Annotated in this window: 42 protein-coding genes; 13 read left to right on the top strand and 29 right to left on the bottom strand. The window is 44.2% G+C overall.

Features of this window, described 5'->3' with window-relative positions; all coding sequences use genetic code 11:
* The coding region (locus IJJ71_RS11035; RefSeq protein ID WP_296847047.1) for an SUMF1/EgtB/PvdO family nonheme iron enzyme at window positions 1–2849 on the top strand (2849 nt) is incomplete at its 5' end.
* Here IJJ71_RS11035 and IJJ71_RS11030 read toward each other — a convergent pair.
* The 6 genes from IJJ71_RS11030 to IJJ71_RS11005 all read right to left on the bottom strand — a co-directional run bounded on the left by IJJ71_RS11030 (window position 2843) and on the right by IJJ71_RS11005 (window position 10680).
* Window positions 2843–3274: a hypothetical protein gene (locus IJJ71_RS11030; protein ID WP_296847046.1), complete on the bottom strand. Its 432-nt coding sequence runs from the start codon at window positions 3272–3274 to the stop codon at window positions 2843–2845. The genes IJJ71_RS11035 and IJJ71_RS11030 overlap by 7 nt on opposite strands.
* Window positions 3271–3537 carry a hypothetical protein gene (locus tag IJJ71_RS11025; protein WP_296847044.1) on the bottom strand — a complete coding sequence of 89 codons (267 nt, stop codon included), beginning with the start codon at window positions 3535–3537 and terminating at the stop codon, window positions 3271–3273. The genes IJJ71_RS11030 and IJJ71_RS11025 overlap by 4 nt, the downstream gene beginning before the upstream one ends.
* A 145-nt stretch (window positions 3538–3682) precedes the next feature.
* A complete protein-coding gene (locus IJJ71_RS11020) occupies window positions 3683–5491 on the bottom strand; it encodes a dihydroorotate dehydrogenase (protein WP_296847042.1) in 1809 nt (602 codons plus the stop codon).
* 1 nt (window position 5492) lies between these two features.
* Entirely contained in the window at window positions 5493–6434 is a 942-nt protein-coding gene (gene pyrF / locus IJJ71_RS11015; protein WP_296847041.1) for an orotidine-5'-phosphate decarboxylase, read from the bottom strand.
* Window positions 6435–6444: 10 nt separating this feature from the next.
* On the bottom strand, window positions 6445–7632 hold the full coding sequence (gene urtA / locus IJJ71_RS11010) for an urea ABC transporter substrate-binding protein (protein WP_296847040.1): 1188 nt from the start codon (window positions 7630–7632) through the stop codon (window positions 6445–6447).
* Between the two features lie 9 nt (window positions 7633–7641).
* Entirely contained in the window at window positions 7642–10680 is a 3039-nt protein-coding gene (locus tag IJJ71_RS11005) for an adenylate/guanylate cyclase domain-containing protein (RefSeq protein WP_296847038.1), read from the bottom strand.
* A 95-nt stretch (window positions 10681–10775) separates the two neighbouring features.
* Between IJJ71_RS11005 and IJJ71_RS11000 the strand changes: the two genes are divergently transcribed.
* Both IJJ71_RS11000 and IJJ71_RS10995 read left to right on the top strand, forming a co-directional pair.
* Window positions 10776–11903 (top strand): C40 family peptidase, encoded by a 1128-nt coding sequence (locus IJJ71_RS11000; protein WP_296847037.1) that lies wholly within the window; start codon window positions 10776–10778, stop codon window positions 11901–11903.
* Between the two features lie 4 nt (window positions 11904–11907).
* Entirely contained in the window at window positions 11908–12555 is a 648-nt protein-coding gene (locus IJJ71_RS10995) for a hypothetical protein (RefSeq protein WP_296847036.1), read from the top strand.
* A gap of 80 nt (window positions 12556–12635) precedes the next feature.
* On the opposite strand, the gene IJJ71_RS10990 is transcribed toward IJJ71_RS10995, so the two are convergent.
* Genes IJJ71_RS10990 through IJJ71_RS10980 form a run of 3 tightly spaced genes read right to left on the bottom strand, consistent with a single transcriptional unit; the run spans window position 12636 to window position 16091 of the window.
* Window positions 12636–15035, bottom strand: coding sequence for an MMPL family transporter (locus IJJ71_RS10990; RefSeq protein ID WP_296847034.1), 2400 nt, complete (start codon window positions 15033–15035; stop codon window positions 12636–12638).
* On the bottom strand, window positions 15025–15663 hold the full coding sequence (locus IJJ71_RS10985) for a LolA family protein (protein ID WP_296847032.1): 639 nt from the start codon (window positions 15661–15663) through the stop codon (window positions 15025–15027). Before IJJ71_RS10985 ends, IJJ71_RS10990 begins: the two co-directional genes overlap by 11 nt.
* Window positions 15660–16091, bottom strand: coding sequence for an acyl-CoA thioesterase (locus IJJ71_RS10980; protein WP_296847031.1), 432 nt, complete (start codon window positions 16089–16091; stop codon window positions 15660–15662). Before IJJ71_RS10980 ends, IJJ71_RS10985 begins: the two co-directional genes overlap by 4 nt.
* A gap of 135 nt (window positions 16092–16226) precedes the next feature.
* Between IJJ71_RS10980 and IJJ71_RS10975 the strand changes: the two genes are divergently transcribed.
* On the top strand, window positions 16227–18581 hold the full coding sequence (locus tag IJJ71_RS10975) for an adenylate/guanylate cyclase domain-containing protein (RefSeq protein WP_296847029.1): 2355 nt from the start codon (window positions 16227–16229) through the stop codon (window positions 18579–18581).
* Window positions 18582–18641: 60 nt separating this feature from the next.
* Window positions 18642–19523, top strand: a complete 882-nt coding sequence (locus tag IJJ71_RS10970; RefSeq protein ID WP_296847028.1) for an RluA family pseudouridine synthase — start codon at window positions 18642–18644, stop codon at window positions 19521–19523.
* 21 nt (window positions 19524–19544) lie between these two features.
* Here IJJ71_RS10970 and IJJ71_RS10965 read toward each other — a convergent pair whose 3' ends face one another.
* The 10 genes from IJJ71_RS10965 to IJJ71_RS10920 form a co-directional block, all read right to left on the bottom strand.
* Complete coding sequence (locus IJJ71_RS10965; protein ID WP_296847026.1) at window positions 19545–21035, bottom strand: NAD(P)H-hydrate dehydratase; 1491 nt, start codon at window positions 21033–21035, stop codon at window positions 19545–19547.
* A 66-nt stretch (window positions 21036–21101) separates the two neighbouring features.
* The gene (locus IJJ71_RS10960; protein ID WP_296847024.1) at window positions 21102–22196 is read right to left on the bottom strand and encodes an LPP20 family lipoprotein; all 1095 of its coding nucleotides are present in this window, start codon (window positions 22194–22196) and stop codon (window positions 21102–21104) included.
* On the bottom strand, window positions 22184–23698 hold the full coding sequence (locus IJJ71_RS10955; protein ID WP_296847023.1) for a COG3014 family protein: 1515 nt from the start codon (window positions 23696–23698) through the stop codon (window positions 22184–22186). Before IJJ71_RS10955 ends, IJJ71_RS10960 begins: the two co-directional genes overlap by 13 nt.
* 10 nt (window positions 23699–23708) lie before the next feature.
* Window positions 23709–24314 carry a penicillin-binding protein activator LpoB gene (locus IJJ71_RS10950; protein ID WP_296847021.1) on the bottom strand — a complete coding sequence of 202 codons (606 nt, stop codon included), beginning with the start codon at window positions 24312–24314 and terminating at the stop codon, window positions 23709–23711.
* Between the two features lie 11 nt (window positions 24315–24325).
* A complete protein-coding gene (locus IJJ71_RS10945) occupies window positions 24326–25018 on the bottom strand; it encodes a hypothetical protein (RefSeq protein WP_296847019.1) in 693 nt (230 codons plus the stop codon).
* A 110-nt stretch (window positions 25019–25128) separates the two neighbouring features.
* Window positions 25129–26502, bottom strand: a complete 1374-nt coding sequence (locus tag IJJ71_RS10940; protein ID WP_296847018.1) for an MATE family efflux transporter — start codon at window positions 26500–26502, stop codon at window positions 25129–25131.
* A 110-nt stretch (window positions 26503–26612) separates the two neighbouring features.
* Window positions 26613–27539: a mechanosensitive ion channel family protein gene (locus tag IJJ71_RS10935; RefSeq protein ID WP_296847017.1), complete on the bottom strand. Its 927-nt coding sequence runs from the start codon at window positions 27537–27539 to the stop codon at window positions 26613–26615.
* A gap of 58 nt (window positions 27540–27597) precedes the next feature.
* Window positions 27598–28239, bottom strand: a complete 642-nt coding sequence (gene nth, locus IJJ71_RS10930) for an endonuclease III (protein ID WP_296847016.1) — start codon at window positions 28237–28239, stop codon at window positions 27598–27600.
* Between the two features lie 281 nt (window positions 28240–28520).
* Entirely contained in the window at window positions 28521–29702 is a 1182-nt protein-coding gene (gene metK / locus IJJ71_RS10925; RefSeq protein ID WP_296847015.1) for a methionine adenosyltransferase, read from the bottom strand.
* 164 nt (window positions 29703–29866) lie between these two features.
* Window positions 29867–30793: an aldose epimerase family protein gene (locus tag IJJ71_RS10920; RefSeq protein WP_296847014.1), complete on the bottom strand. Its 927-nt coding sequence runs from the start codon at window positions 30791–30793 to the stop codon at window positions 29867–29869.
* A 77-nt stretch (window positions 30794–30870) separates the two neighbouring features.
* Between IJJ71_RS10920 and IJJ71_RS10915 the strand changes: the two genes are divergently transcribed.
* On the top strand, window positions 30871–31503 hold the full coding sequence (locus IJJ71_RS10915) for a DUF975 family protein (protein WP_296847013.1): 633 nt from the start codon (window positions 30871–30873) through the stop codon (window positions 31501–31503).
* 1 nt (window position 31504) lies between these two features.
* Complete coding sequence (sppA, locus tag IJJ71_RS10910; protein ID WP_296847012.1) at window positions 31505–32611, top strand: signal peptide peptidase SppA; 1107 nt, start codon at window positions 31505–31507, stop codon at window positions 32609–32611.
* On the opposite strand, the gene IJJ71_RS10905 is transcribed toward sppA, so the two are convergent.
* Entirely contained in the window at window positions 32608–33531 is a 924-nt protein-coding gene (locus tag IJJ71_RS10905) for an alpha-hydroxy-acid oxidizing protein (RefSeq protein ID WP_296847011.1), read from the bottom strand. The genes sppA and IJJ71_RS10905 overlap by 4 nt on opposite strands.
* A 37-nt stretch (window positions 33532–33568) precedes the next feature.
* Here IJJ71_RS10905 and IJJ71_RS10900 point away from each other — a divergent pair, with 37 nt between their 5' ends.
* Window positions 33569–36850, top strand: coding sequence for a DNA translocase FtsK (locus tag IJJ71_RS10900; RefSeq protein ID WP_296847010.1), 3282 nt, complete (start codon window positions 33569–33571; stop codon window positions 36848–36850).
* Window positions 36851–37032: 182 nt separating this feature from the next.
* Here the strand turns inward: IJJ71_RS10900 and IJJ71_RS10895 are convergent, their stop codons facing one another.
* The 4 genes from IJJ71_RS10895 to IJJ71_RS10880 form a co-directional block, all read right to left on the bottom strand.
* On the bottom strand, window positions 37033–37341 hold the full coding sequence (locus IJJ71_RS10895) for an isoamylase early set domain-containing protein (RefSeq protein ID WP_296847009.1): 309 nt from the start codon (window positions 37339–37341) through the stop codon (window positions 37033–37035).
* A 93-nt stretch (window positions 37342–37434) separates the two neighbouring features.
* The gene (locus IJJ71_RS10890) at window positions 37435–38259 is read right to left on the bottom strand and encodes an outer membrane lipoprotein-sorting protein (protein WP_296847008.1); all 825 of its coding nucleotides are present in this window, start codon (window positions 38257–38259) and stop codon (window positions 37435–37437) included.
* A gap of 109 nt (window positions 38260–38368) precedes the next feature.
* Entirely contained in the window at window positions 38369–39346 is a 978-nt protein-coding gene (locus IJJ71_RS10885) for a tRNA-dihydrouridine synthase family protein (RefSeq protein WP_296847007.1), read from the bottom strand.
* A gap of 334 nt (window positions 39347–39680) precedes the next feature.
* Window positions 39681–40502, bottom strand: coding sequence for an Mrp/NBP35 family ATP-binding protein (locus tag IJJ71_RS10880; protein WP_296847002.1), 822 nt, complete (start codon window positions 40500–40502; stop codon window positions 39681–39683).
* 135 nt (window positions 40503–40637) lie between these two features.
* Between IJJ71_RS10880 and IJJ71_RS10875 the strand changes: the two genes are divergently transcribed.
* From IJJ71_RS10875 to IJJ71_RS10865, 3 genes are all read left to right on the top strand, one after another.
* Complete coding sequence (locus IJJ71_RS10875) at window positions 40638–41438, top strand: ABC transporter ATP-binding protein (protein WP_296847000.1); 801 nt, start codon at window positions 40638–40640, stop codon at window positions 41436–41438.
* A 95-nt stretch (window positions 41439–41533) separates the two neighbouring features.
* A complete protein-coding gene (locus IJJ71_RS10870; RefSeq protein WP_296846998.1) occupies window positions 41534–42694 on the top strand; it encodes a Gfo/Idh/MocA family protein in 1161 nt (386 codons plus the stop codon).
* Window positions 42695–42704: 10 nt separating this feature from the next.
* Window positions 42705–44948 carry a B12-binding domain-containing radical SAM protein gene (locus IJJ71_RS10865; RefSeq protein ID WP_296846996.1) on the top strand — a complete coding sequence of 748 codons (2244 nt, stop codon included), beginning with the start codon at window positions 42705–42707 and terminating at the stop codon, window positions 44946–44948.
* On the opposite strand, the gene IJJ71_RS10860 is transcribed toward IJJ71_RS10865, so the two are convergent.
* Genes IJJ71_RS10860 through IJJ71_RS10850 form a run of 3 tightly spaced genes read right to left on the bottom strand, consistent with a single transcriptional unit; the run spans window position 44940 to window position 47841 of the window.
* Window positions 44940–45704, bottom strand: a complete 765-nt coding sequence (locus IJJ71_RS10860) for a hypothetical protein (RefSeq protein ID WP_296846994.1) — start codon at window positions 45702–45704, stop codon at window positions 44940–44942. The genes IJJ71_RS10865 and IJJ71_RS10860 overlap by 9 nt on opposite strands.
* Before the next feature lie 22 nt (window positions 45705–45726).
* Complete coding sequence (gene rocF, locus IJJ71_RS10855; RefSeq protein ID WP_296846992.1) at window positions 45727–46635, bottom strand: arginase; 909 nt, start codon at window positions 46633–46635, stop codon at window positions 45727–45729.
* Window positions 46636–46662: 27 nt separating this feature from the next.
* Complete coding sequence (locus tag IJJ71_RS10850; protein ID WP_296846990.1) at window positions 46663–47841, bottom strand: NAD(P)-dependent malic enzyme; 1179 nt, start codon at window positions 47839–47841, stop codon at window positions 46663–46665.
* A gap of 83 nt (window positions 47842–47924) precedes the next feature.
* On the opposite strand from IJJ71_RS10850, the gene IJJ71_RS10845 reads away from it, so the two are divergent.
* Entirely contained in the window at window positions 47925–48428 is a 504-nt protein-coding gene (locus IJJ71_RS10845; protein ID WP_296846988.1) for a hypothetical protein, read from the top strand.
* Window positions 48429–48735: 307 nt separating this feature from the next.
* Here the strand turns inward: IJJ71_RS10845 and ettA are convergent, their stop codons facing one another.
* Window positions 48736–50499 (bottom strand): energy-dependent translational throttle protein EttA, encoded by a 1764-nt coding sequence (ettA, locus tag IJJ71_RS10840; RefSeq protein WP_296846986.1) that lies wholly within the window; start codon window positions 50497–50499, stop codon window positions 48736–48738.
* 96 nt (window positions 50500–50595) lie between these two features.
* On the opposite strand from ettA, the gene IJJ71_RS10835 reads away from it, so the two are divergent.
* Window positions 50596–52260, top strand: a complete 1665-nt coding sequence (locus IJJ71_RS10835) for a GGDEF domain-containing protein (RefSeq protein WP_296846984.1) — start codon at window positions 50596–50598, stop codon at window positions 52258–52260.
* A 41-nt stretch (window positions 52261–52301) separates the two neighbouring features.
* On the opposite strand, the gene IJJ71_RS10830 is transcribed toward IJJ71_RS10835, so the two are convergent.
* The gene (locus IJJ71_RS10830; protein WP_296846982.1) at window positions 52302–54794 is read right to left on the bottom strand and encodes an EAL domain-containing protein; all 2493 of its coding nucleotides are present in this window, start codon (window positions 54792–54794) and stop codon (window positions 52302–52304) included.
* Window positions 54795–54904 lie beyond the last annotated feature (110 nt).

Raw genomic sequence — 54904 nt, 5'->3', positions numbered from 1 at the left:
ATTCTTCAGCAACTGGTTCTGTCAGCATAAAAGTTAATCTTCCATCTTCTTCAACTGTCTCAAAAGTTGCGGTAAAAGTCGTGAATTTGACTGACACTTCAAGTTCAGTCGATTCAAAAGAACTTACTCCTGATGAATCCGAAACTTCAAAATCTGTCACTTATACAAACGCAAGCCTTCCGACCGGCAACTACATCATTTATTTCACGCTTTCCGGGGACGGAATTGAAGAGACTGTGATTCCTGAGCTTGTGGTTGTAGCAACCGGTCAGCAGAGTTCAAATGCAGACAGCCCGATTGAAGTCAGCGAAGACCAGGTAAACACGAATATCATTTATGTTTCTTCTTCAGGAACGACTTCCGGCGTTGGCACGAAATCAAATCCTTTTAACACGGTCGAAAAAGCACTGACCCTCATAAATTCAAAGAACAAAACGGAGAAGGACTGGGCAATCTGCATAAGCGGCTCCATAGCATGCTCAGATACTCTTACAGTTCCTTCAACTTTAAAAGCAAAATCTCTTGTAATCTTTGGCACGACAGACACTAGTACAGACTGCCTTGTCGGAAACGGTTCGCAGACAACTTTAGCCCTGGAAAATGAAATACCTGTGACAATCAGCCACCTTTGTATTACTAAAGGTGGGATGGGTGGAATTATTGTAAAAGGAAGCGGAAAGGTTGATATTGTCGGTTCGGCAGTAACAGGGTGTGAGCAAAGTGGAATCAGGATAGCGTCTTTTTCTTCTTCTGATGTTGAAATAAAGGAATCCATAATCGGTGGCGACGGTAGTGACGGAAACAAAGGTGTAAGTGGCGGTGGAATTTCCAAAGAAGGAAGCGGAACCCTAACAATAACTGACTCAACGATAAAAGGAAATAAGTCAACTAGTGATCTTATAGGTTCTGGCGGTGGTGGTGGCATCTACTTAGAAGATGGAATTCTTATTCTTGGGGACAAAGCAAACATAATCGAAAATTCTGCAAAACTGAACGGCGGCGGAATTCTTGTAAAAGGTGGAACCGTCAAAATCAAAGGCAAAGTCACCGTCCAGGACAACACAAAAGCAAGCGGAACTACATCGGTCGCAAACAATGTCTATCTTTCTTCGTCTAAAGTTCTGACACTTGCGGACGCTCTAAGTGATACAAGCAGAATTGGATTTACAACAGCCGTAACTCCAACTAAAACATCTCCTGTAGTACTTACCAGCGGATTGGCGACTTATAGCTCAAGTCTGGATGTCACAAGTGTTTTCCACAGTGACACAGAAGAATATGAAGTACAAAAAAATGCATCCGGCCAGGCAATTTTAACTCCTGCTGAACCCATGGCATCGGTTGACGGAACATTCTATTACAGCCGGGAAAGTGCGGTAAATGCAATCAAGAGTGCAAGCGGTGATATCGATGTCGTGCTATGTAAAGGTGCTACGGCGGATGATTTGGGAAGATCTATAACTACAGGAACAATTGCAGAAGCTATAAAATCAACATCAGCAAGCAGTGTTAAATTCTCTGTGGCGGAAGGTATCACGCTTTCCATTACTGACTCGAACAGTTATAGGCTGTTTGACGGCTGCACAAAACTTCTTTCTGCAGATTTGAGAGGTTTTGAGACTTCAGAAATAACCAGTATGTACCACATGTTTATGGAGTGCTCAATGCTTAAGACAGTTAATCTGTCAAGTTTTGACACATCAAAAGTAACAAACATGGGCAATCTGTTTGAGTCATGTCGGGAACTTAAAGTCCTTGATTTGAGAAGTTTTGAAACGTCTGCGCTGGAAAACGCCAGCTATATGTTTTCTCGTTGTATTGGACTTACTACCATTCTCGTCTCAGATAAATTTGTTACAAGTTCAGTGACTAATTCAACAGAAATGTTCACCATGAATCAGTACCTCGTTGGTGGAAAAGGAACCAAATTTCGCATAGGTACAAATTACGCTGCTGATTACGCCCGGATTGACGGTGGAGAAAGTAATCCAGGTTTCTTTACAGGCGATGTTATTTTTATGCCGGAAACAAATTTTGATGGAAGTGAGGCAATCACAGGCTCTGAAATATTCATTTCCGGAAGAAATCTTACTATACCGGCTCTTCTGGCCAGCGACCATGAATTGACTCAGGAAGAATATGAGAAATACTGTAAATACGGAAAAGGCTCAACGGATGTCAATACGCCTCCGAACAGTAACTACAGTACTGGCTCTGCAAATCCTGTCTATCCGGCTTACGGAATAAATATTTATGATATGCTCGTATATTGTAATTTGCGAAGTATGGCAGAGGGTCTCACACCTGTTTATTCAATCGGTGGAAAGACGAACCCTGCACAATGGACTGGAATAGTCTCGGATTCAAGTTCAAAATACTGCGGCCCGTCTGCTGTTGATTCTACCTGGGATGGGGCAAGCTTCAATACGAATGCAAACGGCTGGCGGCTCCCGACCGAAGCAGAATGGGAATTCCTTGCGCGCGGAGGTAATCTTACGAACACAAACCGATATATCTATAGCGGAAGCAACACAGCAAGTGAAGTTGGATGGTATTCTGTGGGAGATGCTGACCAGGACAAGCCGAGGGCAATCAAACAAAAAACACCTAATGCGCTCGGACTTTATGACATGAGTGGTAATGTCTTTGAAATTTGTTGGGACTGGAGCGGAACTGTAACAGCAACAACCCCAGCCACAGGCAATGGCTCAGGAACTGAGCATATCGTCCGTGGCGGTGGATGTACTTACTCTGCCGGAACTGCTAAGGTAGCGGATCGAAGCGTAAAAAATACACCAGAAATGCGCTGGGCAAACTGTGGTGCACGAATCGTTCGAAATGCTCAGTAATTGACCAGATCAAATGCTTCGAAAATCTCAAAATCAGCGGGATTTGCGGTAAAAATTTGGGTGACACAGGATTCCAGAAAGGCTGCAGCTATATGCGTGTCCTGAATGCGCTTGCGGCCAAGTTTGTACATTGACATCCAGAGCTGGGAGCGTTTGAGTGATGTTTCACTTGGATAAATGATTTTTATGCGTTCCTGGTCGATCCAAAACCAGCATCGCTCTAAGGCTTGTTCCATTGTAAGCGGTGAATTGAACCTTTTTGAATCCGTAACAACATGCTGGAATTCCAAGAAAGATTGATAATAAATAGCCAGCATGGAATTTTTTTGTGACCGCCATTTTTCAAAAAGCTGTAAGGCTCCTTCATGGCGTGGCGAATCTGTTATTTCCAAATCAATGAGCCATGTTGTATCAACACCAGTCAAAATTTAGCCCCCGAATCTAGTAATTCACTCTGATAATCTTTTGAAAGCCAGTCAGAAGCACCAGCTTTAAGCCCGCCGAGTGAAACTGGACTCCATGAATCAAGGGACGCACCTGATTGGGAATGATTTTCGAGATATTCATCCATCGCATCACGGACAAGTTCGGCAGCCTTACGGTTTTGCCGTGCAGCCATCTGCTGAAACATGAGATATTTGAGTTCCTGAAAATAAATAGTGACTGGTTTCATTAGTGCTTGTGCCATATTAATATTGTATGTATGTTATATATATATGTCAAGAAATACTTTTGTACATAAAAAAACTGCCCGTGCATGGGCAGCTTTTTTCTGAGTGATTATTCAGTTATTTCTTCAATCTTGAAGTATTCGATTTTGTAATTTCCCTTTGCTACTGAGCAATTCCCCTGAATTCTGCGATTGACTTGAATCCTTTTGACTTCATATAGAGCTTCAATCCTTCGACAATCTGAATCATTGCGTTTGGATTCGAGAATGTTGCCGTTCCAACCTGAATTGCAGCTGCTCCAGCCATGAGGAATTCAACAGCATCCTGCCATGTTGAAATTCCGCCCAGACCCACTACCGGGATTCGCTCTGATTCCGGCAATTTGTTCATTGCCTGAACGACATCGTAGACCATGCGAAGCGCGATTGGCTTTACTGCAGGGCCGCTGAATCCGGCACGAATATTGTCAAAGACTGGTCGGCCTGTGTTCAAATCAATAGACATAGCCTGGAATGTGTTCACAAGGCTCAGGGCATCGGCACCCGCCTCACGCACGGCCATTGCGATTCCGATTAAATCTGGCGCGTTCGGCGTGAGTTTTACCATGAGAGGCTTTTTTGTTGCTTCTCGAACAGCTTTTGTAACGCTTGCAGCAGTTTCCGGAGCCATGCCGAATCCCATCCCGCCGGCCTTAACGTTCGGGCAGCTGATGTTAAGCTCAATCATTGGCACGTCGGTCTGGTCGAGGAGTTTTGCGCCCTCAACGTAAGTTTCTAAAGAAGAGCCTGAAAGATTTGCGATTGTAACAGGTTTGAGAGCGAGCATTCCCGGAAGCTCATGCTTGATAAAATGCTCGATTCCTGGATTTTCCAAGCCGATTGAGTTTATTAAGCCTGATGGAGTTTCGACCAAGCGGGTTCCTGTGTTGCCCGGCCGAGCCTGCAATGTGAGGCCTTTCGAGCAGATTCCGCCCAGTTTGTTCACATCAAAAATGCTTGAATATTCCGAGCCGTAGCCGAATGTGCCGCTTGCCGCAATCACAGGATTTTCAAATTTAACGCCCGCAACTTCAACAGAAAGGTCTGGATCAAAATCAGAATCAGGTTTTTCCGTTCCAAAAATCGGCTTGAATTTTGGTTTTTCAAACTGCAAAATCTCGCCACGGAAAACAGGGCCGTCTTTACAGCAGCGTTTATTTCCTTCGCTAGTAGTGATTGTACAACCCAAGCAAGCACCGACACCACAAGCCATGCGGTTTTCCATGCTAAGATATGCCTGAACTCCTGCCTCAGCACAGATTTTCTGCAAATAAGCAAGCATCGGAGTAGGTCCACAGGCGTAAACGACAGTGTAGCCTTTTTTTTTGAGAGTTTCGGCCGTGAGTGCCGTCGGAAGCATACCTTTGATACCAGCAGAGCCGTCATCGGTTGTAATTGTCAGCTCATTAGCAGCAACATAATCCAAACCGTAAGAGCCGCTTTTGAAACACGCAAAGAAATCATAAGATTTCGCCGGCAAACCTGATGCAAAACCAGCTACAGGAGCAACACCGATTCCGCCTCCGACGATACAGATTTTATCGTCAGTTTTTGGCTGCAGGAAAGTGTTTCCGAGAGGGCCAATCAATTCAACTTCGTCATTTTTTTCGAGAAAACAAAGCTCTTCCGTGCCTTTTCCCTTTTTTAAAATCAGGAATTCGAGGTATGCAGCCTCGCCAGCCTTCCGAGCCATATAAATGCTGATTGGTCGGCCGAGCAGAACCCCGGATTTTGCAGAGCGCAAGAGATAAAACTGGCCCGCTGCAGGAACAGGAACATCTGTTGAACCGGTCGAAAGATCAACAAGCATCAAAAGCTTGAGATTCCAAACGCTTCCAAAAGGAGCCGCTCCCTGCTCAACATCGCAGTAAGTTACAACGCCTTTGCCAAAAACCGGTAACGGTTCGCCTTTACAATCAGTCACTTTATTCATTTTACAATCCAAGTTGTTTTTTTGCATTCAATAAGTCTGCCGTTGAATAACGACAGGCTTTTCCTGCTGCATCTGCAATATCTTTAAGGCAGAGTGTGCCGGCCTCGCGAGCTTCGGCAAGAGACTCGTCCTTTTTCCATGCGCACAAAATGCCGCGGCTAGAATTTACAGTGCCGCCAGCCTTGTCGAGCAATGTAGCGGCGATTCGGGCAGCACCGCCCTGTGCGCCATAGCCAGGAATAAGGAAGAAAATGTCAGGATATGCGTCACGCAAAGCACGGGCATCGCTTTCTTCTGTGCAGCCGACAACGGCTCCGACAGGAGAACATTTCTGCTCCGGGTAAAGAGCTTTAAATTCAGCAGAAATTCGCTCCAATTCGCCGCCAGTTTTGTCGAGTACTCGACCACCGGCCTTTAATTCCTGCTGCTCAATATCGATCATGCCAGGATTTGATGTGCGCAAGAGCACGAAAATGCCCTTTCCGCCGGCCTCGCCATTCGGTTTGCAATATTCGGTGAATGGTTTGAGTGTGTCAAAGCCCATGTATGGATTGATTGTGATGATGTCAGTTTCGAAATCTGAGCCTGCTCCGAAGTGGGCGCGCGCATAAGCCTTTGCTGTGTCTGCGATGTCACCGCGCTTGATGTCGCTGATTGCAATGAAACCAGCTTCGTGAACAGCCTTTATCGTCTCGATGTAAGCCTTCAAGCCCTCGATTCCCATCGCCTCATAGTAAGCAATCTGAATCTTGAAACAGCAGGCAGATTTATCGGCAGCCACGCGCTTGATGATTTCCTTGTTGTAAGCTACAACTGCCTCAACCGGCGAATCAAAAGCCTTCAAAACCGACTCCGGCAAATAAGAAGGATCTGTGTCCAAGCCAACGCAAAGCGGTCCGTTTTTCAAAGCCGCTTCCTGTAATTGTTCCATTATGTGTTTCATTTTTTAATTCCTAGAGTCCGCGTGCCCACGGATATGTACTCAAATATGGGTCTGGTTTGACTGCTGATGGCGTTGCCCAAACTTCGTCAATCAAGCCCTTATCGTTAATTTTACCGATTCGCACCTGTTTATACAAATGCTGGTTGCCGCCGTCAATCGTGACAGTACCTTCTGGAGCCGTGAAACTGAGGCCTTTTGATGCCACCCGAACAGCCTCAACATCAAAACTTCCCGCCTTTTCACAAGCCGCCGCCCACATGTAAACAGCTATGTACGCCGCTTCGATTGGGTCGCCCGTCATCCGGTCATCGCCGTACTTTTCCTTGTAATCCGAGACGAATTTTTCATTGCGCGGAGTCTGGGTCGTCTCGTAGTAATTCCATGAAACTAAGTGACCTGTAAGATTATCCAAATCCATTTTTGCGACTTCTTCCTCTGCGATTGAAAAACTCATGACCGGAATTACTTTTGAAGTAATTCCAGCCCTTGCGAGAGAAGCGAAAAATGCAACATTTGAGTCGCCGTTGAGCGTATTGAGAATCACATTTGGCTTTGCCTTTTGAATTTTTGCAATGATGTCGCTGAAATCCGAATAGCCAAGAGGAACATATTCTTCGCCGGCACATTCACCGCCAAGCTGGGCAAGCTGCGCCTTGATGATTTTGTTGGCTGTCTGTGGGAAAACATAGTCGCTTCCAACAAGGAACATTTTTTTGCCAAAATTTTCGGCACAATAGTCAACCGCAGGAACAATCTGCTGGTTTGGAGAAGCTCCCATATACATGATGTTTGGGCTTGCTTCCATTCCTTCATATTGAACCGGGTACCACAAAAGATTATAGAATTCCTCAACAACAGGCTTCACGGCCTTTCGAGACGCAGAAGTCCAGCATCCAAAAACAGTGACGACTTTTTCATTCTGAATCAGTCTTCGGGCTTCCGCAGAAAAAACCTGAGGATCGCTTGCACCGTCTGCCTGAACAGCAACAATTTGCTTTCCGAGAACCCCGCCAGCTCCATTGATTTCTGAGATTGCAAGCAATTCGGCATCACGGACGGAAGTTTCTGAAATTGACATTGTTCCTGAAAGCGAATGTAATAATCCGACCTTTACTGTCTCATCCTTTTTTTCTTTACAGGAAGCGAACAGAAGCGCAGAAATTGCGATTCCGACCAGTCCCATTTTTAATTTTTTCATCACTATCTCCTATTTCAACACTTCGTAAGTAATCATTTTACCTTTGCCCTTGATTTCACATTCCATCGGCTCGGTAAACTTGATGTCCGAATCCTTTAGATGCTCAAAAACAGTCTGGCTCACGCGAATATTTCCCGGATTACAAGCAGTTTCCATTCGGCTGGCCACATTCACAGTATTTCCCCAGACATCATACACGAATTTTGTTTTTCCGATAACACCTGCCGTGACAGGCCCTGAGTTAAGCCCGATTCGCATATTGAATTGAATCTTACCACATCTGTTATAATCTTCCAAATCCTCGTACATTCCTTTTGCGAATTCTACCATTATATACGCATGGTTTTCGTTCGGACTTGGAACACCGCAGGCCGCCATGTACGCATCCCCGATTGTCTTGATTTTTTCTACGCCCATTCTCTTAGCCCGTTCGTCAAAACGAGTGAACAAATCATTTAGAGCCGTGACAATCTCGCTCGCAGTATGATTGCTTGAAACTTTCGTGAAGCTGACAATATCAGAGAAAAGAAGGGTAACATCACTGAAGGCTTCAGCGACTGAATGAACTTCATCCTTAAGCTCGTCCGCGATTTTATCAGGAAGAATTGCTCGGAGAAGCTGATCAGACTTGTCTTTTTCGGCAGCAAGTTCTCGTGTGCGAACCTGAACCATTCCTTCAAGACGGATATTTTCAAGCTTGATTTTGCGCTGCTTGAAATAAAAGACCGCAACAACCAAATCAATCAAAATAAATACCATGATAACCCAGAAAACCGGCATCTGATAGAAATACGGTTTTTGGACAAAAAGCATTGCCCCTGCTTCTTCGGAAGGAACTCCCTCTCCGTTTACCGCCATGACAAGGAATGTATGCCGCCCAGGACTTATGTTCGTGTAGGAAACAACTCGGCTCTTTCCAGGAGGACTGAATTTCTCTTCAAAATTTGTGAGCTGATGCTGGAACTGGATTCGCTCAGGCGCATCGAAACTAAGACCTGTGAATTTGATGTCAACGCGCTTTGTTCCCGGTTTCAAGATGAATTCCTGAGACTTTGTTCTAAAATCATATTTGTTGTTGTCAATCGTAACGCTTTCAATATGAACCAATGGAAGCACTGGATTTTCCCGGACTTTAATCGGATCGAAGACTGAAAATCCATCAACCATAGTGAACCAGAGTCGGCCATGAGAATCACAAATACTCAATGCCGTGGAAGTCGTGCCGTCAGAATCGAGGCCGTCATTCCGCGAATAGTATTGAAGTGACACGGCTTTCTCACCGCTTTGCGCAGCCTGAAGAAGCTCGTCTTTATTAACCGTAGCAATTCCGTAGCTGCTCGTAATCCACATTTCGCTTGAAGTGTCTGGAATGACCTGAAAAACCGAATCCGTGCCAAGCCCGTTATCGGAATTCATGTTCTCAAAATGACTTGGCTTTGTCTGCACTGAATCGAAAGGCTTGCAATAGCTGATTCCGCTTCCTGTACAAATCCAGTAAGCTCCTTCCCTGTCCTGACTGATTTTGAAAATTACATTGCCGATTAATCCGTCTTCTGAAGTAATGTGAGATATTATTTCCTCGTTTTTCATGAGGTAGATTCCGCCGCCGTCTGTTCCAATCCAGACAACGCTGTTTGTGTCCTTGTAAATCCACATCACATATTCGTTTTCAAGACCGTCAGCCTGCTTGAAATTCTTAATCGATTCATCAGAATGAATTATGCTGAGACCCGTCGTTGTTCCCACATAATATTCACCAGGAGCAGTCTCAATTGCAAGGCGGACTTTGTTTCCCGCAAGACCGTCATCCGTTGACCATGTTCTGATTTTTGAAGTACGCGGATTATAAAGAAAGAGGCCGGGCTTTGTATAACATGCCGCCAGAATCTCATTTTTTAAAGTAACGCCGACATGCCTGATTCGCAGACCTTTTGTGGATTCCGTGAATTTATTGTTGATTTCTTTTTCGCCGACATAACATCTTACGCCTTTGTCAGTGGCAATCCACATTCGCCCGACTTCATCCTCAGCGATTGCGTTCACAGTAGTATCAAGCTTTGTAAAATTGAATTTGCCGTGCGTGAGCTTTCCGATGCCGTTCCTGTCGCTTGCAAACCAGATGTTGCCTTCCCGGTCGCGGATAATCCTGTTGATTTTTGCGGCAGACAAATCCTTGTCGTGAGATTCCTCGAAAACACCTTTGTGGAAAGAAACGACTCCATGCTCAGTTCCAAAAAGAATCGTGCCGTCCTGAGCGACATACATTGACCAAGTGGGGATATTATCAAGAATTGTATTTGTCCTAATTTTTTTGAAATCACCGTTTTCCAGGCAGACGATGCCGCTGTCTCCCATGCAAATCCAGAAAGTTCCGCTCAAATCCTGAATAATCGAAGTCGCAAAGTAGCTGCCGAAGTATTTATCAACCTGCGGAATTGTATGGAAAAGGCCGTCCGAATAAAGGAAAAGGCCGTTTTCGTTGGAAGTGATGAGCCAGACCCTGCCAGCCGTGTCGCAATAAAGCTCAACAGCTATAATTCCTTTTGAAACCGTACCGGCCTGAAATTGCGGCGTAATCAAATGCCCCTTTGGTGTCAAAAAAACAACGCCCGCCGCCGTTCCAATCCAGATATTGCCCATCCTGTCCTCGCAAAGCGCGCGAACCGAATTGTTCGGAAGTCCGTTCTGCGTGGTGTAAACCTTGCATGTTCCGTCCGGCATAATCTTGTGAACGCCCTCATCATTTGAGCCGAGCCAAAGATTGCCGTTCGTATCCTCAATTATTGCCCTCACCGAAGAAAATTTGTAGTCATTTCCGCGTGCCCTGCGAATCGTATTGAATTCAATACCGTCAAAGCGAACCAGGCCTTCGTAAGTTCCGATATTGATGTAGCCGTCTTTTGTCTGGAGAATATCAGTGGCCATAGTTCCGGCCAGACCGCCAAAAGAAGTCCAGGTCTGGTAAACATAATTGTCAAGAAAGGTCTTTTGTGCAAAACTACCGCTAAGTGAGAAAAAAATCAGCAGCAAGAAAAAAAACTTTTTCATTCTTTAATTATAAAACTGAATTTCTTAAAGTACAATGAAAATTTTGCAAAGAAAATTCCATTGCGAATCGTTTGATTTTTTCCGATAATAGAATTATGTCTACTAGAAAAGTCGTTTTTTATACATTAGCATTTTTTCTGTTCGTTCTGATTGTGCCTCAGCTTTGCGCCCAAAATGACACCTCAATGTCACCAAGCGAATCCGCAATCGCACGCAAAAAACTTGTCGATTATTCAAAGCAATTCGTCGGAAAACCTTATGTCTCAGGAGGAATCGGGCCAAATTCTTTTGACTGCTCAGGCCTCATTTTTACAGTTTCTCGGGAATCAATCGGAGTCCAGCTGCCGCGCACAACAAAGGCAATCTATAATTTCTGTGAGGATATAAAAGACAATGAGCGAGAGGCCGGGGATTTAGTTTTCTTCAAGACAACATCCAGCGGCGAAATCTCACATGTCGGCCTATACATCGGCTCAAACCAGTTCATCCATGCCGTAAGCGACGGCCCGAACACAGGAGTCATAGTCTCTTCACTCAAAGAATCTTACTGGAAATCACATTACATCTGCACAAGGCGTTATCTTCCGTCATCAAATTCCGAGCTGCTCGCAGATTCTTCTCCCAAAAAAGCCAGCTCATCATCAGAAGCAGGAAGCAATTCTTCTTCAAACCGCTCTTCCGCAGCCTCACAGGATTATGTCCGCTCGGACAGTGATTCTTTTTTACAGTCTCTGGTCTTGGACAGCTCGCTTTCCATGGACTGGAGTTTCTTTACGCCGGACCGTTTCAGGCTGAACTTCCGTGGCGTAGATTTGATGCTTCATGCCCGATACGCAGGAAAAAATTTGCAGCCGGGGCTTGGAACTTATTTTCGCTACGATGCAGGAACCGGCAATTTCCAATTTCCGATTGTCCTAAGCCTTACGCTCAACGAATTTTTCCGGGTTTTCGCAGGACCAGTCATCTCAATCAAAAAGCCGCATCTTCCGGGCGATTCTGACAGAGACATAAAAAATTCATTTTTTCCAGGAATTCTTGGAGTCTGTCTGAGCACGCCATCATTTAAAATCGGAAAAACAGCCGTTTCAATTGTTCAGGATATTCACTATACTGTATTCAACGACACGGACAACAGCGCGCTTTCATTCACGAAAAGCGTTCCGACAGGCCTCGTGCTTGCGACAGGAGTTCGTGTAACTCTTCCATTAAAGAGTGTTTTATAAGTATATGAAGTCAAAAATTTTTCTTATTTTCGCAATTTCAGTTTCATTCATTTTTATGTCATGTCTGCCTCAGATTTCGGTAAAAGCCGGCAACAATGATGAGGCGACGATTCTATTCTCGACAGGCTTTTCTCAGGCAACGGCAAAAACGTTGCAGGCCGCTACTGGCGCAGACCCGAACGCACCGCTTTTCAACAAAGATGATGTTCTTCTGGTTTTGAATTCAGCCGGAGCCATAAACACAAGCGCGACAATTCCAAGCCCTACCGAAATCGCAACGACAGGCACGCTCCCGAATCTTTCAAATCATCCGCTTGCGACAGCCGAATTGGTCACAAAAACCGACAAATCACTCACACTCACGCTCGGTCCAAAACAAATCACGGCATTTTACGGACTTTTGAGCGAGGATGCAAAATCTTACCTAGATTTGATGATGATTCCGGCTTTGCTTGGCGAAACAATGACCGTCACCGAATACCGCGAGCTTCTGGCATCAATGTACGGCCCGGCTTTCGCAGATGAAATAGTAAACGGCAAGCTCACAATCAACCTCTCTTCACCAAACGGCAAAAAAACAATCAAAGAAACCGTGTCTCTGGGCGAACTTCTCTGCGCAACCGAAGAAAAATCCTGGAGCCTTAAATTCTAAGGGGAGAAGTCTCTCCCCTACGCCACATTTCATTGTGTCGTACCCCACTCTGCGGGCTCAAACGCCACCCGCAACGCCCGCTAATTTCTTGCAATCAAAACTGCTGTGGTTAAGCCAACGAAAACCGTCAGTCCGAGCATACAGACTGGCGGAAAATTTGAAAACGCAAGCGCGCCAAACGAAAGTGCCGTGGTCACAAACGAAAGCAGAATCGCAAAACTTGTCAAATTTGATTTTTCGCCGCTGCCCTCAACCGCATAAATTATGTAATCCAATCCCAATCCAAAAACAAGAACCAAAGCCGTAATCGGAAAAAAACTGATGTGTATTTTCGCCAAAACCAGCACGCTCGTCGTCACAAGCAGCACGAGAACAGGAACGGCCGCAATTTTTAAGACCTGAGCCGGCTTGTAACAGAAAAGCAGAATCACAATCACCAAAACAAAAGCAATTACGAGCATCCGGAGCATAGTTTTTGAAAGGACATCGAGCTGAGAAGAAATATCCTTCACCTTGTTCACGAAGAAAATTCCATCATGGTCAGCGGCGTATTCGCGGAAGAAAATTTCTGATTTCGGATCGCCCAGATGAAGCGGAAGCACGCACGAATAAAAAGCACCGTCAATCTCACCAATCCAAAGATTTGAAATCGCATCCCTGATTGTAGCCGGAAGATTGGAGTCCGCGGGATGAACGAAATTATTTTCCTTCAATCGATAATTTTCTTCATAAGTTTGAGCAAAGTGCCCTGAGGCAAAACCAGAATCAGAAAATCCCAGAGCCTCGTACTGCTCGTCCGCAAGTGGCAGGAGATTTTTCGCCGCAGTGTAATTTTGAGCCTGTTTTTTCTCGGACGGAATAAACTGGCTCACCGAAAGGAAATTCCCGAATCCGATTTTTGAAACAATTTCTTCTATATAGTCAGCAAGTTCCTCGTTCTTCTGCAAAAGTTCTTCCTCGGAATTCGCCTTTAGAATGAAATACCAGCCGCTTGAACCTGTGTTCAGGACTTTCGCCGAAGTGATTTCATTCTGAAGCATTTCTGACGACATCGAATAAAGTTCCTGAATATTGTTGTGAACCCTGAAATCCTTGCGATTGAAAAAAATCACCACCAGAGAAAAAATTACGAGCAATGCAGGAATTAAACGGCGAACACGAACCGCTGCATGAAATTTCTGCGTCAGTGCGAAAGAAGCAATGCAATTTCCCTCAAAAATTCTCCCACGGCGATTCTTCGGCATTTTCAAAAGCGGATACAACGCAACAACCGAAAGCCATGAAGCGGCAAGCCCTGTGAACAAAAAAACGCTCACTTGCTTTAAAAGAGGGAAGGGGGCAAAGAACAAAGCAGCAAAACAAATTTCCGTGGAAGCAAAGCCAAGCGTGACTCCGCGGAAAATATGCTTACGGACAGCCTCGCCCGAATCACAGGAAAGATTAGCCTTCCAGTTCACAAAAAAATGAATCGAATAATCAAGGCAAGTTCCAATCAGCGTGGTGCCAAAAACAAAGGTCAAGACATGAATTCCGCGGAAAAAAAGCAGAACCGAAACAAATCCGACCGCGCACGAAAAAACAACCGCCAGAGCCGAAGCAATGGCCGGAACAATCGAGCGGAAAATCAGCAGGAACATTGCAAAAATCAGAATGAGCGCGACAGTCGAAATCACGGAAATTTGCCGCTGAGCCGAAGTCGCGTTCTCGTAGCTGTGGAATGGCACGCCTGAGAAAACAAAATCAACTTCAGTTCCGTCATCACGATATTTTTTTTGCAGAATCTTCACCGTCTCGTAAATGCTTTTGACCGCACTTTTTTTGCCAGTCAGAGAAGAGCCTTTTTCCGAAACAGTTCCCCGAACCAGAACATAAAATGCGCCGTCATTTTCTGAAGCAAGCACATCGTCACGCAAGGCCATGTTCGTGGAAGCAACGGCTCCGCCATCAAGCAATTTTTTAAGGCTTCTCTCGCTCAACAAAAAAGGGTCTTCCTCAAGATAAGACAAATCCGAAAAATTGAACGTACCGTACACGCTCGCAAGCGCATCCTCGGAAATCTGAAATCCATCGCCATTTTCCAAAAGCCCGCGAGTCTCGTCATCAAGAAGAGAAAATCTATTTTCATGGAGCCAAGCCGTAATTTCCGCAACCGAATCAGAATCAACATAAAATGAAAGCGAATCAAAAAAATCCACATTCAGTTTTCCGTCAATATCAGCATAAGTAAGATAGAATTTTTCCGCAGCCCCTTTCGCAAGCTCAAAAGAATCAGCCTTAACCAAAATCGTTACAGCTCGGCCTGTCCTTGCGGTAAGCTTCGTGTCCGCCGCCTGAACCTCATGCAAGCCGGAATCTGGAGGCAAAATGTCAAACAGGCTCGTTCCGAAATTGAACTTTGGAGAAACTGCGAGCGAAATCAAAAAAGAAAGAAAAATTGCCGCATGAAAAGCAATCCAGGAGAAGAAAAACTTATTTTTCACTGAACAACGCCTTTTCTTCATCGGTCAGCGCATCAGGATAAACATGCGTAATGAAATCGTAGCGGATATAATCTCCGTTCGGCTCATGAATCGTCATCAAATCAATTGAAATTTTGCCGACCATTTCGATTTCGGAGACAACTTTGCGCACCGACGCATTTTTTGGAATCAGATTTATGCTCCAGTTGTCCGTGGTGCCGATAAATTCAACATCAAAATTCTGTGTGAGCGATTCTGGATTCCCGGAAAAAACTGAAGAAAGAACTTTGGAAAACTGGTCAAAAGTCGCGTTGGAATCAGCTGAAATCACCGATTTTTTGCCCTTGGAATTGGTCTGAATGATTGCAGATTTTGTCATGGCCATCGTGGAAGAGTAGGGCTTTTGTGTCTGCCACAAGATTCCGTCTGCCGAAGAAATCACGAAAATTCCCGAAGAAACCATCTCACGCTTGAGCCGGTAAATGAATTTTAGCTGCCGGAAGTCGCCCTTTGTGATTTTTCTGGAAGAAATAGCCTCACAAACCTGCGCAAGCCCATCCTCGTCCTTTTGGCTTTCAGAATCTGCCGCCTGTGAAAAAATCGGCACGACAAGGAAAAAAATCAAAAAAATTGAAAGAAATTTTCTCATTCGTCAAAGCCTCCTTTCGCAAGAAGAGCATCAACCCGCTCGGTAAAGCATTTCGGGCAGAAAAACTGCGTTTTACCAGTCGCCACCTCAACGCACATCTGGCTTACGGTTCCTTTCGTTGTCATTTCACCAGTTTTTGCGTTGTACAATTCAAACTCAATCTTTATCATGTTCTCATATTCAACAAGCATTGCTTTTGCACGACAAATATCGCCGAACCGAAGAGATTTCATATACTTTGCCTTGACCTCTGTGACCGGGAACATATAGCCAGAATTTTCCATGTCGATGTAGTTGTAGCCGATTTTATCAAGAAGGGCACATCTTGCTCGCTCAAAATAGTTGATGTAATTCCCGTGCCAGACAATCTTCATAGGGTCACAGTCGTTAAAGTCAACTTTAAATTCAATTTCGGTAGATAAATTCATAGTGCCTCCGCGTTAGGAATTACAGCCCGTTCGAGGTTCGTTCTTGTCCAACATTTAATGATACAGCAAAATCACAAAAGATAAAATATTTAAATTCTTGTCAAACTGTGGTATCATCTTATTAGGTGGGTATATATGGGAAATCTCTTTAAAAATAAAACTCTTAAAAGTCAGCTGGTAGAATTTTTTGCTTATTTTCTGCCGGTTGTCGAGCTTCTAGTGTTTTTCCTGCTTCCTATTAGCATTTCTCCATTAAATCTTTATGAAACAGGCGAGTCAGCAACGCTTGCAGTAAATATTCTCACTTATAAACTTCCTTTTGACCAGAACCTCAATCTTGGCTTCGGTGTGGTTCGGGTTTTGCTCTGGCTCATTTATTTCATTCCATGCGCCGCGGTTTTTTCAATAACAGCTTTTATCCTCGAAAAAAAGAAAGGACTCAATTTCCGTAAGCTCAATTATTATTTTATCCTTCTGAGTTTTTCAATCTATCTTTTTTCGGAAGCCGTGTGCACTGTCGCAAATGCGAATTCTTTTGCATGGTTTTTGTCCCTTCCGCCTTACATTTACCTGATTTTTATCTGCGCCGTTCTGACGCATCTTTATTTTGCTTTCCACGGAATTTTCTACCTCAGAAAAACAAATCCTGAGTACGCAGAATTTTTGAAAATGAGAGAAGAAGCCAACGAAGAAGCTCCAAAATTTAAATTCTCCGTGCTCCTCACAAAAGACGGAATTTCCGTGCTGAAAGAATGTTTGAGGCACAGGGTTCGAAGAATTTCCATAAAAACAAAATTCACTTTTGTAATCACAAGCCTGATTATCGTGATTCTCCTTGCGTTCATGCTCCTGATTTTAAACAGCTACAAAAGAATGTTCACCGAAGCTGTCAGTGATGTTGGTCGCGCTCAGGCAGAACAGACGGCGGCGGTTTATGATTCTGCGGACGGAAAATATGAAAAAATCGCGACATTTTTCAATGAGCAGGGTGAAGCAAACAAATATGCAGACACTCCATTTGAGCGGATTGACATAATCATTACATCGGACAAGGAGCCGGTTGTTTATCTTGAGACTGTCGAGGATTCTTCGGAGCTTCCGAATTTCAATGTATTTGCCTACACAACAGGAAAGCCAAAAGAAATTGACGATGCCGAAAAATCCCTCACAAACGAGCAGGCTGTCGATTATCTCAAACGGTACAAAAACGGCATGTACAAAAAAGAATATGTCTTCAACCGTGCAAACCAGACCTGCAAATACATTTATCCTGTCACATTCAGCCGCAAGGCAGGCCGAAAACTCGTGGGCTTCTCAATCGTCACTTACAAGCAGCAGGTTCTCATGAGGCAGTATTTCCGAACAAAAGTATTTGTCCTCACGATTATCACGATTTTCCTGTACCTGTCGGTGATTTTCTCGATTCTTCTGGCTGATTTTATCTTCAACCCGTTGCTCTTCCTGCGCAAAAATGTCCGCAAAACATCGCGCTCAATCGAAAAAATCCTAAGCGGAACGGCAAAAAATACCTCAAACACGCTCAAATTCTCCGACACAATCAAAACAAAGGACGAAATTAAGGATTTATCACTCGAAATCGGGGAAATGGTCGGGCTTATCAAAGGAATCATGCCTTATGTTTCATTCTCGACTCTCCAGCACGCCGATAAAGTAAGTGGCGAGGGCGACAAAAAAGGCACGACTTCACGCGACTTATGCTTCCTTTTTACGGATATCCGCGGCTTCACTTCGTTGTGCGAAGGCTTGCCTCCAAAAAAGGTGGTCGATATCCTAAACCGCTACCTCGACATCGAGACTCAGATTATTTTGGACAACGGCGGTGACATTGACAAATTCGTAGGCGATGAGATGATGGCCTTCTTCTCCGGCCCGCGCAAGGAAATCAACGCATGTAAGGCGGCCATGGAAATTCGTGCGGCAATGCGCGAACAGCAGCAGATTTCCATGAAAGAAGGCTCAACTTATGTCTCAATCGGAATCGGAATCAACTCCGGCAAAGTCACTTTCGGCCCGGTCGGTTCACGCACCCGCAAAGATTTCACATCAATCGGCGACACCGTAAATCTGGCGGCTCGGCTTGAAGGAGCAAACAAGGCTTACGGCTCGAAATCAATCATCACAGATACTGTTTATCAGAAACTGCGGGATATGTTCATCTGCCGGGAACTAGATTTTATTACGGTTAAGGGCAAAACTGAGCCTGTACGAATCTACGAAATTCTTCAGCTCAAAAACCAGGCGGACAAAAATAACGCTACAGAAAAACTCACAGAAATTAAAGAGCTTTTCGAGCATGGACTTGCCCTTTACCGAAAGCAAAAATGGAATGAAAGTGAAGATAGCTTTTCAGAGTGTGCCTTGAAATACAACGATATGCCGTCGGTAGTCTTTCTTGACAGAATCCGGCATTTTAAGCAGAATCCTCCGGCAAAAGACTGGGATGGAGTTTTCAAAATGAACGTTAAGTAAGCAGGCGTTCATCAACTTGCTTGTATTTTATAATTTTTGATTTTGCAGTATCATTCTTTCATGGACAAGAAAGAACCAAGAAAGCATCATGAAAGAATCGACATTCTCTTTGAAGACGAATATATCTGCATCATTAATAAACCAGTCGGAATCCTCAGCGTGCCAAGCCAGGGCAAAGATAAATCTGCGCTCACTATAATAGAAGAAATCATGCGCAAAAAAGGCACTTACTCAGCAAAACACAGGCCTTTTGCAGTACACAGACTCGACCGGGAAACAAGCGGAGTCATGATGTTCGCTCTTTCTGAAGCCGCTCAAAAGAAAATTATGGACTCTTGGCATCAAATGGTCACAGAGAGGCTTTACCGTGCCGTCGCAGAAAATCCTAAGAATCCTAAAAAACTTCTTCCGCTCTCAGGCTTAATCGACGATGATTTGGCTTTCAACGCATACAATGTCGGCTTCGTGCCAAAAAAATCCGGAAAAGCAGACGATTTTGGCGGTCACAAAAAAGAGCCTAAAACAGTTCCTGCCCGCACAAATTTTACAACAATTCTTCGCGGAAAAACTCACACGCTTTTTGAACTTTCACTTGATACAGGCAAAAAAAATCAGATTCGTGCTCACCTTGCTTCAAAAGGCTATCCGCTCGCAGGAGACAATAAATTCCGTGCAAAGACCGACAATTTCGGCCGTCTCTGCCTGCACGCATCAACGCTCGAATTTACGCATCCGTTTACAGAGCAAAAAATGCGCTTTGAAGTTCCTGAGCCAAAAGAATGGAAACTTTATGTCGAAAAAGGCGATTTGCACCCAAGTACACCAAGCTGGCGCGGCGAGAAACCTTCTAAAAAAGATGAGCCTCTCACGCTTGGCAAAAAACGCCTGAGCGCAAAAGACAAAGCTCACATGAATTTCATCGAACTGGGAAAGCGAAGATAAACTCCACCGTCCCAGTTTTTGCTACAGCTCCTGCAGAGCCATCATCAAATCATAAGGCGTCATTGAAAAATCACATTTGATTTTTCGTGACGCAAGGGCATGTGCAAGGGAAGCCGTTATTGCGGCATCAACAGGCTTTCGTCCCTGTGCAAGAAGAGCTGCAACCATTCCGCTGAGGACATCTCCGCTTCCAGCTTTTGCAAGGCATGGATTTCCAAACGGATTTATGAACATCTTGTACTTGTAGCCGTCAAAATGCGCGATGATTGGGTTTGCGCCTTTGAGAATGAGCGTTTTCTTTGGGAATTTACGGCAGAAACTCTCGACGAAATCAAGCTTGTTCACGATACAGTCTTCAAGCGTAAAATCACCGAGATCGCAGTTCTTTATGATTGTCTGAAACTCTTTTGGATGAGGAGTGAGGACAACCCCTTTTTCCTTTTTTTCGAGGAAAGATTTTAAGCCCGGTGCATAGCAGGCATCTGCGTCAACAACACATTTGATATTAGCATGAGCAAGAATGTAGTCAAAATACGGCTGAATATAATCGGCTTTGCCCTTTGGCACTCCAAGCCCCATTCCGAAAGCAATCGCGCTAGTTTTTTCTGGGATTTCGTTTGAAACCATAAGCTCCGGAAACATGTCCAGGCCTTTTTTAGTTGAATATTTATGAACGAGGGTAACAAGACCTGCTCCAAACCTGAGTGCCGCAGAACCTGCTATTGCAGCAGCCCCCTGCTTTTCGCCAGAAGCAATCGCAACATGCCCGAAACTGCCTTTGTTGACATTGAAGACATTTCTGTGCGGAAGAAGCAAATCAGATTCTTCGAGGAGCATTCCTTTTAAAAGATTTGAATTGTTTGAGTTTTCGTAAAGACGGCGGTTTACTCCCAAGTCCCCGACTTTTATCGTGCCGACATAATCTTTTGCCATATCACTGTAAAGGCAAGTTTTAAGCGCACCCATTGTAACCGTTAAATCTGCGATAAAAGCACCTTCCGAAACAGTGCCGTCCTCACGCAAGCCCGACGGAATATCACAGGCAATCTTGAAGCACTCGCTGGCATTCATATCACCCATTGTGCCCTGAGTCTTTTCATCAAGCTCGCCATGAAAGCCTATTCCGAAAACACAGTCAACAATTATATCCGCGAATCTCAAATCATAAAAAGACAAATCCTCTCGCTTTACAAAACGAACCCCGCACTTTTCTGCTCGCTCAGCCTGAATTTTACAAAGATGCGTTTTAGGAAGGAAAAACTGAATTATACTGACATCGTAATCAAAACGAAGCTTTCGGGAAAGAGTATATCCGTCCGCACCGTTATTGCCACTTCCGCAAAGAATCAGAATTTTTTGTGGCTGCCGCCGCTCACCGCTAATCGGATATGGATTTCGCACGGCATTTTCAAGTGCCATTGCCGCATTCTCCATCATAATCTCTTCTGACAGACCATAAGAAGCACGGCAAGAAGCGTCTAATTTTCGAGTATCTAAATATAATTTTTGCATACTACTTTAATTTTACCCTATTTTTCCAATAAAGCTAGCTAAATATACAGATATTTTTAAGAATTTTTAAAAAGCTTTGAAATCACCGAGATATTTCTGAAAACTCTGCGCAAAATCACCCTTTGCTTTTGATGAAATCTTCTGCTTTGCGCGAATCATTGCATTCTGATAAGTCGGAGAACCTTCGCGCCCCGTAATGCTCATCGGAACAAGTGTCTCGCCTGAGAATGTATCAATTAATGCGCACTCAGCCGCATACTCGCAGAATTTTGTCTTGCCGTTTGAATTCTCTGACTCTGTGAAATGATTTTTGCATGAAATAACATAGCGCTCATTTGAGCCAAGAGTTGTATTGAATCCAAAAGATGCCATTGCTTCCTGAAAAGCCTTTGCGATTCTTCCGTCAGAATCTTCGTCCACATTTACGCAAATTGGGATTTTTGCGGCCATGTCAGCCTTCATCTTGTGAATCTGAGCAGGAGAATAAATTGACTCGTACTGTTTTGCGACAAGAGGATTTAAGATTGTAAGCCTTTTTAAATAAGCCTCGTTGACCTTTGCGACTTCCTCTGCAAAATCAAGCCTTGAAAAGTTAAGGAGCGTGTTCGGCTCTTTTTCAGCCTGAAACTGTTTTATTATGGAAGAAACTTCCTTTTGATTCTTTTCAATCATGCCTGAATAAATCTGAGTTCCCTTTTCACGGCTCATAACCGCCAGAGCGTACCATTTGCCTTCGCTCTGAGACTCATAAAATTCCGGAATATCAACAGCAATTATGTCATTCTGATTAACTTCACGAAGAATATCCTGACTGATTGAAGATGACTCCGCATTTGCGACGACACCGGCTTTCTGAGCCTCTTCCATTCTCCTTGAAGAATTTGTCGCCGAAGTAATTTTCTGACCAAAAACAGAAGCCAGCTCATTGATTGCATCGATTTCAGCAGATTTTTTGTCTTTGGCCGAGCCAGTTCCTGTCAAGTAAGCAGACTTTGGATAAGCGGAAGAAGTGCCGTTAATCCAGTCAGGAGCCTTTTTTGAAGATTTTGACGCATTTTCCGTTGAGCCGCAGCCCATAAAAGCCAGAGAAATTGCTCCAAGCACGAAAAACGCACCGATTCCGAATGATTTTTTTGCACAAGAAAGATTTACTTTTGACATGACGACTCCACAAGAACAGTTTTTCCTTCTTTGACTTCAATGTCAGAGAAATACTCTTCTTTTATTATAACACCTTTTTTTGATAAATATTGAACTTTAAAAGAATATTTTCCCGGAGGAAGCTCCACACCGCTGGCATAAGCCTGAGCCGGAAGCGCATAGACTTGGCGAATGTCGGCAGTCTCAGTCTTATCAACCTGATCTATTGCCTTTGCAGCACTCAAATAAATTGCCGCATAAGTCGCCACCGTAAGAAGATTCTCGTCCTGTTGTACGGCATTTTCTGCGGCTAAAAGCCCCGCAGTAGCACCGGCGACAGCCGTGAATTTCTTTAACATACTGCGCTTTACACTTCGAGAATAAGCCTTTCTTGCCTTTGAATTGACATCCTGGCGCACGGCATAATTGTAATCTTCGAGAAGCGAAAGATTTATTTGCTTTGAGAAATCTTTTGAATCAAAAACAAGCCTGACTGAATCAACCTGATTGTTAGGCATTTTTGTGATCTCGTTCTTGCCCGGATAAATCGTGAATGACGGCCCCCAGCCGACAACCGGAGCGACAATCGGCCTCAGTTCTGTCTGAGGAGCAGGGAATTCAGGATAGACGAATTCCAAATCAAACGGCGGAATATACACAAAATGTCCGTTCACAGGAAATTGTATTCCTGGAAACGGCCCAATCATGACCCGCCGCTCACCACGACGACCAATCAGCCCAGAAAAAGCAATGATGTCGAGCCGGCCTTTTCCATCTGAAATTGCGGTCAGAGAATCTATGTCAAAGCTCGGATTGAGAGCCTTAAAAGTCCGTGTATCTGCTGAAATATTCCAGCTGTTGTTCACGCTGTCGTCCATCATCGCAAAAATGATGCTCAGATAGCGGGCTGTCGCTGAATCCCTGAAAATGTCGGAATCTTTTGGCTTTGCAGGAGTATTCTCAAACAGCGGATTTGAATCCAGATTCAGCATTTTGTACGTACTTGAAATTTCAAGATCCGTAGAACCGTCGGCTTTCAGCCATTCTCCGTATTCATTAAGATATTTCCGCTGTTTTTCATTCAATCTTCGGACTTCAACGGCGGCTTCTTCGATATTTCCTTTGTTGTAATAATTGAGGGCATTAAAGATATTGATATAAATGTATTCGTAAGGAGTGCCCTTGTACTCCGCAGCATTGTCGTTCATGAACATGGCCGCAAGACCTTTAGTAAGGCTTTCTGTGACGGCATCTTCCATGAGCCTATCCGTGCTGTTCAAAACTAAAAGCGAAGAATCATAATCCTTTTGAAAATGCTTCATCATCGCGAGGTCAAAATTATCGCGAATCCTGTCATCGTTGGATTTTTCATTCTTTTCTTCAAGATATTCAATACAAGGAGCATAATCTCCTGCGTCCAAGCAATCCAAATACTCCGAAGAAGTAAGTTTAGTTGAACCACAGGAGATTAAAAGAGAGAAAACTAGAAATGCAAGAAAGCCGGAAAGGGCAATTCTTTTCATCTAAAAAATTCTATAATTTTTTTGCGGCTTTCTTTATGTACTTGCTGATTGTCTTTTCACCCTGCCAAAGAATCTTGTTTGATTCAATGTCGATAAGCTGTGCATCAACCTGATAAGTTCTTACAGATTCACGGCCTTCTTCATCAAGATGAGAATAGACAGTTCCCTGCAGCATAAAGTCTGCGGCAAGTTCATTGCCGATTGATTTTGCAGTCTCATAAGCATTTTCTGCCTGATCAACCTTTTCGGCACGAAGCTCAAGCCTCTGCTCGCTGTCAGCAACAAATTCCATTACGCCGCTGTTGATAATCGCAGTCTGGAATCGTTTTGCGACCATTGCGGTGTCGATATGCTCGCTGCTTTTGTTTGAGATTTTGCCAACAATCGAAACCGGGTCGCGGCCTTTGCTGGCTTTAAATCCTGCAACTCGCGGTGAAGCGATACAGCTTGAAATCAGCTCCTCGCAAACCTGCTTGATGTCATTCTCGTTCCAGTAGCCCGAAAGGTCTTTTACATCGGCACCCTGCTCATATCTGGAAACATTGCCAGAAGTTGAGCCGCACGCTGCCATAAAAATTGCGGCAAGACCCGCAAAAATCAATGCAATTTTCTTCATCAGTAACCTCATTACAACTCTACATCAGGAACCAGGGCTTTTGCCAAACTAGCAGTGATAATCTGCTTGAGAACGCTTGCGTTTTCTGTATTCTCTGAAATTCCTCGATCCATTGCTGATTCCAAAGATTTCTGGAAAACTTCGTTCGACATTGTATAAACGACATAGTAGTTGTAGACTGCTGGCTCATAGTCAGCATCAGTTTTAGCCTCTTTTACGCCTGTCTTAACACGACGAGTTTTGACCCAGTAAGAAGCTCGCTTTTCAAGACCGATAAGCTCGACACTTGAAGCGACTGTAACAGCCTGATCGACATTTTTCTGGATTTCTTCTGGTGTTCCGCCCATGTTTGCACGAACAGACTGACCGACGACACGGCTCATTGAGCCAGAAACTTCTGAAACGGCATCAACATTGTCTGTCCAAGCCTTGAGGAAATCAAGATTTGAACCAGAATTGCTGATAACGAAAACCTTGTTTTCTTTTGAATCGACATTGAGGGACTTCGCAACCGCATCCCTGTCGCCAGAAGTGACGGCCTCAAGCCAAGCCGGTGGCATAGAGCCTGTGCTTGCACCCTGCCAGTCAACGCGCTCAATCTTTACATTCTGAGAGCTTATCTGAACGGTGTTCTTTGTAGAACCACAACTTGCGAACAATGCTGCGGCAATAATAGCCGAAAGACTTAAAGCAATTTTTTTCATTGGTAACTCCTTTGTTATATAAACAACAGTATTTTAGAATTGTAACGCATAAAAACAAGATTTTAAACAGTTTTAAGCAAACTTCAATGATTTTTCTGCGCTTGGGAAAGTTAAATCACTTTCTTCTCAACCCATCGGCCTCTCTTGAATCTCACGAAGAAACAGGCACCTCGGAAAATCCAGTCGATGTACATGCCGAACCAAATTCCGTAAAGCGCGAAAGCCGTGTTGTTAGGATATCTATATAGAAGATATTTTGAAATCAGGAAGCTGAAAAGAACCCGGAAAAGCCACATGCTGATATTCGAAACAATCATCGTGAATTTTGCATCGCCGGAAGCACGGAGAATGTTCGGGAGCGTGAATGACATCGGCCAGAAGAAGATGTTCGCGACCATACAAGTGCGGATTACACCAGTCGCAAGTTCCCTTGCCTCGTCCGAAAGATTGAAAGCCCTGGTGAGAATCGGAGCAAGGACGAAAATCAGCGAAGCGACCGTGAACATTCCGATGTAAGCCTCTTTCATCAGCTTGCGGCCATAAGATTTTGCCTGCTGTTTTTCACCGGCACCAATGCACTGACCGATTACCGTTACGCTCGCCAAGCCGATTGCCTGAGCCGGAATGTTCGAGAAGCTGGCGATTGTGTTCGTGATTGCATTCGCGGCAATTGCGGCCAAACCGAAGCCCGACATGAACGAATAGACCAGAATTTTCCCGATATGGAAAACAGAATTTTCGATTCCGCTTGGAATTGCGACCTTTAGGATTTTTCGAATCATGTCAAAACGGATTTCGATTTTCCAGAGTTTTTCGAGATAAATTCTGCCTTTATTCTTTGCGGAAGGGCGGGCAAGAAGATAAATCATCACGAGAGCGGCCGCGATTCGACTTGCAAGGGTTGCAATTCCGGCTCCAGCCACGCCAATTTTTGCCCCGTAAATCAAGATTGCGTTGCCAGCAATGTTCGTGAAATTCATGACAAGGCTGACTTTGAGCGAAATCTTGCTGTTTCCCATCGAGCGGTAAAGAGCCGCACAAGAATTGTAAATCGCAAGGAATGGGAACGAAAGCAAAACCCACACGAAGTAAATCAATGCGTTGCGCATGACTTCCTCGCCAGCACCACCGTAAATCAAATTGAGAATCAAGCGGCGGAAAGGAATACAAAGAGCAATAATCACGAGTGCGACAAGCGTTGAGATTGTCAGAAGCTGTCGGGCAGCAGAACGAGCCTTTTCATCAGATTTTTGTCCAAGATACTGGCTCGCAACGACGGCACCACCAGTCGCAAATGCCGCAAAAAGCTGGATGAAAAGCTGTGTGAGCTGATCAATCAAAGAAACGCCAGAAACTCCGGCCTCACCAACAGACGAAACCATAACGGTATCACATGCACCAATCGTCATGGCAAGGAACTGCTCTGCCACCAAAGGCAGGATGAGACGTTTTAAGTCTTTTTTGGTAAATAAATTTTCAGTCATAAACAAGGGGTTTTAGGGGAGGGGAGCGTTTAGCGAGTCTCCCCTAGGCGAGAGGGTAGCGGAAAACGCGACAGCGATTGGAGCGAGGGGGAGACTTCCCCCTTTAAATTCTAGTTTTCCGTTTTAAACGACAATGACGGAATTGTTTTGTCTGTGAGAACTGAGACATCCACGCGGTTGTACGGAATATTGATGCCGTTTTCGCTGAATGCTTTGACTACATTCTTGCAGACTTCGTTTTTGAGGTCAAAGAAATTCGGTCGCTCGCACCAGACTATGAGATTCATGCCGATTCCACTGTCGCGACAATCCGTAAGAAGGACTTTTGGAGCGTAGTTTGGATTGTCATTGACCACAAACTGGCATTTTGCAGGAACGCCCTTGAGGACTTCGAGAGCTTTATCCAAATCTGTAGAATAATCCACGCTCACATCGAAAACATAGCGGCGGAAATCATAAGTTGAATAATTCTTGAGCTTTGTGTTGATGATTGCAGAACTTGGGATTCGGATAAGCTGGTTGTCCGGAGTATTAACCAAGATTGACAAAAGACCGACCTGAACAACCGTGCCAGAAACTCCGTCCACTTCGATAAAATCACCGATTTTCATTGTTTTTTCAGTGACGATGAACACGCCGGAAATCAAGTTGCTTACAGTTGTTTGGGCAGCGAAGCCGACTGCAACTCCGGCGATTCCCATTGCACCCCAGATTGCGCTCAGGTTGATTCCGAAAAGCCCGAGAACATACATTACGATAAGAATATAAAAACAATAGCTGACGACCTTTGTGATTGTTTTTGCCGTGCTTGGCTCAAACCGCTTTAAAGCACCGCGCTTGATAAACATTCGAATCAGGCGGTAAATTCCCCAGAAAATCAAAATCGCGATAAAACCAGTTGAAAATTTTACGATATGCGCCGGTTCTTTGACATATTCAACGATTTCATTTATATGGAAGAAACTTTGCATTTGGTTGACAGTTTCACTCGCAACATTGTTGGCGACATTCATCGCACCTTCGGTCATTTCGTTCATAAAAATCTCCTTTTGGACAATAATAAAGGGGGAAGCCTTCCCTTACGCGCCAATTCTATCACATTTCATTATGTTGGCAAATGTCAGAAATTATGCAAATTCCGCACTTTGGACTGCGTGCCGTGCAAACATAACGGCCATGCAAGATGAGCCAGTGATGCGCGTGCTCCATGAACTCGTCCGGAACCCGTTCCAGCAAAGATTTTTCCACCTTTTCGGGAGTGTCGCCTTCCGCAAGCCCGATTTTTGGTGCGATTCGGAGCAGGTGAGTGTCCACAGGCATTGTATGATCTCCCCAAACGACATTAAGCACGACATTCGCGGTCTTCCGGCCAACTCCGGGCAGCGACATCAAATCCTCTCGGCTCCGGGGAACTTCGCCGCCAAAGTCAGAAATCAGCTTCTCGCACAATCCGATTACATGACGAGCCTTAGATTTGTAAAGTCCGATTGATTTTATATAGGTAATAAGCCCTTCTTCGCCCAGAGCAAGGATTTTCTGCGGAGTGTCGGCGACTTTGTAAAGCTCGCGAGTGGCAATGTTTACGCTTTTATCAGTTGCCTGCGCACTCAAAACCACCGCCACCAAAAGCGTGAACGGACTTGTCCACACCAGCTCTGATTTTGGAGCCGGGTTCTGCGCCTTGAACCGCGTGAAAACTTCGATAACTTTGTCTTCCGGGAGAAGTTTAGGATTCATAGAAAGTATTATAGCATAAGAGTGGCAGAATTTAGAATGTGCCAGATAGAACAAAAAACGGCGCGAAGGAGTGAAACGGCTTACAAAAACACTCGTTTTGTGCTGCCGCGTAAGCGGCAAACGTATATAGTTACAAGCACAAAACGCGTGTAGCAGGCTAGCGGGCCTTCGCAGCATAGCTGCTCGGAGACTCACTCAAAATGCTCCACCGGAGCATTTTGTCGGCTACGCCGTCGTTCCCTAGATTTCGATAAGCCGTTTTCACGACTGAGAGCCGTTTTTTATTTTACAGCTTCTTTAAGTGCTTCAACTTTGTCTGTTTTTTCCCAGCTGAAGCCTTCACGGCCGAAGTGACCGTAGTTGCTTGTCGCGCGGTAAATCGGGCGGCGCAAATCAAGTGTTTTTTCGATTCCGCCTGGAGTGCAATCGAACACCTTCTTTACAGCCTCGACGATTTTTGCATTCTCGACCTTTTCTGTGCCGAATGTCTCAACCATGATTGAAACCGGGTGCGGAACGCCGATTGCGTAAGAAAGCTGGATTTCTGCTCTGTCTGCAAGGCCTGCCGCAACGATGTTCTTTGCGATGTAGCGTGCCATGTAAGCTGCCGAACGGTCAACCTTTGAAGGGTCTTTGCCAGAGAAAGCTCCGCCACCATGTCGGCCTGCACCGCCGTAAGTATCAACGATGATTTTGCGGCCAGTCAAGCCAGCATCTCCGTGCGGGCCACCGACAACGAAACGGCCAGTCGGGTTGATGTAGTATTTTGTGTTCTCGTCGAGCAAGCCTGTCGGCTCAAGGATTGGCTTAACAATCTGCTCAATGATTGTCTTTTTGATTGTGTCGTAATCGACTTCTGGATTGTGCTGATGGCTTACGACAACTGCATCGATTCGGACAGGCTTGTGGTTCTCGTCGTACTCGATTGTTACCTGAGATTTTGAATCCGGGCGGAGCCATGCAATTGTTCCGTTCTTTCGAAGCTCAGCTGCTCGTCTGAGAATTTTGTGTGCGTAAACCAAAGTTGCCGGCATGTACTCAGGAGTTTCGTTTGTTGCAAAGCCGAACATGATTCCCTGATCGCCAGCTCCCTGCTGACCTTCGTACTCTTTGAGGCCTGCACCAACAACGCCCTGATTGATGTCCGGCGACTGATTGTGAATTGTGTTCAAAACGGCCATTGAATCGGCAGAAATGCCGAAATCTTCGTTTGTGTAGCCGATTTCACGAACTACATCACGGACAACTTTCTGAAAGTCAACATCGGCGTGGGTTGTGATTTCACCACCGACCAAAACCATGCCTGTTGTAGCATAAGTTTCACAGGCAACATGAGAAGAAGGGTCGGCTTCAAGACATGCGTCAAGAATTGCGTCAGAAACCTGATCGCAGAGTTTGTCTGGATGGCCTTCGCTTACTGATTCAGATGTGAAAAGATAGTGATTGTTAGATAAGACAGACATATTAGTCTCCTATTTAGCAAAAATTAGCCGCCCATACGGGCAAGCCCACCAGTCTGCAAGTTGGATAAATCAACTGGTTGCGGATAAGTTTTCCTTAAAGAATATAATACAAATCTCATTGAATGACAAGGATTTATGAAAAAATTCTTGTCATTCAATATTTTTTATTTTTCAATAGTGATGCTCTGGTCAGCTGTGAAAGATTTTCCTGGTTCCAATGAAATCAAGCCAGATTTTTCTTCCCACTCGTGCTCGGTGTTCTCGGCATCAGCAGTTCCGTACCACGGCTCAATGCAGTTGAATCCGTTTCCGCTCGCGCCTTCGCTTCCTTTGCCTCCCTGCCAGACCATGAGGTATGGATAGCCGAAGCAGTTCACCTTAATGAGAGAGCCGTTTTTTTTGTTTCGCAATCCGACCCAATTTGACTTGAACGCCGTGAAGAAATGACCGTTTCCAAAACCATCGGCTGTAATCGGGATGATTCCGGCTTCTTTTTCACCGTAAGGCTTTGTGCATGGAGCAGTTCCTTCCTCATCAACAGCAAGCTGTGCTGCATCATTCAACAGAACTGTTGTAAGAGGCTCTCTATGCTCAAATTCGTACTGATAATCAGCATTTGTAGTACCAGCAGGATCAGTGTTTCGAGGGCAGCAGAACGCCGTATGGCTTCCCAAAGAGAAAAGCATTGTCGTAGAGTCAGTATTTGTTACGGTCGTTGTGAAAACAAGTCCGTTTTCCTTCAATTCATAATGAGTCTTTAGGCTGAATTTCCACGGGAATTTGTCGGCTGTCTCCGCACTTTCTGTCAGTTCAAAAGTCGCAGAAGTTTCTGACTGTTCGACAAGCTTGTGCTCCAGGTCACGGCTCATTCCGTTGTTCACAAGATGATATTCTTTGTCATTGTAAGTGTAGAATCCGTCTTTGATTCGTCCGACCTGTGGGAACAAAACCGGCGCATGGAATTTCCAGATTTCTGCCGGGCCTTCAAACACATATTTTGTGCCGTCTTTTACGCTTCGGAACGAGTTGATTTCGGCTCCGTGCGTGTTGAGAACTACTTCGTAGTTGCTGTTTTTAAGTGTGATTGTCATGCAAATATTTTAGCACAACCTATTATCTTTTCGCAAATAGTGATATTATTTTAAAATCTATAATTTAGGAGTATTTTATGTTTAATCGAGCTGAATACAAGAAAAACGCCCTTGCAATCCTAAAGGGAGACTGGGGCCTTGCATGCGTGCTTACAATCATTTCTGCCATTCTCGTTCCGCTTCCACTGGTACTGTGCCCTGTTGCGGGTGTTTGTATCTTAGGAATTCTTGGCGTTGCTATCAGCTTTACATTTATGAAGATGTCCGCTGTTTTTGCAGGCAGCAATCCAGATGAAAAAGTTACGTTCTCTACTTTCCTTCAGGGAATCGAAGAACGATGGCTTCAAGCTATGCTCGGCGCTCTCTGGGAATTTCTTTGGGTTACACTTTGGTCGCTTCTTTTCGTTATTCCAGGAATCGTAAAAGCCTACAGCTACTCAATGATGTTCTTCGTTATCGCAGAAAATCCAAAAATCGGTGCGATGAAAGCAATGGACATCAGCAAAATCCTTACACAGGGACACAAGGCAGATCTTTTTGTTCTTGACATGAGCTTCCTCGGCTGGGCATTCTTAAGCAGCCTTGTAAGCGGACTTGGATTCATCTGGCTCTGTCCTTATGAGAACATGACAAAACTTCAGGCTTACTACGACTTGAAGAAAATGGCTTTCGCACAAAACAAACTGACACCTGCAGATTTCGAGGCATAAAATGAAACACAAGAAAGGACTTTTTATCCTTATCATCATCGCGCTGGTTTCACTTCCAATCTGGATCAACGCGATTGTAAATCTTTTCAGCGACAAAAAATCAAATTTCTCATTCAGTTTCAGCACAAGCAAAGATTCTGAAGAAATTTTCGACGATGAATTTGAGGGCGAAGACGATGAAGATTTTGACGATGATGAACCAAGCAGCGGAACTGTCGGAAAAATCATCAGCATCGCGCGTGGCAAAAATCAAAGTTCTCCAATCATAAAGAACCTGAAAAAGCCGTATATCTCTGTGATTTATATCACGGGCGTAATTTCTGAGGAAAACAAAACTTACAACCAGAAGTGGCTTTTGCGGCAAATCAAAAAGGCAAAAAATGACCCGAACAACCGCGGAATCCTTCTCAACATCAACTCACCGGGCGGAACAGTCTACGAGTCTGACGAAGCATATCTTTCGCTCATGGAATACAAAGCGTCAACACAAAGGCCGGTTTTCGCATTCTTCGGCTCACTTGCAGCCAGCGGCGGATATTACATCGGCTGTGCGGCAGACACAATCTTCGCCAACCGAAACACGCTCACAGGCTCAATCGGCGTAATCGCAGGCCAGAGCATTGATGCGACAGGCTTGCTCGACAAAATCGGCATCAAAATGAACACAATCACTGCCGGCCGAAACAAAAACATGGGCAACTACAACCAGCCGCTCACAGATGAGCAGCGCGCAATCATGCAGTCAATTGCTGACGAGGCTTACGAGCAGTTCACAGGAATCGTCGCAGATTCACGCGGAATGAGCATTTCTGCCGTAAAGGTTCTTGCCGACGGACGAATTTACACGGCTGCACAGGCACAAAAAAACGGTCTGGTTGATGAAGTATGTTCTTTTGAAGATGCAAAATCAAATATCAAGGATTATTTTGCAGAAGATGAAGAGGACAAAAAAGGCGAGTCAGTCAGTTTTGTTGAATACAAATACCGCTACGAAGAAAACTGGATGTCACTCCTTTCTGGAGCAGCCAGCTTCGTAAAAAACCCGGAAGCAAGCGTTTACGAACTTTTGGGAAATACATCAGGCAAATGCCTGTATTTGTACAATTAAAATCCGTATTTTAACAGGCTAAGCTCAAGCACTTTGCCACAAAGCTCTTCGGCTCCACCGTGGCAAAGCGCGCTGGCAAACGGCCTTCCAACAAGAACACAATCCGCGCCCAGAGCCATTGCCGTGGCAACATCACGCGGGCTTCTGATACCGCCGTCAACCCAAATCTCATCACAGTAATTTTGAAGTTCTTCCGCATGTTCAGCAAAAAATTCCGCTGTGCTGCCTTTTCTTGTCTCAACCCGGCCGCCATGATTTGAAATATAAACAATGTCTGGCTTGACTTCCTTTACAAGCTCAATGTCTTCCTGAGTGAAAACGCCCTTGATTGCGAACGGGATTTTTACATGTTTTTTGATTTCAATCAGCTGGGCGGCATTCTTTTTTTCCAATTTAACGAGATTGCGCATGGTCACGATGTTGTAAGAATCAATATCAACACCTGCTATTTTCACGCAATCTTTCGCCCACTCAAAACGCTCAAAAATTTTTTCGTTGGAATAAGGCTTTATAAAAACAGAAGTCTGCGCATCAGGAGCCTCGATTTTTATTTTCTTAAAGGCTTCTATTCCGAATTTCAGTTTTTCGTCTGGATAACCGTCACCAATTGAAAGGCCAACCCCAACCTTGTGCATCGCCTGAATAATCGCGTCATAAAAATCAGATTCCTGAGCAAAACCTATGTTTTCAATCGCACCAGTCATCGGAGCAATCGTAATCTGCGGGATTCGGAATTCCGGCTCCAAATCAAGGAATTTCCTAATTCTTTCTATATTATTATTGCGCACAACTTCCCAGGCAGAACAGTTGAGTATGAAATTTTCATTTTCGCGGACTCCTCCCATTCCAGGAAGCTGTCCGATGCATCCCCTGCCGTTGCAAACCTTGCAAAAATTGCATTTAAAATTATTTTCACTCACTAAAATAGTATAGCAAATTAACCGATAATCATAAAGTATGAAGCATCAAAAATATTCTGTTGTCGCAGGCATCTTTCTTTTCGTTCTTGCGGCTTTAATTTCTATATCATTGCTTTTAGTCGCGGTTGACTTTGGTGGAATCAGCCCTGCAAAAAACACCATATTCTATTCACTTGGAAAAATGTTCACCGGTGTTTACGGATTCACATCGATTTGTATTCCACTTTTCCTGATTATCGCCGGAATCCAGAGTTTCAATGCAAGATGGCGGATTAGAAACGGCGTAATGCTTCTCGGCTCAATAATTCCTTTCTTCACACTCGATGCAGTCGAACACATCTGCCGCATGATTGTCGGCTCAGACTCAGACAGCGTGATGATTGTCAAACTTTCCTCAACTCTGTTAATAGGCGCGCTGATTCTTGCAGCCGAATATCTGCTTCTATCAATCCTCGGTGATGTTCTTGAAAATTCAATCTCAGAAAGCGAGGAAAACACGAAATTCATCTTTAAAGATAAAGATGACAAATATACGGAAGAGTCTGATTACGAAGAAGATTCCGATGAATCTGATGAAACAGACGATATAATTGATGATTATGAAGGGAGTCTCGACGATGAGGAAGAAGAAAAACTCGATTTGTCAAATGATGAAATCTTCCTGCATCAAAAAGAAATTCTAAAAGATTTGATTGATGATGAAAAACCGGCTCAGGAAAAAACTCTCGAACAAGAAAAAACAATTGTCTCAGAAGAACCGACTATAATTGAACATGAAGATTTTGAAGGCGAAGAAGCAATTCCTGAATTAGTTTCCGAAGAGAATCTGACTCCAGAAGAAGAGCTTCTCGAAGAAGCAGATTTTGCCGAACCTAAACTTCCCGAAGAACCGTCTCCTTTTGATAATATTTTTGACGAGCAAGAAAAGGCTCATGAAGAGGAACTTGCGGCAAGGCAGGAGCAGGCGAGCGAAGAAATTTTAAATGATACGGATGCGACACTTGTAGAAGATTTTGATGAACAGCCTTTGCCGAAAGAAGCCCCTGATGTCGCAGAGGAAATCATCGCGGAAGACGAAGAAATCCAGTCTGAGGAAGATTTTGAAGAAGAAATTCCTGTCAGTTCAGAGGATTTTGTAAATCCCGACGAATTTACGGATGAATTCGATGAAATGAATGATGTCCAGCCGGTTGCTTTTGATGATTCCGAAGAAATTGCTGACGATGCTGATGGTGTTGAAGAGATTAACGATACAGCTGAAATTGACGAACAGCCGCTGCCAGAAGAAGAACTTGATTTTACGGAACTTCCTGACACAGAAATCGCGACTGAGCCAGAATTTGAGTCTGACGAGCCAGTTACAGAGCCGGAACTTGCGCAGATTCCAGAAGATGAAAATCCGGCCGATTACATCAACATCGAGGACATTGCCGAAAAACCAGAAGTAATTTCGGAAGGCAACTTCCCGGAAGACTTGTCGGAAAATTTTCCAGAAGAAAGCCAAACGCTTCCAGAAACAACTGAGGAAATCGCAGAAGAATTTGAAGAACCACAGGAAATCGAAGGAAACGAAGAAGAGCTGGAAGAGCCTGCCGAAACTGAAATTCTTGAGGAATCTCTTGAAGAGCCGGACTTTGCTACTGAAACAGCAGAAGCCGAGCCGGAGCCTGAAGCAACATCTTTTGAAAATGAGGAAGAAACTGAAATCGCCGACGAGCCTTTCGAGACCGAAGAAGACGAAGATGAAGAAACTCTCGGCGTAGAAGACATTTTTTCCCAGATGGAAGCCGATGCCGCCGCAAATCCAATCATAAAAGATTCGGATGCGGTACAAGCTAATCTCAACCAGAACGCAAATGAAACTGTGGAAGCAAATTCTTCATCTGACACGCCGATGCGCCGTCTGAGCGAATACAAGATTCCAACGGATTTACTCGAAAAATTTTCAAATGACGAATACTGGCGAATTGACGACGAGACAAAAGCCGCCGGGGAAAATCTAAAAAAGACTCTCATGGAGTTTGGCATTGAAGCAAGCGTAACAGGAATCCGAAAAGGCCCTGTCGTTACGATGTTTGAACTGCTCCCGGCTCCGGGTGTTAAGCTCAGCAAAATCGTCAACTTGCAGGACAATATCGCGCTTTCACTTGCCGCAAAATCAGTCCGAATCGTAGCTCCAATTCCTGGAAAGCACGCCGTTGGTATCGAAATTCCTAACAAGGAGCGTGCAATCGTTTCATTCCGCGAAATTATCGAGCAGCCTTTGCAGGATTTTAAAAAGATGTCGATTCCTGTCATTTTGGGAAAAGATATTTCCGGCCAGTCTCAGATTATCGATATCGCAAAAACTCCGCACCTTTTGATTGCGGGTGCGACAGGTGCAGGTAAATCTGTCTGCGTAAACTCAATCATTCTTTCGATTTTGTACAACCGCTCGCCAAACGATGTCAAATTGATTATGGTTGACCCAAAAGTTGTTGAGCTTAAGCTTTACAACGATATTCCGCATTTGCTCACTCCGGTCGTAACAGAGCCGAAGAGAGCATTGCAGGTTCTTCAATATTGTATCTGCGAAATGGAGCGACGATATGCTCTTCTCGATGGAATGGGCGTGCGCGACATCCTCAGTTATAACACCCGAATCCGTGAGCGAAGAATCGCAACACAAAAGCTCCCTTACATCGTGGTAATTATCGATGAGTTTGCAGATTTGATGGCTACAAGCGGAAAAGAGCTTGAAACAAGCGTCGCCCGACTTACAGCAATGAGCCGAGCCGTCGGAATCCACCTCGTACTTGCAACACAGCGACCTTCAGTGAATGTCATCACGGGTCTTATCAAGGCTAATATTCCGAGCCGAATCGCATTCATGGTTGCAAGCCGACAGGATTCACAGATTATCATTGATGCAATCGGAGCAGAAAAGCTGCTTGGAAAAGGCGATATGCTCTATACTTCTGCCGTAAATCCAATTCCAACCCGAATCCAGGGAACTTTGGTCGGTGATAATGAAGTTGAGCGCGTAGTTGATTATGTCAAAACTTTCGGTGGCCCTGATTACATTGATGATGAAATCTTTGTTGATGATGACGAAGATGTTGATGAAGAGCCAGGTTTGTTCAGTGACGGCGAAGACCCGCTTTATGATCAGGCTTTGCAGATTGTAATCCAGGCTGGAAAAGCAAGCGCAAGCTACATTCAGAGACGGCTTAAAATCGGCTACAACCGTGCAGCCCGACTTGTCGAAGAAATGGAAGAGCGCGGAATCGTAGGCCCGGCGAACGGAAGCAAACCGCGTGAAGTAATTCATGTGCCGTGAACTTAAAATCCCTCCATGGATTTTAAGTTCATACGAGAAAATTCTGTTCACCTAAAGGCAAACACGGCAAATATCGTTGACTTTGCCGTTTGAATTTTCTCTCTTTGCTTTTACGCCACCTCCATGTGGCAGCCATAAAAAAAGGCACTCGCGGAGAGTGCCTTTTTTGCTTTTAATTAAACTTAGCAGATAACTACTGAGTTATCTGTTGAGCTGAATGGTGCAGGAATATATTTGTCTGCTGCCCAGTCATTCTCCCAGCGTTCTCCATCGAGAAGGTAGCGGAACTGATATTCTTTACCAGCTTCAAGACCGAGCTTTACAGAGAAAGAACCGTCCTTACCTTTTTTGAGTGGAGTTTCTGTGCTGCTCCAGCTATTAAAATCACCAGCGATTGTTACAGTTTTTGCACCCTGAGCTGCCTCTGGTGATACTGTGAAAGTTACATTGCAAGTTTTTTTGTCTTTAGAATAAGATTTTTTCAAAGCCATTTTCAAGCTCCTTTTTTAATTAGTATTAATATAGTATAGCAAAATAGGTTTATATGCAAGACAAATTTAATTTGCCTTAAAAACAATCCTTTTTTACTTTTTGCCCTTGATTTTCGGAGCTTTTCCAGTGACAATCCAGTTCTGTGTGAAATAAGCATCAGAAATTTTTTCGTCAAATACGAAGTCTTTTACAGTCGCAATCGTCTTGCGGCCTGTTACAAGATTTGTAATGACATTTGAACGGCGCAAAGGATATTCGATACCAGTCGCACCCTTTACGATTTCGATTTTGAGACATTCATAAATCTTAATCATCTTGTCCTTGGTGTCATAGTATTCGATTCGGACAGGAATGTATGTCTTTTTGTCAAACCATGAAATGCGGTAAGAATACTCAACCTCGCTCTTTTTGTAAGGAACTGACTTCATCTTCCAGCAAGAATAAGAATTGCCGTTTATAGTGATTTTTGCGTTTGGATCAAGAATGGAATTGTCGTCTTCATCCTCGTTGCGGATTGTCATGTCGTTGTAAGTGAATTCGGTGCCGCCGAAAGATTTCGTTCGCTCTGTCATTGGGATTCGTCGTGACTGACGAAGTTCCGGCATGTAAACATAGCGGTCATCAGCCTTCTTGAGCTTTTCTAGCTGGAGAACCCTCATGCCTTTAACGCTAGCAGGCGCCTTGAAATCGAACGCTACATTTTTAAGGCCGTTATCAACACCACTTCCGTACTGCCAAATTTCGATTTTCTCACTCTTACCGTTTTTGTTAATGTTTTCGAGAATCAGGGTAGAGTAGTTGTAATCTGGAACCCTGTCCAAATCACAAAACACTTTGGCGATTTCATTTGCTGTCTGAGCTGAAAGGCCGAACGATGCAAGCAAAACAGAAACAATAGCAAAAACTTTTATTTTCATTTTACGCTCCGTTACTTTAAAGATATTTATTATATTATTTTAACACAATTTTAAAAAATAGCAATATAAAATCCTGTTATCCCAGTTAATTATAGTGATAGTAACACTATCATATTTTTAAAGTTTTGTCATCGGGGCATTTCGAAAAATATTCTTTTACGCGGGCGCGGGCATCTTCGTTGTCTTTTGCGTTTATCATCTGGGTCTGGAAATAGTGACCGAAACTGAAATTGAGGCAGTAATATGCGAAGAATCTTTGGAGACGGGTTTTCCAGAATTCTGGAGGCTGACATTGCTCCACATAATCGATGAAAACAAGAGCAAGCTGCTCACTGTTGATTGGCTCGCAAGCAAGTCCTGAAAGCTGAGCGAAAATCCATGGTTTCTGGACGGCAGCGCGAGCAATCATAATTCCGTTTGCATGAGGAGCGGCTTTTTGTGCTTCCTCAAAACTTGCACCATCTTTTACATCGCCGTTGAGATTAACAGGAATCTGCGGATAGCGAAGGGCAAGTTCCTCAACGAATTGCCAGCGGGCGCGCTCACGATATTTTTCTTTTTTGGTGCGCGGGTGAAGAGTAAGCATTTGAACGCCTTCACCAACGAGCATATCCGTAAACTCAAAGAATTTTTCGAGCGTGAAATCCTGGTCGCCGAGCCGAAGCTTTACGGAAAGCCTTTTTGCAGGACGGCCGTCTTTAGCGGCATTTTCAAGCGCGGATTTTACGCCGTGAACCATTGCCTGAGTCTCCGAGATTGGCTTTGTCATCCAGGCAATTCCGGCTCCAGTGTTGGCAATTTGCGGAGCAGAGCAGCCCATGTTCAAATCCACGCCGATTCCGCCACGCTCAGCCAGAACGCTGGTCGCCTGAGCCATTTTTTCGCCGTTTTTGTCGGTGAGCTGCCAGACAAGTTTTTCCGGCTCCGGGCCTTCAAGCAGGTAAAATTTTTCCCACGGGCCGTTGTTCAGCAAGGAAGAGGCGTTAATCATTTCATTGAAGTATTCATCACATCCACCGAAGCGGCCAACAAGATTTCGAAAAGCCTGATGCGTAATTGCATCCATCGGCGCAAGAAGAAGTTTCATAGATTATCCAAATTTTAGAGATTGCGGAGTGTTCCAACACAGAGCAACTGCATTATAAATCTTTCCTCATTGAAAAATGGCTCCCAGTCATGAAAACGGCTTATCGAAGCCTAGGGAACGACGGCGTAGCCGGCAAAATGCTCCGGTGAAGCATTTTGAGTGACTCTCCGAACAGCTATGCTGTGAAGGCTTGCTAGCCTGCTACACGCGTTTTGTGCTTGTAACTATATACGTTTGCCGCTTGCGCGGCAGCACAAAACGAGTGTTTTCGTAAGCCGTTTCATTCCCTCGCACCATTTTCAATATAAAATTGCTTGTAATTCAGTTCTCTTGTTTACATCGCTTTTATCAAATCAACTGCTGCATCCATAAAATCTGCGTCAAGCCGCTCTACATCGCCTTCATCGATTGCCTTGGAAATATCCTCGCTCATCGGGATTCTTGCCAGAACTGGGATTCCGTAGTCTTTTGCGATTCCGTTGATGTTGCTCTCACCGAAGACTTTGATTTCTTCATTACAGTGCGGACATTTTACATAGCTCATGTTTTCGACAAGGCCGACAATCGGAACTTTCATCATGTTCGCCATTTTGACTGCCTTTTCGACAATCACGCGGACAAGCTGCTGCGGAGACGACACGACAACAATTCCGTCAACTGGGAGCGACTGGAAAACTGTGAGCGGAACATCGCCTGTTCCCGGTGGCATATCGACGAACATAAAATCAACATCACGCCATTCAACATCAGTCCAGAACTGTTTGACCGCACCTGCGATTACAGGCCCACGCCACAAAACCGGATCAGTTTCCTTTTCGAGAAGGAAATTCATGCTCATGAGCTGGATTCCAGTTTCAGTTTTTACAGGGTAAATTGTGCCTGTTTTATCGCCGGTTGCCTTTTGAGCACCAACACCAAAACTTGTCGGGATTGAAGGGCCTGTGATATCGGCATCGAGAACTGCTGTTTTAAAGCCTGCCTTTCGCATTTTTGAAGCAAGCAAAGCCGTTACGAGGGATTTTCCAACGCCGCCTTTTCCTGAGACAACGCCTATTACTTTTTTAACGCAGCTTCCTTCGCGGAGAGTCGCGCGCAAGTCTTTTGATTTACAATTTGAACCACAAGTCGAACAGTTGTGGGTACATGATTCAGCCATTTAAAATACCTCTTTAGATTCTTCTATATAAAGATAATCAAATTCAGAAGAGAAGACAATAAAAAATTCCATGCTTTCAAAATATTCCGTTTCCGAAAATTGCAAAATTTTGCATAAAAAGATAAAATATCAATAATGCTAAAACTTGAAAATATCGGAATTACATTCAACGCGAACACACCGGACGAAAACACAGCCCTCAAAAACATTAACCTTCAGATTAAAAAGGGCGACTTCATCACAGTAATTGGCTCGAACGGTGCCGGAAAATCAACTCTTTACAATATTATTGCGGGCACATTGAAGCCAACGACTGGCACAATCTATCTCAAGGAAAACGAAAATTCAGCTCCAAAGAATATCACCAACGATGCGGAATACAAACGGGCACGCTATATCGGACGAATCTTCCAGAATCCGCTTTTGGGAACAGCCGGCAAAATGAGCCTTGAAGACAACATGATGATTTGCTACAAAAAAGGCTTCAAGGGATTAAAGATTTCGCTCAACAACAAGATGCGCGAATTCTTCCGAGAGCAGCTAAAAGTGCTTAACATGGGTCTGGAAAACCGTCTCGGCGATAATGTTGACCAGTTTTCAGGAGGGCAGAGGCAGGCACTCACGCTTTTGATGGCCGTTATGAGCCGCCCGAACCTTCTTCTTCTTGACGAGCACACGGCAGCCCTGGATCCGACAAATGCCCAGATTGTCATGGATTTGACACGCCGATTTGCAGAGGAATACAACCTCACGGTCATGATGGTCACGCACAACATGCAACATGCGCTCGATTTTGGAAACCGCCTCATTATGATGAACAAGGGCGAAATCATCAGCGACATCTCTGGCGAAGAAAAAAAGAATCTCACGATGGATTCAATCGTCGAGCTATTCAAGAAGATTAAAGTAAATAACGACAATGTCCTGCTGAACTAGGATTAAATGCGCGGGCATTTGTGCATCTTTTTCCCGGCAATAATATCATAAATTACAGGCTAAAAAAATTGCCAATTCTGTGATATACTATGCTTATGGAAAAAAAGCACTATTATGCCGCAATTGTTGGAACCGGGCGGATTGGATTTTCTCTTGGATTTGATAAAAAGCGCGAACAGCCGGCAAGTCATACTATGGCACTTCTTAAAAACAAACGAATCAAGCTGATTGCCGCCGCTGACTCAAACGAAGAAAATCTTGAAAACTGGCGCAAGTATGTCCGAAAGCATAACGGCAAAAAAGACTTTACGCTCGTTTTTCCTACAAGCAAAGAACTTTACGAAAATGTTACCTGCCTCGATATAATCACTGTGGCAGTCAATGAAGATAATCATCTCGAAGAATGTTTAAAAGCAATCGAATACAAACCTCGCCTCGTGATTCTGGAAAAGCCTGTTGCCCTCAATTCTGAAGAAGCTGAAAAAATCCGTGCAAAAGCAATTGAATGTGGCGTTCCTGTGATGGTGAATCATGAGCGGAGATTTGCAAAAGACTATCTATCGGTCGTAAGTTTAATTGATAAAATCGGCGATATCCAGTCTGTAACAGGAGAATTAGATTCGGGCTTAAGGATTTATGGCGAGGAATTTGAAAAGGACGGAACCTATTCGCTTTTGCATGACGGAACGCATCTGGTAGATATACTGCAATTTTTGCTAGGGAAGGGGAGTAATAACGAACGGTCGGAAGTTACACCCATTCTCAAAACAGCCAACAATTCCGAAACTGATACTACATCCCCTGATACGCCAGCCGACCTTTCAAGAAATGACACCCCCCTTTTGACAAATCCGCTTGTCTCAGGAATCTACAAAGACGAAGAAGGCATTGTCCGAAATTTCTCTGCTCACTACCAATCGGTCGTTAGTAAATTCGGTACAATCCCGGAAGTCACGGTCAAAATGAGTGGACGAAGCAAATTTTTTGAGTTCAGGATTGAAATTCTTGGCACTTTGGGTAAAATCTGCATCGGGAATGGATTTGCAGAGCTTCACCTTCGCGAAGAATCCAAGCTTTACACAGGATTTTATTCGCTCACAAAGCAAAAGCTCAAACTTCCCAAAAAGACAGGCTATTTCAGCGGGATGATTCAGAACGCAGTAGATTTTTTGGACGGAAACAGCGAGCTTGTCTCACCGCTCGAAGATGCGATTTCTGATTTGAAAGTGCTCGAAGAAATTAAAGCAAAGTTTTAGGCAGGAAAGAATGTCACAAGAAAAAACAGCTAAGCAAAATGTTTTGATTATCCAGCCGCCAATCGTGCAGCTTAACACGGCTTATCCGAGCGGGGCTTATCTTTCTGCATTTTTCAAGTCTCTCGGTCACAAAACCCGCTGGCTCGATTTGAGCCTTGAGCTTTATTATGCGATTTTTTCAAGAGCAGGCCTTACAAAACTTTTCTCTCTCTGCGAAAAAAATGCCTTGCAGCTTGCAGACCAAGCCGAAAAATCTGGCGATGAGGCGACGGCTTTCAATCTCAGGCGGTATGTCGCCCAAAAAGATTTATGGATTGAGTGGATTGATTTTATCACGGCGATTTTGCGCCCAGGTTCACGCGAAAATATTTCTTCGGGCTACGAGAATGCCCATCGTTTTGTTTTTGGCGCACATGTTCCGCGTGGCTCCCGAATGGAAAATTATCTTGCGAATCTCGGACACGATTTGACCACAGACGATGCACGCTCACTTGCAAGTTTTGCGCTGGCGGACTTGGCGGACTTCATCACGATTGCCTTTGACAAGAATTTCTCGCTCGTGCGATATGCCGAAAGCCTCACTGTAAGCGAATCAAGCTTTGAACAGGTCGAAAAAGGTGCGGACAGCCCGATTCTCAAAGAATTTTATGAACCACTGCTAGAAAAGTTAGAAGTTAGGAATGAGGAGTTAGGAGTTTTGGAGGGGGAAGTCTCCCCCTACGCGCCCACTTCGTTGGTCGCTACCCCTTCTGCGGGGACACCCCGCAACGCCCCGAAGACACTCGTGCTGATTTCAATCCCATTTGCGGGGACATTTGCGGCGGCTCTGGCGACTGGCCGATTTTTCAAAAAGCACTTTGGTGACTCGGTTTTTGTTTGCTTTGGCGGTGGATTTGTGAACACGGAACTTCGCGAAACAAACGAACCTTCGTTAGATAAATATTGTGATGCGATTTCTTATGACCGGGGATACGCTTCATATAAAGACTTATTGAACATGTCTCCTGCGGAAAATAGTCCTATTTTCAAGTTGAGACAGTTTACAAAAAACGGGATTGTTCCGCCGCTTGAAGAAGGTTCGCCTACTTACGAACAGTCGTTAGCTTACGAAAAGGAAGTTACTTCAAGTCTGATTCCTGATTTTTCGGATATTGATTTTTCTCAGTATCCTCGGCTTATTGATGACACTAACCCGATGCACAGACTCTGGTCGGATGGAAGCTGGATTAAGGCTTATATGGCACACGGCTGTTACTGGCACAAATGCGCTTTCTGCGATGTTACGCTGGATTATGTCAAAGGTTATTGCCCGACGAACATTCACAATCTTTATGAAGGATTGCTTTCTCAGTGCAAGGAAAAAGGCGTTTACGGAATACATTTTGTTGACGAAGCGATGCCGCCAGCCATGATGATTCAGTTTGCCCGCGAAAATATTGCTCACGGTTCGCCGATTACATGGTGGGGAAACGTTCGCTTTGAAAAGAGTTTTACCCGCGATGTTGCTGATTTTCTTGCTTACGGAGGTTTAATCGGTGTTTCGGCCGGGCTTGAATCTGCCACAGGAAACGGACTCAACGCGATTCACAAGGGCACGGATTTGGAATCAATCGTCGGAGCCTGTTGTGCTTTCAAGGAAGCAGGAATTCTCGTGCACGCTTACATGATTTACGGCTACTGGTGGGAAAAGGAGCAGGATTTAATCAATTCGATGGAAACTTTGCGCCAGTTCTATGCAAACGGTTTGCTCGATTCATGTTTCTGGCACAAATTCGTGCTCACACGACACTCACGGGTTTACAAAGAATGGACAGAGGGCAAAATCCAGGACTTAAAGCCAATCGATCCGCAGGAAAAACAGAATGCGCCTCTTTTTGCCAAAAACGGACTTCACTTTGAAGGCGAGAAAAAATCCCAGAAATACGGAGCTTTTCTTGATTTCTCGCTCAACCAGTGGATGCACGGCGAAGACTTGGAAAAACCTGTTCAGAAATGGTTCGACTTTCAGGTTCAGCGACCAAGCGTTCCAAAGGATTTTATCGAAAAAATAATCGCAAAATACGAAGCAAAACGAGACGAAACTTTCAGAAAACCGCTTCCCGAAGACAAATCAAAAATCTTCTGGCTCGGCGGAGAAAAAATTCCGCTCGCGAATGGCAAAATCGGCTGGTTCTACATGGGTGAATTCCACACAGCAAAAAAAAATGCCCCGGAATCTTCTTTCCGAGGCAAGGGATTGTGTGTGCTACCGTAAATTTATATGCAATGCAAAACCTGTAACGAATGCTGTAAACTGGAAATTAACGCCATCAAAAATCAGCTTTCCTCTCTGTAAAAAAGTTTTTTTGTTTGATAAGAACAGCGTGAGTGAAACTGGATGTGTGTCCGCAACAATCTCAAATCCATAAGAAATAAACTGCATTTTGCTCTTGCTGTAATTTTCAAAGACAAGCGGTGAATAGGAAAAAAATAAATTCTGCGAAATTCTTTTGCTGATCTTATGCCAAAATTCAATTCCTGCAAAAATGCTGTTGAACATTACTGTTGAAAGTTCAACTCCTGAAAAATTCTCATCATAAGAATGTTCGATAAAAGAATACTCTATATATGGCGAAATCGTCAGAGAATATATCGGGCGGTACGGGAACACAACCTGAATGCTATAATCTATGCAACGAAGACCTTCGGTATAACGCATATCCTCGCTGTTAAAATCAGGTTTTTCCGTCCAAAGGAAGTGAGTTTTTCTGTCAAAACCAAGGTTAATGTGCGACCTGACTATTTGCAAGTCATACCAGAACGAACGAAACAAGATTCCTTTAAAATTAAGGCCTTGCCTAAGCTGAATATCACCTCCATCCTCTTTTGACAAAACTTCAGTGATAGTCTGCCAGCCTTTCGTCGTCTCAAGAACCCAGCTGAATCCTTCAATAACCCGCTCAGATTTTATTTCAAGCGAATGTGCCGCAATGGAGCAAAGGAGAAAAATTGAAATAAATATCTTGCGCAAGGAAGGATTCAATTTTCTCCAATTAGTAAATTTTCTCACCCAAAAGCCGAGCAATCAAATCCACAGCAAATGCCGCAGTTTGATTCCGCACATCAAGTACAGGATTAACTTCAACGATTTCCGCCGAACGAACCATTCCGAGATCACACATTTCTTCCATTAAAAGAAGTGCCTCACGATTCGTCATACCAGCAGGAAGCTGATAGCCAGTTCCAGGCGCATACATCGGATCAAGACAGTCCATATCAAAGCTAACATGCACGACATCAACCCTTTGCTTGAAAAATCTGAGCACATGCCTCATGACTTCGTTAAAGCCCTGTCGATCAATGTCGGTCATAGTATACGCTTTGACACCAGCTTCTTTCATCAATTTTCGTTCTTCTTTATCAACGCTACGAAGTCCGACATAGCAGACATTTTTTGGGTCAACCTTCTGCCCATCAAAATACAGGTTTGTAAGCTCAGGAATTCCATAACCGCAGCTCGCCGACATACACTCGCCATGAATGTTTCCACTCGGAGTCGTGTCAACTGTGTTGAAATCACCGTGAGCATCTACATAAAGAACGCCAAGCTTTAATCCCTTCTTTTTATAAGCAGCAGAAAGCCCCGCGATTGAACCAAGCGCAATTGAATGATCGCCACCAAGAATCAGCGGAAAATCACCACAAGCGGCAGATTTTTCAACTTCTTCGGCAAGCTGAGTGTTCGCCCGCACAATCGGAGCAAGATATTTTGCTTTTGGATTACCGACTGACTCAAATTCCTGCGGATTTATCTGAATCGGTGAAAAACACTGCACGGCTTTGTGGCCAAGCCCCTCGATTCGCTCCTTAACTCCGGCAAGACGAATTGCAGAAGGTCCCATATCCGCACCATGACGGCTAGCTCCGTAATCCAACGGCATTTCAAGAATACGAATATTCATTTGTTCAAAATCCTTTTTTAATAGTTTTTAGATTCTTGCCAAACCGGCTTTTCTTGCTTCGTCAGCGACGGCTTTTGCAACTGTCTTAGCAACCCGCTCGTCAAATGCACTTGGGATTACCAAATCAGGATTAAGCTCTTCTTCGCTAATCAACGAAGCCAATCCGCGTGCAGCCGCAATCTTCATTTCCTCAGTGATTTTGCTTGCACGGCAATCCAGCGCACCCCGGAAAAGCCCTGGGAAAGCAAGGATATTGTTGATTTGGTTCGGATAGTCTGAGCGACCAGTTCCGATGATATAGGCTCCGGCAGCCTTTGCCTTTTCGTAAGTAATTTCCGGCTCCGGGTTTGCCATCGCGAAGACGATTGATTTTGGAGCCATTGATTTCACCATTTCCTCGCTCACAAGATTTGGGGCAGATACGCCGACGAAAATATCCGCACCTTTCATGGCTTCTGCCATAGTCATGCGGCGGTTGTCCGGGTTTGTGATTTCAGTAAGTTCCTTCGTTAAAAAATCATATTTTTCATAATCTTCTTTTATGATGATTCCGTTGATGTTAAATCCGTAAATCTTTCTGATTCCGAATTTGTGGAGCATACGGATAATTGAAGAACCAGCAGCACCAGTCCCCGAAACTACGAGAGTACAATCTTCCGTCTTTTTACCAGCGACTTTAAGCGCATTCATGATTGCGGCAGTTACGACGATTGCAGTTCCGTGCTGGTCATCATGGAAAACAGGAATATCCAGCTCTTTTATCAAAGTACGCTCGATTTCAACGCATCGTGGAGCTGAAATATCCTCAAGGTTGATTCCGCCGAAAGTAGGAGCAATCTGCTTGCAGAAATCGATGATTTTTTGAGGGTCTTTTGTATCGATACAAAGCGGAACGGCATCAACGCCAGCGAATTTCTTGAAAAGAACGCATTTTCCTTCCATTACAGGCAAACCAGCCGCAGGACCGATGTCGCCCAATCCCAAAACAGCAGTTCCGTCCGAAACGACGGCGATTGTATTGCCCTTCCAAGTATATTTGTAAACATCATCAGGATTTTTATGAATCTGACGGCATGGTTCTGCAACACCTGGAGTGTAAGCCACAGAAAGGTCGTCGCGTGTTTCAAGGGGCATCTTCAATTCAGTGGAAATTTTGCCCTGCCATTCACCATGTTTTTCAAGTGCTTTGTCGTAAATTGTACTCATAGTGGTCATTATAGTACAAAAACTTCGATTGATAAATGGTAAAAATATCATATAATAGAAATATATTGATTAAGGAGAAACTAATGCAATATTTAGACAATTTGAAAAAAAATCGCTCTGTTGACCGAGTAATTTTCCTCGCTGGAATGATTCTCGCATTCATCGGATTCTTAATTCCAACAGTATTTGTAAAAGATGCTTCGGGAACAGTCTTAAAGAATATCTTTGGGGCAGCCGTTTATTTCAACAAAGCTCCTAGCGCATACAACGCGACTTTCCTCGTAACAGTATGGCTCTGCTCAATCGCAGGAATTGCATTGTTCTTCATCACAAAGACAATAATCGGCGACATCATCGTAACACTTCTCGCCATTGCATTCGGAATTGCTTCTGTAATTTCAATCGCTCCTTCCTTGACAGACATGTTCGGTGCTTACACAGAGTTCTACACAAGCCCGGTAACTCCATTCTTCGGTTACACAACAGTTGGCGGCTACCTTGTCGCAGTCGGCATTGTGGCAGCACTCGTCGGCTCAATTCTTGGTGCCGCACACATCCAGCACCCTAGCCAGGCAAAAGCAAACTAAGCAAAACTAGTCCTAAAAAACGAAATCCCGTCTGCTCAATGAACAGGCGGGATTTTTGTTTTTAAAGGGCGAGCTTCGAACAAAAAATTACTTCCATGTAATTTTTGTTCTGCTTTCCCCCTGCATCCATGCAGGGCATTATCTTGTCAACTTGCGATATACTGTCTTATGTGGAACATCATCGTCGATTCCGAGGACATTCTTACGCCATTCCGCGAACCGAAAATCCATCCGTGGATTTTCGGATTCGTACGAGAATTTTCTACGAAAATTCTCTCCTAGCTTTCCTCCTGCATCCATGCAGACATTATCTTGTCAACTTCCTGTAAACAGTTTTGTGTGGTATATCATCATCTAATCCAAGTACAGCTTTTCTCCATTCGACATAATCGCTCCAGCTTCCCTCTACGAAGTGAACTTCGGAATTGTTTTCAAATGCGAGGATGTGCGTACAGATTCGGTCGAGGAAGTAACGGTCGTGGCTGATTACGAGAACTACGCCCGCAAAGCTGTTGATTGCTTCTTCGAGGGAACGGGTTGTCGTGATGTCGAGGTCGTTCGTAGGTTCGTCGAGCATGAGCACGTTTCCGGCTTCCTTGAACATCATGCCCATGTTAAGACGGTTCTTTTCACCACCAGAAAGAACTGAGATTTTTTTGTTCTGCTCGGCTGAGTTAAAGTTGAACCATGAGCAGTAAGCGTGTGCGTTGATTTCGCGGACTGCACCGTTGAGCGCGCGGCCCTTTTCGTCAACCGCACCGAGCTTAACGAGGTCGCTTCCACCTGAAAGCATTTCGTAGATTGTCTTGTTCGGGTCAAGTTTTGAACGCATCTGGTCAACATAGACGAGCTTAACTGTATCGCCCACTTTGATTGAGCCAGAATCTGGAACTTCCTTGCCCATTTTTCCGTCCGGAAGCTCAATTTCCTGACCTGCGGCACTTGCAATCATCTTGAACAATGTTGTTTTACCAGCACCGTTCGGGCCGACGATTCCGACAACGCTACCAGCCGGGATATGGAAGTCGAGATTCTCAAACAAGAGCTTGTCATCGAATGATTTTGTGAGCTTTTCGGCATCAATTACGACGCTACCCAAGCGAGGACCAGCCGGAATTGAAATCTGTGTGTCTTTAAGCTGAACGCGCTTTGATTCTTCGGCGAGCAATGCTTCGTACTTGGTGATATGTTCCTTGTGCTTTGCCTGTCGGCCTTTTGCTCCCGCATGAATCCACTCCAGCTCTTCCTGCATCTCTCGGCGGCGTGTTGAAGCCTGTTTTTCTTCAAGAGCAAGTCGTTTTTCTTTGGCTTCGAGCCATTCTGAGTAATTTCCTTTGAACGGATAGCCTTCACCGCGGTCCATCTCCAAAATCCAGCCCGCAACATTGTCGAGGAAGTATCGGTCGTGGGTGATTGCGATAATTGTGCCAGGATAGTCTTTGAGGTGCCGCTCAAGCCAGGCCACAGTCTCTGCATCCAAGTGGTTAGTCGGCTCGTCCAAAAGCAAAATGTCCGGCTTCTGCAAAAGCAAACGGCACAAAGCGACCCGGCGGCGTTCACCACCAGAAAGAACGTCTACAACCTGGTCGCCCGGAGGACAGCGGAGAGCGTCCATAGCAAGCTCAAGGTTTGCGTCCAGATTCCATGCATCGGCTGCATCAAGCTGTTCCTGAATCTCTGCCTGACGGGCACAAAGTTTGTCAAAGTCTGCATCCGGGTCACCAAAAGCTTCGTTTACCTTGTCGAATTCAGCGAGCAAGTCTGTGATTGGCTTTACGCCCTCTTTTACAACTTCGAGGACTGTTTTGCCCGGCTCAAGGTAAGGCTCCTGCTCCAGATATCCCATTGAATACCCCGGAAGAAGCTTGGTTTCGCCAGTGTAATCTTTATCGATTCCTGCAAAAATTTTAAAAAGTGAAGATTTACCGGCACCGTTCTCACCGATAACACCGATTTTTGCTCCGTAGTAGTAAGAAATTGAAATGTCTTTGAGGACTACTTTTGTTCCATACGCGCGAGAAACGCGATCCATCGTGTAAATGATTTTTTTATCGTCGAATGTCTTTGCCATATTAAAAAATTATACATTAAATAGAAGATTTTGTCTCGAAACTGCGGTATTATCTATTTATTGTTTCTGGTTAATTTTTTATAATAAACTGGATAAATGAAAGGTAAAATCAATTTCAAGTCTCTTGCATTAAAAATCCTTCTCACCGCCCTAATTCTGACCGGCATTTATGTGCTTCTCATAGGACACAACACAACTGATGCCCGCATAATCCAATATCAGGAAAAATTTTTTAACAAAGGCTGGTTTTATTACGATAAAGAAGGCAATGAAACTGCAATCGACTCGCTTCCTGTTCACATTCAGACAGACGGAATGAAGTCAGCTATCTACCACAGACTTGCAGAATTCGAGGACGGAAGAACATCCGTCTGCTTTTATTCACAACATCAAAATGTAAAGCTCAAGCTAAACAACCAGACTATCTACGAATACAAGACAGAGGCTGTTCCAAAATCAATCATGTCATACCGTCCTGTCTATAATTTCACAGATCTACCGCCCATTTCCGCCGGTTCCATATTATGTATCGAAACAGAAGCCGTAATTCCTTCCAGCGCAGGAGATTATGAAGAAGTCTTTTTCGGCGATACGGCGCAGATTCTTTTCACAATTCTTCTTAAACACATAAACAGCTTCCTTCTCGGAGTAATGTTCATTGTCATCTCTGTCCTCTTGTTCGGAACTCATCACCTGTTCTCACACACGAACAAAAAAGATTACACCTTGCTTCACCTCGCACTTCTGACTTTCACAATCGGTGTCTGGCAGCTCGACGACTCAACGCTTCTTCTTTTCTTCACCGGCTACCTGCCGCTTCTCTGGTGCTGCAAATATCTGTCACAGCTTTTCATACCGATTTTTACATACTTTTTCGTCAAAAGCATTTCGCCTAAAACCAACAGCAAATTCCTGAATGTGTTCTTCTGGATTACGATTGCTGCCGTAGCCGTAGAATACATTCTCCAAATCACAGGCATAAAGGCAATCACGAACACACTTTTTATCTCACATTTTATTTATCTGACAGCATGTATTTACACCCTGCGAATTCTTTTCAAGGAAGACTGGATTAAAGTCAGCAAGCTAAAATATCTTTTCATTGGCTCAATGATTTTATCAACGGTGATTTTTGCATTCACTGCCATTTCAATGTTCAACAACAAATTCTTCAGCTCCATGATGAGTTTCGGGCTTGCGTTCACATTTATCTCAATGATTCTTATCACTTACCAGAAAGAACTTAAGCTTTTTGAAGAAATGAATCTTGTGAATATGTACAAACATCTTGCTTTCGTGGACATTGCCACAGGAGTGAACAACAAAACTGCATGGTACACTCTCGTAGAAAATTTCAACGAAACCACCAGACCGCAAGGTGAATACTGCATGATTGTTTTCGACATGAACAATCTTAAAAAACTCAACGACAATTTCGGGCATCTAATCGGAGACAAAGTAATCAAAGCTTTCTGCGATTGCCTCGTAAAGATTTTTGGCTCAAGCGGCGCAATTTACAGAATCGGCGGCGATGAATTCGTCTGTATATGCCAGAATATTTCCCGCGAAACCGTGCAAAAACTTCTTAAAAAATTTGACGAAAGCGTACTTGCGCAGGAAGAATCTGAACACAAATTCTCTGCCGCGTACGGATATGAATTCTTTACGCCACATTCACCGGCTGATTTCAACAAAGCCCTCGAAGCCGCCGATGAAAAAATGTACAACACAAAAGTTGCGATGAAGGCTGCAAGAGAATAAGTTTGAAATTTAGAAAATCTGATTAAACCGAAAGCCTAAGCTCAGCTGACGTTGAAATCAATTGCCTCGTTTGCAGGAATCGGCTTAGAGAAGAAATATCCCTGAATCGTGTCGGCACCGAATTCCTTGAGACGAAGATACTGCTTTTCTTCCTCAACACCTTCAATAATCATGTTTTTGTCCAGATCGTGCATGAGGTGAATTATATTGCGGATGAATGAATCCTTGCCCTCAACAAGGTATGTGTCAACCAGAGACTTGTCGAGCTTGATTACATCAACTGGAATGTAGGTGAGATAACCGAGTGAAGAATAGCCCGTACCGAAATCGTCCATGAGCAGACGGATTCCCAAGTCCTTGAAGCGGCGGAAAAAGCCATCGGCAAGGACGCTCTTTTCTAGGAACAAGCCTTCGGTAATCTCAATCTCCAAGAACTGAGGCGGAATATTATATCGCTTGAGCAAATCCTCGACGAAATCAACATAGCCGTGATCGTTGAGCTGATTGCTCGAAAAGTTGACCGAAACAGGATGCAAGGTCTTGCCCTGATCACGCCATGCGGCAAGCTGCTTGATTACAAGCTCGGTGGTGATTCGACCGATTCGCCAAATCCAGCCGCTGCGCTCCGCAACAGGAATAAACTGGCCCGGATAAATGCCAGGTTCCTTCATTCGGACAAGAGCCTCATAACCGCTGACTTCTTTTGTCTGTGCATCAATCTGCGGCTGATAAAGCATGAAGAATCCGTCGTTGTCGAAAGCCTGCTGAAGCTTTTCTTTGATACGGATTTCTTCGAGAGCCTTTTCTTTCATTTCATCATCATAGATGACAATGCCGTTCTTACCGCGCTTTTTGGCCTCGTACATTGCCGTTTCTGCATTGATGACATGCTGCTCCGGCGGCGTAATTCCGTCTGAGCAAGAAGCTCCCATACTTGCTGTGATAGCAAGAGTCTCATCACCAAGCGGAATAGGAGCACGGATAGCCGCAAAGAGCTGGCGGACAATCTGACATTCCATAGTAAGAACTTCATCAGGAATCACAAGAAGAAGCTCGTCACCGCCAAACCTCGCAATCTTCCATCCGCCTTCCTCGACCATTCCTTTAAGGAGTGCAACAACATACTGCAAGATACTGTCAGCAAGCGAGTGACCATAATTTTCGTTGAGCATTTTGAAATCATCAATATCAATGATGATTATGGAATAGACACTTTTTTCGGTCATTGTGTCACGAAGCCATGCCGTAATCGTGCGGCGGTTGAGGACATCAAGAATCTCATCATATTCAGCCTGATAGCTCAGCTGTTCCTGAGAATCCAGAAGAACCTTCTGAGACTTTTTAAGCTCGGCGATATATGTCATGGAAATCATCTTGCCGCATTTTGAGTAGAACATCAAAACAACCAGCGTAATGAAAAGCATTATTATAGGAGGAAAGATTTTACCATAGTGAGAGATGAATGACTCCGGCTTGTTGTAGAAAATCGTATCTTTTGGAAGAAGAGAAAAATCAAGCTTAAAATCCTTCATAAGACTGTAGTCGAATGAAGTGCGGCTCTCCGTATAATCGACAAGTGAAATTTCCGGGCGAGAACCTTTGGTAAGCACCTCCTTGACCATTTCACCAACTTTTACGCACTGCTCCTCAACATCCATGTGAATTCCACCAAGAACGCCCATTCCTTCGCCACCGACATAATTGCGGAAAATCGGAACCGTGGCAGAACGAACGACCGTGCCAGTTCGGGAAAGCATCGAATAAACATTCTGATTTTTGTCAGAATAGCAGTTCATATAGAAGAGAATTGAATCTTTTGGCAGCTCGGCAAGAAGGAATACCAAATCTGACTGAGAGAGAAGGGAAGCGTCCAAATCAACGAAAGAATAACCTTTGTATTTGTCGCGGAGTGTCCAGAATGTGCTTATATCAACTTTGCCCGCGACTGACTGATCATGGAGACCGATAAAAGTCTTGCGGTCCGGGAAAAGAGCTTTCGCAAGATTCATCGTCTCCTCAAGGTAATCATTTTCATAGAAACCCGACATCATCGGATTTAGAGAAGCCTTTAAAGCAAGCTCGTAATCGTTTATACCGAAGAAAATAACCGGAATTTTTGGGAAAAGCTCTTCCTGATATTTGATAGCGAATTCAAGGGCTAAATCATCACCAATAAGAATCGCCTCGTACTTTTTGACCTTTGAAAGGCGTTGTTTCATGAAATTGAAGAACTCATCGCCCGAAGTATCTCCTCGGCCATTGGAATACATGTAAGCAACATCATATTCAATTCCGTTAGGATATAAACTTCGCTCAAGCCCCTTAACCTGCGCATCATAAGTAAAATAAAGAGGATCGTAAGAACTGATGAAAAGAACCCGGTGATAGACTTCTACAGGCCGTTTGACAACTTCTTTTTTATCAATACCCGTTACAATAAAACGCAGGAAAAAAATCAATAATGCTAAGAGGCAAAGAATACTTAACCAAAGTGAAAAATTTCTTAAAAAGATAAGAGTCTTTCGTTTATCCATGTTAATCCTTTATCTCAATCTATTCTATAATTATATCACAACATGAAAATTTCTCAAGAAATTATTCAGTTTATCTCAATTTTTTTTGCTATTTTGCACTATATATATAT

This window comes from Treponema sp., from assembly GCF_017430385.1.
Lineage (GTDB): Bacteria > Spirochaetota > Spirochaetia > Treponematales > Treponemataceae > Treponema_D.
Note: the sequence above shows the minus strand (reverse complement) of the source record. Positions and strands in the feature narration are given on the sequence as shown.

Coding starts and splice junctions, on each gene's coding strand:
- IJJ71_RS10940 (WP_296847018.1), bottom strand. CDS start 26,502: ATGACTGAAAATTTATTTACCAAAAAAGACTTAAAACGTCTCATCCTG.
- IJJ71_RS11020 (WP_296847042.1), bottom strand. CDS start 5,491: ATGAATAAAGTGACTGATTGTAAAGGCGAACCGTTACCGGTTTTTGGC.
- IJJ71_RS10915 (WP_296847013.1), top strand. CDS start 30,871: ATGTTTAATCGAGCTGAATACAAGAAAAACGCCCTTGCAATCCTAAAG.
- IJJ71_RS10935 (WP_296847017.1), bottom strand. CDS start 27,539: ATGAACGAAATGACCGAAGGTGCGATGAATGTCGCCAACAATGTTGCG.
- IJJ71_RS10970 (WP_296847028.1), top strand. CDS start 18,642: ATGGACAAGAAAGAACCAAGAAAGCATCATGAAAGAATCGACATTCTC.
- IJJ71_RS11000 (WP_296847037.1), top strand. CDS start 10,776: ATGTCTACTAGAAAAGTCGTTTTTTATACATTAGCATTTTTTCTGTTC.
- IJJ71_RS10900 (WP_296847010.1), top strand. CDS start 33,569: ATGAAGCATCAAAAATATTCTGTTGTCGCAGGCATCTTTCTTTTCGTT.
- IJJ71_RS10980 (WP_296847031.1), bottom strand. CDS start 16,091: ATGAATTTATCTACCGAAATTGAATTTAAAGTTGACTTTAACGACTGT.
- urtA (WP_296847040.1), bottom strand. CDS start 7,632: ATGAAAAAATTAAAAATGGGACTGGTCGGAATCGCAATTTCTGCGCTT.
- IJJ71_RS10965 (WP_296847026.1), bottom strand. CDS start 21,035: ATGCAAAAATTATATTTAGATACTCGAAAATTAGACGCTTCTTGCCGT.
- IJJ71_RS10845 (WP_296846988.1), top strand. CDS start 47,925: ATGCAATATTTAGACAATTTGAAAAAAAATCGCTCTGTTGACCGAGTA.
- pyrF (WP_296847041.1), bottom strand. CDS start 6,434: ATGAAACACATAATGGAACAATTACAGGAAGCGGCTTTGAAAAACGGA.
- IJJ71_RS10995 (WP_296847036.1), top strand. CDS start 11,908: ATGAAGTCAAAAATTTTTCTTATTTTCGCAATTTCAGTTTCATTCATT.
- IJJ71_RS11005 (WP_296847038.1), bottom strand. CDS start 10,680: ATGAAAAAGTTTTTTTTCTTGCTGCTGATTTTTTTCTCACTTAGCGGT.
- IJJ71_RS10850 (WP_296846990.1), bottom strand. CDS start 47,841: ATGAGTACAATTTACGACAAAGCACTTGAAAAACATGGTGAATGGCAG.
- nth (WP_296847016.1), bottom strand. CDS start 28,239: ATGAATCCTAAACTTCTCCCGGAAGACAAAGTTATCGAAGTTTTCACG.
- IJJ71_RS10945 (WP_296847019.1), bottom strand. CDS start 25,018: ATGAAAAAAATTGCTTTAAGTCTTTCGGCTATTATTGCCGCAGCATTG.
- IJJ71_RS10885 (WP_296847007.1), bottom strand. CDS start 39,346: ATGAAACTTCTTCTTGCGCCGATGGATGCAATTACGCATCAGGCTTTT.
- IJJ71_RS10960 (WP_296847024.1), bottom strand. CDS start 22,196: ATGTCAAAAGTAAATCTTTCTTGTGCAAAAAAATCATTCGGAATCGGT.
- IJJ71_RS10920 (WP_296847014.1), bottom strand. CDS start 30,793: ATGACAATCACACTTAAAAACAGCAACTACGAAGTAGTTCTCAACACG.
- IJJ71_RS11025 (WP_296847044.1), bottom strand. CDS start 3,537: ATGGCACAAGCACTAATGAAACCAGTCACTATTTATTTTCAGGAACTC.
- ettA (WP_296846986.1), bottom strand. CDS start 50,499: ATGGCAAAGACATTCGACGATAAAAAAATCATTTACACGATGGATCGC.
- IJJ71_RS10830 (WP_296846982.1), bottom strand. CDS start 54,794: ATGGATAAACGAAAGACTCTTATCTTTTTAAGAAATTTTTCACTTTGG.
- IJJ71_RS10950 (WP_296847021.1), bottom strand. CDS start 24,314: ATGAAGAAAATTGCATTGATTTTTGCGGGTCTTGCCGCAATTTTTATG.
- rocF (WP_296846992.1), bottom strand. CDS start 46,635: ATGAATATTCGTATTCTTGAAATGCCGTTGGATTACGGAGCTAGCCGT.
- IJJ71_RS10985 (WP_296847032.1), bottom strand. CDS start 15,663: ATGAGAAAATTTCTTTCAATTTTTTTGATTTTTTTCCTTGTCGTGCCG.
- IJJ71_RS10875 (WP_296847000.1), top strand. CDS start 40,638: ATGCTAAAACTTGAAAATATCGGAATTACATTCAACGCGAACACACCG.
- sppA (WP_296847012.1), top strand. CDS start 31,505: ATGAAACACAAGAAAGGACTTTTTATCCTTATCATCATCGCGCTGGTT.
- IJJ71_RS10835 (WP_296846984.1), top strand. CDS start 50,596: ATGAAAGGTAAAATCAATTTCAAGTCTCTTGCATTAAAAATCCTTCTC.
- IJJ71_RS10975 (WP_296847029.1), top strand. CDS start 16,227: ATGGGAAATCTCTTTAAAAATAAAACTCTTAAAAGTCAGCTGGTAGAA.
- IJJ71_RS10880 (WP_296847002.1), bottom strand. CDS start 40,502: ATGGCTGAATCATGTACCCACAACTGTTCGACTTGTGGTTCAAATTGT.
- IJJ71_RS10895 (WP_296847009.1), bottom strand. CDS start 37,341: ATGGCTTTGAAAAAATCTTATTCTAAAGACAAAAAAACTTGCAATGTA.
- IJJ71_RS10865 (WP_296846996.1), top strand. CDS start 42,705: ATGTCACAAGAAAAAACAGCTAAGCAAAATGTTTTGATTATCCAGCCG.
- IJJ71_RS10955 (WP_296847023.1), bottom strand. CDS start 23,698: ATGAAAAGAATTGCCCTTTCCGGCTTTCTTGCATTTCTAGTTTTCTCT.
- IJJ71_RS10870 (WP_296846998.1), top strand. CDS start 41,534: ATGGAAAAAAAGCACTATTATGCCGCAATTGTTGGAACCGGGCGGATT.
- metK (WP_296847015.1), bottom strand. CDS start 29,702: ATGTCTGTCTTATCTAACAATCACTATCTTTTCACATCTGAATCAGTA.
- IJJ71_RS10890 (WP_296847008.1), bottom strand. CDS start 38,259: ATGAAAATAAAAGTTTTTGCTATTGTTTCTGTTTTGCTTGCATCGTTC.